The 56148-nt window shown below is 49.2% G+C and carries 60 protein-coding genes (2 of these 60 running past the window's edge); 28 read left to right on the forward strand and 32 right to left on the reverse strand.

What is annotated here, in order from left to right; all coding sequences use genetic code 11:
- From ATORI0001_RS00230 to adhE, 10 genes are all read left to right on the forward strand, one after another.
- Positions 1–932, forward strand: the end of a protein-coding gene (locus ATORI0001_RS00230) for a valine--tRNA ligase (protein WP_003148230.1). The gene continues 1756 nt to the left of window position 1, outside the view; 932 of the gene's 2688 nt are visible here — the last part of the coding sequence; its start codon lies beyond the left edge, outside the window; the stop codon is at positions 930–932.
- 12 nt (positions 933–944) lie between these two features.
- Positions 945–2618: a formate--tetrahydrofolate ligase gene (locus ATORI0001_RS00235; protein WP_003148165.1), complete on the forward strand. Its 1674-nt coding sequence runs from the start codon at positions 945–947 to the stop codon at positions 2616–2618.
- On the forward strand, positions 2618–3274 hold the full coding sequence (locus ATORI0001_RS00240; protein WP_003148279.1) for a cyclodeaminase/cyclohydrolase family protein: 657 nt from the start codon (positions 2618–2620) through the stop codon (positions 3272–3274). Before ATORI0001_RS00235 ends, ATORI0001_RS00240 begins: the two co-directional genes overlap by 1 nt.
- A complete protein-coding gene (locus ATORI0001_RS00245; RefSeq protein WP_003148526.1) occupies positions 3274–4131 on the forward strand; it encodes a bifunctional 5,10-methylenetetrahydrofolate dehydrogenase/5,10-methenyltetrahydrofolate cyclohydrolase in 858 nt (285 codons plus the stop codon). The genes ATORI0001_RS00240 and ATORI0001_RS00245 overlap by 1 nt, the downstream gene beginning before the upstream one ends.
- A 50-nt stretch (positions 4132–4181) precedes the next feature.
- The gene (folE, locus tag ATORI0001_RS00250; RefSeq protein ID WP_081450662.1) at positions 4182–4793 is read left to right on the forward strand and encodes a GTP cyclohydrolase I FolE; all 612 of its coding nucleotides are present in this window, start codon (positions 4182–4184) and stop codon (positions 4791–4793) included.
- Positions 4794–4801: 8 nt separating this feature from the next.
- Positions 4802–6217: a bifunctional folylpolyglutamate synthase/dihydrofolate synthase gene (locus ATORI0001_RS00255; protein ID WP_003148833.1), complete on the forward strand. Its 1416-nt coding sequence runs from the start codon at positions 4802–4804 to the stop codon at positions 6215–6217.
- A 137-nt stretch (positions 6218–6354) separates the two neighbouring features.
- Entirely contained in the window at positions 6355–6786 is a 432-nt protein-coding gene (locus ATORI0001_RS00260) for a zinc ribbon domain-containing protein (RefSeq protein ID WP_003148160.1), read from the forward strand.
- Positions 6787–6953: 167 nt separating this feature from the next.
- A complete protein-coding gene (gene thrS, locus ATORI0001_RS00265) occupies positions 6954–8720 on the forward strand; it encodes a threonine--tRNA ligase (protein ID WP_003148225.1) in 1767 nt (588 codons plus the stop codon).
- A complete protein-coding gene (locus tag ATORI0001_RS00270) occupies positions 8713–9498 on the forward strand; it encodes a PLP-dependent transferase (RefSeq protein WP_003148368.1) in 786 nt (261 codons plus the stop codon). Before thrS ends, ATORI0001_RS00270 begins: the two co-directional genes overlap by 8 nt.
- A 111-nt stretch (positions 9499–9609) precedes the next feature.
- Positions 9610–12228 carry a bifunctional acetaldehyde-CoA/alcohol dehydrogenase gene (gene adhE / locus ATORI0001_RS00275; RefSeq protein ID WP_003148247.1) on the forward strand — a complete coding sequence of 873 codons (2619 nt, stop codon included), beginning with the start codon at positions 9610–9612 and terminating at the stop codon, positions 12226–12228.
- Between the two features lie 254 nt (positions 12229–12482).
- Here the strand turns inward: adhE and ATORI0001_RS00280 are convergent, their stop codons facing one another.
- The 8 genes from ATORI0001_RS00280 to ATORI0001_RS00315 form a co-directional block, all read right to left on the reverse strand.
- Complete coding sequence (locus ATORI0001_RS00280) at positions 12483–13541, reverse strand: hypothetical protein (RefSeq protein WP_003148423.1); 1059 nt, start codon at positions 13539–13541, stop codon at positions 12483–12485.
- Between the two features lie 227 nt (positions 13542–13768).
- Complete coding sequence (locus ATORI0001_RS00285) at positions 13769–14260, reverse strand: dihydrofolate reductase (protein ID WP_003148742.1); 492 nt, start codon at positions 14258–14260, stop codon at positions 13769–13771.
- Between the two features lie 84 nt (positions 14261–14344).
- Complete coding sequence (thyA, locus tag ATORI0001_RS00290) at positions 14345–15193, reverse strand: thymidylate synthase (protein WP_003148419.1); 849 nt, start codon at positions 15191–15193, stop codon at positions 14345–14347.
- 89 nt (positions 15194–15282) lie between these two features.
- Positions 15283–15735, reverse strand: a complete 453-nt coding sequence (locus ATORI0001_RS00295; protein WP_003148596.1) for a (deoxy)nucleoside triphosphate pyrophosphohydrolase — start codon at positions 15733–15735, stop codon at positions 15283–15285.
- Between the two features lies 1 nt (position 15736).
- The gene (locus ATORI0001_RS00300) at positions 15737–16450 is read right to left on the reverse strand and encodes an acyl-[acyl-carrier-protein] thioesterase (RefSeq protein WP_003148445.1); all 714 of its coding nucleotides are present in this window, start codon (positions 16448–16450) and stop codon (positions 15737–15739) included.
- Between the two features lie 91 nt (positions 16451–16541).
- The gene (locus ATORI0001_RS00305; RefSeq protein ID WP_003148757.1) at positions 16542–17159 is read right to left on the reverse strand and encodes a putative ABC transporter permease; all 618 of its coding nucleotides are present in this window, start codon (positions 17157–17159) and stop codon (positions 16542–16544) included.
- Positions 17159–17668 carry an HD domain-containing protein gene (locus ATORI0001_RS00310; protein ID WP_003148647.1) on the reverse strand — a complete coding sequence of 170 codons (510 nt, stop codon included), beginning with the start codon at positions 17666–17668 and terminating at the stop codon, positions 17159–17161. The genes ATORI0001_RS00305 and ATORI0001_RS00310 overlap by 1 nt, the downstream gene beginning before the upstream one ends.
- Before the next feature lie 94 nt (positions 17669–17762).
- Complete coding sequence (locus ATORI0001_RS00315; protein WP_003148804.1) at positions 17763–18683, reverse strand: diacylglycerol/lipid kinase family protein; 921 nt, start codon at positions 18681–18683, stop codon at positions 17763–17765.
- Between the two features lie 86 nt (positions 18684–18769).
- Between ATORI0001_RS00315 and rnd the strand changes: the two genes are divergently transcribed.
- From rnd to ATORI0001_RS00345, 6 genes are all read left to right on the forward strand, one after another.
- Positions 18770–19900 (forward strand): ribonuclease D, encoded by a 1131-nt coding sequence (gene rnd, locus ATORI0001_RS00320; protein WP_003148712.1) that lies wholly within the window; start codon positions 18770–18772, stop codon positions 19898–19900.
- 84 nt (positions 19901–19984) lie between these two features.
- Positions 19985–20677: a zinc metallopeptidase gene (locus ATORI0001_RS00325; protein ID WP_003148272.1), complete on the forward strand. Its 693-nt coding sequence runs from the start codon at positions 19985–19987 to the stop codon at positions 20675–20677.
- A gap of 5 nt (positions 20678–20682) precedes the next feature.
- Entirely contained in the window at positions 20683–22062 is a 1380-nt protein-coding gene (xseA, locus tag ATORI0001_RS00330) for an exodeoxyribonuclease VII large subunit (protein WP_003148374.1), read from the forward strand.
- A 30-nt stretch (positions 22063–22092) separates the two neighbouring features.
- Entirely contained in the window at positions 22093–22356 is a 264-nt protein-coding gene (xseB, locus tag ATORI0001_RS00335) for an exodeoxyribonuclease VII small subunit (RefSeq protein WP_003148408.1), read from the forward strand.
- 73 nt (positions 22357–22429) lie between these two features.
- A complete protein-coding gene (locus ATORI0001_RS00340) occupies positions 22430–22780 on the forward strand; it encodes a histidine triad nucleotide-binding protein (RefSeq protein WP_003148494.1) in 351 nt (116 codons plus the stop codon).
- A gap of 143 nt (positions 22781–22923) precedes the next feature.
- Positions 22924–24093 (forward strand): acetate/propionate family kinase, encoded by a 1170-nt coding sequence (locus ATORI0001_RS00345; protein WP_003148785.1) that lies wholly within the window; start codon positions 22924–22926, stop codon positions 24091–24093.
- Between the two features lie 28 nt (positions 24094–24121).
- Here the strand turns inward: ATORI0001_RS00345 and ATORI0001_RS00350 are convergent, their stop codons facing one another.
- Entirely contained in the window at positions 24122–25303 is a 1182-nt protein-coding gene (locus ATORI0001_RS00350; protein ID WP_003148203.1) for an aminotransferase class V-fold PLP-dependent enzyme, read from the reverse strand.
- Between the two features lie 292 nt (positions 25304–25595).
- Between ATORI0001_RS00350 and yedE the strand changes: the two genes are divergently transcribed.
- The 3 genes from yedE (at position 25596) to ATORI0001_RS00365 (ending at position 27280) form a co-directional block, all read left to right on the forward strand.
- A complete protein-coding gene (gene yedE, locus ATORI0001_RS00355; protein WP_003148565.1) occupies positions 25596–26684 on the forward strand; it encodes a YedE family putative selenium transporter in 1089 nt (362 codons plus the stop codon).
- A 33-nt stretch (positions 26685–26717) separates the two neighbouring features.
- Complete coding sequence (locus tag ATORI0001_RS00360) at positions 26718–26924, forward strand: sulfurtransferase TusA family protein (protein ID WP_003148659.1); 207 nt, start codon at positions 26718–26720, stop codon at positions 26922–26924.
- 74 nt (positions 26925–26998) lie between these two features.
- Positions 26999–27280 (forward strand): putative Se/S carrier protein, encoded by a 282-nt coding sequence (locus ATORI0001_RS00365; protein WP_244851824.1) that lies wholly within the window; start codon positions 26999–27001, stop codon positions 27278–27280.
- A gap of 280 nt (positions 27281–27560) precedes the next feature.
- On the opposite strand, the gene ATORI0001_RS00370 is transcribed toward ATORI0001_RS00365, so the two are convergent.
- Together ATORI0001_RS00370 and pta are read right to left on the reverse strand one after the other, a co-directional pair.
- On the reverse strand, positions 27561–28457 hold the full coding sequence (locus ATORI0001_RS00370) for an aldose 1-epimerase family protein (RefSeq protein WP_003148468.1): 897 nt from the start codon (positions 28455–28457) through the stop codon (positions 27561–27563).
- Positions 28457–29452 carry a phosphate acetyltransferase gene (gene pta, locus ATORI0001_RS00375; protein ID WP_040324435.1) on the reverse strand — a complete coding sequence of 332 codons (996 nt, stop codon included), beginning with the start codon at positions 29450–29452 and terminating at the stop codon, positions 28457–28459. The genes ATORI0001_RS00370 and pta overlap by 1 nt, the downstream gene beginning before the upstream one ends.
- 135 nt (positions 29453–29587) lie before the next feature.
- Here pta and glf point away from each other — a divergent pair, with 135 nt between their 5' ends.
- A complete protein-coding gene (gene glf, locus ATORI0001_RS00380) occupies positions 29588–30790 on the forward strand; it encodes a UDP-galactopyranose mutase (protein WP_040324436.1) in 1203 nt (400 codons plus the stop codon).
- A gap of 29 nt (positions 30791–30819) precedes the next feature.
- Positions 30820–31869, forward strand: coding sequence for a glycosyltransferase family 2 protein (locus tag ATORI0001_RS00385; protein WP_003148430.1), 1050 nt, complete (start codon positions 30820–30822; stop codon positions 31867–31869).
- On the opposite strand, the gene ATORI0001_RS00390 is transcribed toward ATORI0001_RS00385, so the two are convergent.
- From ATORI0001_RS00390 to ATORI0001_RS00405, 4 genes are all read right to left on the reverse strand, one after another.
- Positions 31862–32524: a Maf family protein gene (locus ATORI0001_RS00390; protein WP_003148802.1), complete on the reverse strand. Its 663-nt coding sequence runs from the start codon at positions 32522–32524 to the stop codon at positions 31862–31864. The genes ATORI0001_RS00385 and ATORI0001_RS00390 overlap by 8 nt on opposite strands.
- Before the next feature lie 135 nt (positions 32525–32659).
- The gene (locus tag ATORI0001_RS00395) at positions 32660–32845 is read right to left on the reverse strand and encodes a ferredoxin (protein WP_003148440.1); all 186 of its coding nucleotides are present in this window, start codon (positions 32843–32845) and stop codon (positions 32660–32662) included.
- Positions 32846–33377: 532 nt separating this feature from the next.
- Positions 33378–34052, reverse strand: coding sequence for a DNA alkylation repair protein (locus ATORI0001_RS00400; RefSeq protein WP_003148366.1), 675 nt, complete (start codon positions 34050–34052; stop codon positions 33378–33380).
- Positions 34053–34176: 124 nt separating this feature from the next.
- On the reverse strand, positions 34177–34704 hold the full coding sequence (locus ATORI0001_RS00405) for a GNAT family N-acetyltransferase (protein ID WP_003148701.1): 528 nt from the start codon (positions 34702–34704) through the stop codon (positions 34177–34179).
- 119 nt (positions 34705–34823) lie between these two features.
- Between ATORI0001_RS00405 and ATORI0001_RS00410 the strand changes: the two genes are divergently transcribed.
- The 3 genes from ATORI0001_RS00410 (at position 34824) to ATORI0001_RS00420 (ending at position 35985) form a co-directional block, all read left to right on the forward strand.
- Positions 34824–35351: a GNAT family N-acetyltransferase gene (locus ATORI0001_RS00410; protein ID WP_003148548.1), complete on the forward strand. Its 528-nt coding sequence runs from the start codon at positions 34824–34826 to the stop codon at positions 35349–35351.
- 77 nt (positions 35352–35428) lie between these two features.
- Positions 35429–35710: a type II toxin-antitoxin system RelB/DinJ family antitoxin gene (locus tag ATORI0001_RS00415; protein ID WP_003148195.1), complete on the forward strand. Its 282-nt coding sequence runs from the start codon at positions 35429–35431 to the stop codon at positions 35708–35710.
- Positions 35707–35985: a type II toxin-antitoxin system YafQ family toxin gene (locus ATORI0001_RS00420; protein WP_003148836.1), complete on the forward strand. Its 279-nt coding sequence runs from the start codon at positions 35707–35709 to the stop codon at positions 35983–35985. Before ATORI0001_RS00415 ends, ATORI0001_RS00420 begins: the two co-directional genes overlap by 4 nt.
- A 26-nt stretch (positions 35986–36011) precedes the next feature.
- On the opposite strand, the gene ATORI0001_RS00425 is transcribed toward ATORI0001_RS00420, so the two are convergent.
- The 5 genes from ATORI0001_RS00425 to ATORI0001_RS00445 all read right to left on the reverse strand — a co-directional run bounded on the left by ATORI0001_RS00425 (position 36012) and on the right by ATORI0001_RS00445 (position 39615).
- Complete coding sequence (locus ATORI0001_RS00425) at positions 36012–36854, reverse strand: class I SAM-dependent methyltransferase (protein ID WP_003148148.1); 843 nt, start codon at positions 36852–36854, stop codon at positions 36012–36014.
- A gap of 138 nt (positions 36855–36992) precedes the next feature.
- Positions 36993–37616 (reverse strand): class I SAM-dependent methyltransferase, encoded by a 624-nt coding sequence (locus ATORI0001_RS00430; RefSeq protein ID WP_003148276.1) that lies wholly within the window; start codon positions 37614–37616, stop codon positions 36993–36995.
- A 102-nt stretch (positions 37617–37718) separates the two neighbouring features.
- A complete protein-coding gene (locus ATORI0001_RS00435) occupies positions 37719–38102 on the reverse strand; it encodes a VOC family protein (protein ID WP_003148348.1) in 384 nt (127 codons plus the stop codon).
- Between the two features lie 131 nt (positions 38103–38233).
- The gene (locus ATORI0001_RS00440) at positions 38234–38806 is read right to left on the reverse strand and encodes a GrpB family protein (RefSeq protein ID WP_040324401.1); all 573 of its coding nucleotides are present in this window, start codon (positions 38804–38806) and stop codon (positions 38234–38236) included.
- Positions 38807–38853: 47 nt separating this feature from the next.
- On the reverse strand, positions 38854–39615 hold the full coding sequence (locus ATORI0001_RS00445) for a class I SAM-dependent methyltransferase (RefSeq protein ID WP_003148162.1): 762 nt from the start codon (positions 39613–39615) through the stop codon (positions 38854–38856).
- A 202-nt stretch (positions 39616–39817) separates the two neighbouring features.
- On the opposite strand from ATORI0001_RS00445, the gene ATORI0001_RS00450 reads away from it, so the two are divergent.
- Positions 39818–40123: a type II toxin-antitoxin system RelB/DinJ family antitoxin gene (locus ATORI0001_RS00450; RefSeq protein ID WP_003148199.1), complete on the forward strand. Its 306-nt coding sequence runs from the start codon at positions 39818–39820 to the stop codon at positions 40121–40123.
- The gene (locus ATORI0001_RS00455; RefSeq protein WP_003148432.1) at positions 40120–40458 is read left to right on the forward strand and encodes a type II toxin-antitoxin system RelE/ParE family toxin; all 339 of its coding nucleotides are present in this window, start codon (positions 40120–40122) and stop codon (positions 40456–40458) included. Before ATORI0001_RS00450 ends, ATORI0001_RS00455 begins: the two co-directional genes overlap by 4 nt.
- Before the next feature lie 70 nt (positions 40459–40528).
- Here the strand turns inward: ATORI0001_RS00455 and ATORI0001_RS00460 are convergent, their stop codons facing one another.
- The 9 genes from ATORI0001_RS00460 to ATORI0001_RS00500 form a co-directional block, all read right to left on the reverse strand.
- A complete protein-coding gene (locus tag ATORI0001_RS00460) occupies positions 40529–40750 on the reverse strand; it encodes a hypothetical protein (RefSeq protein WP_187446064.1) in 222 nt (73 codons plus the stop codon).
- Entirely contained in the window at positions 40740–41507 is a 768-nt protein-coding gene (locus ATORI0001_RS00465; protein ID WP_003148351.1) for a restriction endonuclease, read from the reverse strand. The genes ATORI0001_RS00460 and ATORI0001_RS00465 overlap by 11 nt, the downstream gene beginning before the upstream one ends.
- A complete protein-coding gene (locus ATORI0001_RS00470) occupies positions 41504–43327 on the reverse strand; it encodes a DUF262 domain-containing protein (RefSeq protein WP_003148595.1) in 1824 nt (607 codons plus the stop codon). Before ATORI0001_RS00470 ends, ATORI0001_RS00465 begins: the two co-directional genes overlap by 4 nt.
- Positions 43328–43404: 77 nt before the next feature.
- Positions 43405–43830 carry a hypothetical protein gene (locus ATORI0001_RS00475; RefSeq protein ID WP_155811516.1) on the reverse strand — a complete coding sequence of 142 codons (426 nt, stop codon included), beginning with the start codon at positions 43828–43830 and terminating at the stop codon, positions 43405–43407.
- Complete coding sequence (locus tag ATORI0001_RS00480) at positions 43806–44111, reverse strand: HD domain-containing protein (RefSeq protein ID WP_202813991.1); 306 nt, start codon at positions 44109–44111, stop codon at positions 43806–43808. The genes ATORI0001_RS00475 and ATORI0001_RS00480 overlap by 25 nt, the downstream gene beginning before the upstream one ends.
- A gap of 63 nt (positions 44112–44174) precedes the next feature.
- Entirely contained in the window at positions 44175–44930 is a 756-nt protein-coding gene (locus ATORI0001_RS00485; protein ID WP_003148282.1) for an alpha/beta fold hydrolase, read from the reverse strand.
- A 153-nt stretch (positions 44931–45083) separates the two neighbouring features.
- Positions 45084–46490: a 23S rRNA (uracil(1939)-C(5))-methyltransferase RlmD gene (gene rlmD, locus ATORI0001_RS00490; protein ID WP_003148672.1), complete on the reverse strand. Its 1407-nt coding sequence runs from the start codon at positions 46488–46490 to the stop codon at positions 45084–45086.
- Position 46491: 1 nt separating this feature from the next.
- Positions 46492–47541, reverse strand: coding sequence for a tryptophan--tRNA ligase (trpS, locus tag ATORI0001_RS00495; protein ID WP_003148189.1), 1050 nt, complete (start codon positions 47539–47541; stop codon positions 46492–46494).
- 76 nt (positions 47542–47617) lie between these two features.
- Positions 47618–48352 (reverse strand): M48 family metallopeptidase, encoded by a 735-nt coding sequence (locus ATORI0001_RS00500; RefSeq protein WP_003148628.1) that lies wholly within the window; start codon positions 48350–48352, stop codon positions 47618–47620.
- A 254-nt stretch (positions 48353–48606) separates the two neighbouring features.
- Here ATORI0001_RS00500 and ATORI0001_RS00505 point away from each other — a divergent pair, with 254 nt between their 5' ends.
- A complete protein-coding gene (locus ATORI0001_RS00505; RefSeq protein WP_003148694.1) occupies positions 48607–51990 on the forward strand; it encodes an InlB B-repeat-containing protein in 3384 nt (1127 codons plus the stop codon).
- A gap of 141 nt (positions 51991–52131) precedes the next feature.
- Here the strand turns inward: ATORI0001_RS00505 and pflA are convergent, their stop codons facing one another.
- From pflA to pflB, 3 genes are read right to left on the reverse strand one after another with little or no spacing between them, the layout of a single operon-like run.
- Positions 52132–52953 carry a pyruvate formate-lyase-activating protein gene (pflA, locus tag ATORI0001_RS00510; protein WP_003148449.1) on the reverse strand — a complete coding sequence of 274 codons (822 nt, stop codon included), beginning with the start codon at positions 52951–52953 and terminating at the stop codon, positions 52132–52134.
- Positions 52954–52985: 32 nt separating this feature from the next.
- Entirely contained in the window at positions 52986–53237 is a 252-nt protein-coding gene (gene grcA3, locus ATORI0001_RS00515) for an autonomous glycyl radical cofactor GrcA3 (RefSeq protein WP_003148537.1), read from the reverse strand.
- Between the two features lie 53 nt (positions 53238–53290).
- Entirely contained in the window at positions 53291–55471 is a 2181-nt protein-coding gene (pflB, locus tag ATORI0001_RS00520; protein ID WP_003148288.1) for a formate C-acetyltransferase, read from the reverse strand.
- 409 nt (positions 55472–55880) lie between these two features.
- Between pflB and ATORI0001_RS00525 the strand changes: the two genes are divergently transcribed.
- Positions 55881–56148, forward strand: the start of a protein-coding gene (locus ATORI0001_RS00525; RefSeq protein WP_237755888.1) for a 5-formyltetrahydrofolate cyclo-ligase. Its footprint extends 359 nt past the window's final position; only the first 268 of its 627 coding nucleotides appear in the window; its start codon is at positions 55881–55883; its stop codon lies off the right edge, out of view.

A 56148-nucleotide genomic window follows, 5' to 3' on the forward strand; every position in this document is an offset into this window, starting at 1 on the left:
CTTTTGTGACCAAGATCTGGAATGCAAGCCGGTTTGTACAGATGAACCTTGACGGTTATACGCCAGGTGAGCCAAAGGCCAAAACGCCCGAAGATGCGTGGATGTTCTCGCGTCTTGCTCGCGTGACGGCGGAGACTACAGAACAACTTGAGTCATACGGCTTTGGCGATTATGCCCGTAACATCCAGACGTTTTTCTGGAACGATGTCTGTGACTGGTACATTGAGCTTTGCAAGTCTCGTCTTTTGAACGGAGATACTGAAGAGCGCCTCCAAGTTCAGCGAAATCTTGTATTTGTGTTGGATGTGTCTATGCGCCTTTTGCATCCTGTGATGCCGTTTGTGACAGAGAGCGTTTGGGATGCCCTTCCTGCATCGGGCGTGTTCAGCCATGATGCAACGTTTTTGATGACTGCCGCATGGCCGGAGCCTCAAGAGCTTGCTCGCTTCATGAATGACGAGGCCGAGCATAACTTCTCACTTGCAAAGACGGTTGTTTCTGCGGCTCGCTCAACACGGGCACGCTATCGCCTGTCGCCAAAGGCGGAGCTTTCCGTGGCGGTTCGTGCAACGGCGGAAGATGCCGATGCGCTTACAAAGCAGACGGGCTTTATCCGGAGCGTCGGTCGCATTTCTGAGTTACACATCGGTGAGGACATCCAAAAGCCTGCGGGTTCCATTTCTGTTGCCGAGGGCGGTCTTGAGCTGTATGTAATTCTGGGAGATCTTGTTGATTTGCAGGCTGAAGCAAAACGTCTTGAGAAAGATCTTGCTTCCGCCGAAAAAGAGCTTCTCGGCGTCAAGCGCACCCTTTCCAACGAGGGCTTTGTTGCCAAGGCCGCGCTAGCGGTCATCGAGAAGAAGCGCTCGCGTGCCGCTGAGCTTGAAACTCTTGTTGCACAACTCAAGCAGCAGATTACCGACTTTTCATAGATGAGGTGTATTATGCCGCAGTACAAGTCCGATATCGAGATCGCTCAAGAGACACCTATGCTTCCCATTGTTGACGTGGCGAGAAGAGCCGGTATTCGTGAGGATCTTCTTGAGCCGTATGGTCGTTACAAGGCAAAGGTCAATTCTCGTCTCCTTGCCGATACGCCCGAGCGCGGCAAGCTTGTTTTGGTAACGGCCATCAACCCGACCCCGGCAGGGGAGGGCAAGACTACCACCTCGGTTGGTTTGGCGGATGCACTCAATCAAGCGGGACACAAGGCAATGCTGGCACTCCGTGAACCTTCGCTCGGACCTGTTTTTGGCATTAAAGGCGGAGCTGCAGGCGGCGGGTATGCGCAGGTTGTTCCCATGGAGGACATCAATCTGCACTTTACGGGTGATTTTCACGCGATAAGTGCTGCGAATAACCTTTGCGCCGCGATGCTTGATAACCATATCAAGCAAGGCAATGAGCTTAGGATTGATCCGCGCCGCGTGGTATGGAAACGCTGTGTTGACATGAACGACCGTCAGCTTCGCCATGTGGTAGACGGTTTGGGTGGCGTTGCGGATGGTATGCCCCGCGAGGACGGCTTCGATATCACGGTCGCCTCTGAGGTTATGGCGGTGTTTTGCCTCGCATCAGGTATTTCTGACTTGAAAGAACGTCTGAGCAAGATGATTGTTGCCTATACCTTTGACAGACGCCCGGTAACGGTTCATGACATTCATGCTGAAGGCGCCATGACTGCGCTTTTGAAAGATGCGCTTTTGCCCAACCTGGTGCAGACGCTTGAGCATACACCGGCGCTGGTACACGGCGGTCCTTTTGCCAATATTGCCCATGGATGCAATTCCGTGGAGGCAACAAAAACAGCATTACGTTTGGCTGATTATGTAATCACCGAGGCAGGCTTTGGAGCCGATCTTGGTGCCGAGAAGTTTCTTGACATCAAGTGCAGAAAGTCCGGTCTTTTTCCGAACGCCGTGGTTTTGGTGGCTACGGTGCGTGCCCTCAAATATAACGGTGGGGTTCCTAAGGCAGAACTTGGGTCTGAAAATCTTGCGGCTCTTGAGGCGGGCCTTCCAAACTTGCTGCGCCATGTTGACAATCTTAAAGGCGTATATGGCTTGCCCGTGGTGGTAGCCATTAATGCATTTCCTACTGATACTGCGTCTGAACTGGATCTTATTGAAAAAGCGTGCAAAGCGCATGGAGTGGATGTGGCGCTTTCTGAGGTTTGGGCAAAGGGTGGCAAAGGGGGACAGTCGCTGGCGGAGGCGGTACTTCGCCTGTGCGAGAGATCCTCTGAGCCCAAATATGCCTATGATTTGAGTGAGAGCCTTGAGCAGAAGATGGCATCCATTGCCACCAAGATATACCATGCCGAAGGCGTTGACCTTACCCCCGCCGCCGCAAAGCAAATACGGCAACTTGAGAGTTTGGGCTTTGGGGAGCTCCCTGTTTGTATGGCAAAGACGCAGTATTCGTTTTCGGACGATCCCTCTCGGTTGGGCGCGCCGGAACATTTCCGCATTACGGTGCGAGAAGTGCGTGTTTCTGCCGGCGCCGGCTTTGTGGTATGTCTGACCGGAAACATTATGACCATGCCGGGTCTGCCCAAGAAACCGGCAGCGGAAAATATTGATGTATGCGAAGACGGACGAATTGTGGGTCTGTTCTGATGTCGGTTCCAAAAACGCCTGAGGACGTGAATTTTACACGGTATACCTGTGAAGAGTATGCACGGCACCTTGCTGCCCGGGAGCCCATTCCCGGAGGCGGCGGAGCGGCTGCATACACCGGTGCCTTAGGGATAGCCCTGGCGGCCATGGCGGGTGCTTTCGCGTTGGGTAAGCCTCGCTATGCCGCCTATGAAAAAGATCTTACGTCTCATATTGCTCGCGCCGAGCGTCTCCGCAAAGAACTCCTTGAACTGGTTAATGAGGATTCGCGACAGTTTCTTTTGGTATCCGATGCGTTTGCCATTCCCAAGGACAATCCTTCTCGCTCGGCGTGCATTGAAGAGGCGCTTATCGCTGCGGCAAAACCGCCTCTGAGAGTAATGGAAGTCATTTGCGAGACCATTGCGCTCCTTGAAGAGATGCAGGTCAAAGGTTCACGGCTTTTGCTCTCTGACGTGGGTTGCGGTGCGGCGCTTTCCCGCGGTGCCCTTGAGGCGGCCTCTCATACCGTCTTTGTCAATACACGCTCAATGCAAGATCGCGTATATGCCGCATCTGTTAACGAGCGGGCAAAAGCGCTTATGGATGAGTGGATTCCGCGAGCGGAAGCTCTTTCTCGCCGCGTGAGTGCGCATCTGCAAGGGGAGGAAGCATAATGGCTGAGGAATTGCGAGGCGCTCCGGTTGCTGCGGCGCTTACGGAGGCGCTCTCCGTCCGGGCTGCCGCACTGGCCGATAGAGGCGTGACGCCTACGCTTGCCATCCTTCGTCTTGGCGAGCGTTCCGACGATCTTGCTTATGAACGAGCAGCCCTCAAACGTGCCGAGAAGATCGGCATTGCCGTGAGACAGACAGTGCTTTCACGCAATGCATCGCAGCATGACGTTGACGAGACAATCCGTGACATTTCCTCGGACCCGCACATTCACGCCTGCCTGCCCCTGCGGCCGTTTCCAAAAACGATTAACGAGGCAGGTGCTTTCGCGCTCCTTTCTCCGAGCAAAGACGTTGATTGCGTTACCGACTCAATGTTGCTTGCCACGCTTTCAGGGCGCTCTTGTGCCCTTGCACCGTGTACGGCCGAGGCGGTCATTGCCATACTTGACCACTATGGTATTGAAATTGCAGGAGCACGTGCTGCGGTCGTGGGGCGCTCCAACGTGATTGGTCGTCCTGTTGCGGCTCTTTTAACCATGCGCGATGCCACGGTAACACTGTGTCACAGCCGTACCGTTGACCTGCCTTCGGTTACCTGTGAGGCAGAAATACTTGTGGTGGCTGCAGGTCGGGCGCGTATGATTGACTCCGGGTATGTTGCACCCGGACAGACGGTTATTGACGTGGGTATTAACTGGGACGAAGCATCACAAAAGCTCGTTGGTGACGTTGATGCAGAAGCGATTAAAGACACCGTTGCCGCATACACACCCGTTCCCGGCGGGGTAGGCAGCGTAACCACCGCTATTCTTGCTAAGCACGTTATTGAAGCAGCAGAAAGGACGCTGGTTTCGTGACAGAAGAAACACACGCAACAGAGGCGCAAAAAGAAACACACGCAACAGAGATACATACGAAAGCAGTGCATACGAATACTGCTCATTCGGAGTTCGCCCCGCTTGACCAGGCACGCGTGCGCGCTGCGGTGAGGGAGTTTCTTTTGGCCATCGGAGAAGATCCCACGCGAGAGGGGCTTCTTGAGACGCCTGACAGAGTGGCTCGGGCTTGTGCGGAGCTCTTCAGTGGTATGCAGGAAGACCCGGCTGCCCATCTGCGTAAACAGTTCTTTGAAGAGGGAAACCACGAGATGGTCATTGTTCGCGACATCCCGTTTTCTTCTACCTGCGAGCATCATATTCTGCCGTTTGTGGGAAAGGCTCACGTATGCTATATCCCCAAAGGAGGCCGTATTACCGGGCTCTCTAAAATAGCCCGCTGCGTGATGGGGTATTCGCGTCGCCTACAAGTGCAAGAGCGGCTTTGTGGCCAGGTGGCCGACGCGATGATGGCCGAACTTGATCCTTTGGGCGTACTGGTTGTCATGGAAGCAGAACATACCTGTATGACCATGCGAGGCGTTAGGAGCGCCGGTGCGCTGACGCTTACCTCAGCGGTGAGGGGCATCTTTAAGGATAACGAGAAGACCCGCGCAGAAGCCATGCGTCTTTTGGGTTTGTAGGGAGATCAATGTCATATCACATACCGTTTGAGGTGAGCGATTACACCTATGAGCAGGCCATGTCGGCGCTTCAAGCTACTAAAAAATTTGGTATTCAGCCTCTTTTGGAATCTGTTTCGGAGATGCTTCTTGAGCTGAAGAACCCTGATGAATGTTTCAAGAGCGTACAGATTGCGGGCACTAACGGCAAGACTTCAACATCGCGCTATACCGCAGCGTTTTTGCGCGGGGAGGGTCTGAAAACGGCTCTTTATACTTCACCTGAGCTGATGAAGTATACCGAACGCATGGAAATAGACGGCGTACCTGTGACGGAAGAGGTATTTGGGCACGGCATTGCCGCCGCCGTGGCTGCAGGCAAGCGCGTAAATGCCGCACGTATTGCAGCAGGCAGACGCGCCTATGACATTACCGAGTTTGACCTTTTGACGGTAGCCGCACTTACGGTTTTTGCAGAGGCAGGCGTTGATGTTGCGGTACTGGAGTGTGGTATGGGAGGCCGTTGGGATGCCACGTCAGCGGCAAAAAACATCACCTCTGTAGCCATCACCGGCATAGGCCTTGATCATACCCGTATTTTAGGCAATACGCTCGAAGAAATTGCAGGTGAGAAAGCCGCCATCATACAAAGAGGTCGCAGCTGTGTGCTTGGCGTGGGAACGGCAACACCCGTATCCGTGGAGGAGGTCTTTCTTTCCCGTGCGGCTGAACAAGGGGTAGTTCCAACGCTGCTCCGCGCAACTGACGTTTGCGACGTAGCAGGGGAGATGCAGGAAGGTATGGTACGGCACCATGCCGATCTTCCGTGTGCAACGTTTGCCATAACCAAGCATCCCGCACGCCTTGGCTTTCCTCTTGAACTGACGGTAAAAACACCACGAGCAACTCACGGAGACCTTGCGGCGCTCAAACCAAGGTATCAGGCCGCAAATATTGCGCTGGCCCTGTGCCTTGCGGAAGATTTTCTCGACCGAGCGCTTGATGCGGATAAGGCATTTGATGCGGCAATCAGCTGTCCGACGCCCGGTCGTTTTCAGCTCTTGCGTCCGGATCCTCTGGTGCTTATTGATGCGGCGCATAACCCGCAGTCGGTGGCAACATTTCTGACAGCCATTCGCGACGTTGAACCCAACCTACTTCATCGGCCCAAACTCTTGACCGCTGTTTTGGCCGATAAAGATGTTTTTGGTATTGCGGAACTTCTCGCCAAGGAATTCCCTGCCGTGATTGTGACGCAAACGGATTCCGCGCGTGCGTTGCCGGCAGATGAACTGGCAAAGATATATCGAGATCTAGGGGCACGGGTAGAGGACGTTTTTCCCACGGTGGAAAAGGCCGTGTGTGCTCTTGCTCGTGAATCATATGTGGCTTGCGGTACCATTACGCTGGCAGGAGAAGTGATGTCGTCTTTGAGAGATTTGTAAAATCGTCTAATTTATAAGCAGATTCTTTATTCTTGTGTCTATCCGTCCCATTTTGGTTTACGATAGATGCGCTTGTGGTTCTTATTTTCTAACCGTTGCCCGCCACAGCTTCAAATCGATTCTAAGGAGTTCCCGAGATGCAGGAAATTCTCGACCAGATCATCACCCCTGAGGTACGTATGGTCCTCTATCTTATGGTCATCTGTGTAGTTATGCTCTACATCCTTTCCATTATCTACGTCATTCGTGACGCCCAGCGCCGCGGCGCAGAGCCTTGGTGGATGTGGGCGGTCATCTCGGTTGTTCCTATTGTGGGGCTTTTGGCGTATGTTATTTTGCGTCCAAGCAGCTACCTCATTGACCGTGAGGAGCAGGATTTAGACATTGCCCTTCGCGAGCACCAGCTTTCACACTATGGCATCTGCCCCAAGTGCTCGGCACCCATTGACCGGGACTTTATCGTGTGTCCCATTTGCAATACGCAGGTACGCAATGTGTGTCCAACGTGCCACCGTCCACTGAACGCAGACTGGAAGGTCTGTCCGTATTGCCGCACTCGTATCCAGTAGTGTATCTATGGTTTTGTGCGTAGGACTGACAGAGACTATTAAGGCGGCTACTCGCAGCTTCTTGAAAGCGGGGTAGTCGCCGTTACATGTGTCTTTAAGGTCTTGTGCGTTTCTCGCTTAAAACTGATTGTGTGCATCAAGCGCAGAAAATAAGGAAGGTTTTATATATGAAGGTTCTCTACAATGACGGCCATGTAGGAGAAATCGATGATGCCGCTGAAGAGCTGCATGTTATTCGCCACACCGCAGCCCACATTTTAGCTCAGGCTATCAAGCGTTTGTATCCTGAAGCAAAGTTTGCCTATGGTCCTGCCACCGAAAACGGCTTTTATTATGACGTAGACCTTGGTGATACCAAGATCAACACGGAGGACTTTTCTGCTCTTGAAGCCGAGATGAAAAAGATTACCAAAGAGAATCTCAAAATCGAGACGTTTGAGCTTTCACGTGACGAGGCCATTAAGCTCATGGAAGAGCGTGGCGAGACGTATAAGGTAGAGCATATTGGTGATTTGGATCCCGCTGAGCGTATTACCTTCTATAAGCAGGGCGAATACATTGACATGTGCGTGGGGCCACACCTTCTCTACACTAAGGGTGTCAAGGCGTTCAAACTGACAGGCGTCTCAGGTGCATATTGGAAAGCCGACAAAAACAACAAAATGCTTACGCGTGTCAACGGTACGGCATTTGCGACAAAAGACGAGCTTGAACAGCACCTTAAGATGCTTGAGGAAGCCGAGAAGCGCGACCATCGCAAGATTGGCCGTGAAATGGAACTCTTTATGATGTCTGATTTCGGTCCGGGTTCTCCATTCTGGCTTCCCAATGGTATGGCAGTGCGCAATGCGTTGACTGACTACTGGCACGAGATGATGGTTAAGTTCAACTATGAAGAGGTGCTCACGCCACAGATTCTCTCGCGTTCTTTGTGGGAAACTTCAGGCCACTGGGATCACTACAAAGAGAATATGTATACCACGTCGGTCGATGAGGAAGACTTTGCCATTAAGCCTATGAACTGCCCTGGCGCGTGTCTTATTTATAAGAACCGTCCGCGTTCTTATCGCGATCTGCCCTTAAAGCTTGCCGAGGCCGGCCTCGATCACCGATATGAGATGAAGGGCGCTCTTCACGGTCTTTTCCGCGTGCGCGAGTTCACTCAAGACGATGCTCATATCTTTATTCGACCCGATCAGATTACCGAGCAGGTTGCCGATGCGTCACACTTGATTACCGCGTACTATGCGCAGTTTGGCTTCCCGTATCGCGTTGAGCTTTCCACGCGTCCGGAGAATTCCATGGGTTCCGATGAGGATTGGGAGCGTGCGGAACAGGGCTTAAAGGATGCGCTTGAGTCCATGGGCATCGACTATGTGCTCAACGAGGGTGATGGCGCGTTCTATGGACCCAAGATTGACTTCCATCTTACGGATTGCTTGGGTCGCTCGTGGCAGTGCGGTACCATCCAGCTTGACTTCCAGCTTCCGCATAACTTTGAGCTTGAGTACGTTGACAGCGACGGCACCAAAAAGCAGCCCATTATGATTCACCGTGCGGGCTTTGGTTCGTTTGACCGTTTTATCGGTATTCTTACCGAGCACTATGAGGGCAAATTCCCTGTTTGGCTGGCTCCCTGCCAGGTTAAAGTGTTGCCTGTGTCCGAGAAGTCCCGTGAGTATGCGCATGAGGTGGCCGGCGCTCTTCAGGCAGCCGGTATTCGCGTCAAGGTCGATAACCGCGACGAGAAGATTGGCTATAAGATCCGTGAGGCTCGTTCCCTCGATCGTGTACCGTACATGCTGATTATTGGCGAGAAAGAAGTCGAGGCTCACAATATCTCTGTGCGCGATCGTTCAAACGAGACCGTTCAGAGCACGTTGGACGCCTTTATCGCAAAGGTATCAAAGGAGAATGACGAGCGTCTTGGCTAAAACAACGCGAGAAATTCTCTCTGAGTATGCAGCTTATATGGGAACAAACCGCTGTCGGCTTGTTCCCATTTCTGCATGGGAGACGCTTCTGTCTGACGATGCATTGCAGGCACACGTTGGTGCGGTCGCGGCTCATGTTGGTGTGGCAAACGTTGGCACAGCGACTATCGATGCTCGCACGCTCAAGCCTCAGCTTATTGAGCCGCTTTGCGGGCGCCCCATCAGTGTCGTTGATGTGAAGGGCCGTGCGCGTGAGTTGGCAGCTTTACGTGAGTATGATTTCTCCGCTGCTTCTGCGATATCGTTTCTCGTTGCCGATGTACGAAGGTTTGGCTGTGAGCTCAGTCCTGCATGCAGGCTCGGTGCGTGGCTCGCCATTGACGAAGACCCTGGATTTCCAGGCTTTGTAATCGTGGGTATTGCCAAGGACGCTGACGAACGTGTCGTGACGTTAGTTGAAGCCGTAGCGGCGGACGCCGATAAAATACAAGCAGCTTTTGGCTCAGATGAAGCGCGAGAGGCCAGGCGTACTTCTCGCCACCACGCCAACGACGCCGCAGCGGTGATGGCGGCATATCTACGCGCGCATCCCAAGGTGGCTGAAGTACGGTATCCGGGCCTTAAAGATACAGAACAGTTCAAAATTGCTTCGACACAGCTTGTTGGAGGGTTTGGCCCGATTGTGGATTTTCGGACCCAAGAGCTGCCCGATGTTTGGCAAAGACTTAAAGCCACCGATGACGATCCCAAGCAGCAAATATTGAATCTTGGGATATAAATAAAGAAAGTTTGAGATGTAAATAGAGAATTGTCGGTCAGCGGCGCATATTTGTCGGCGAACGCTGCTATAATTTGTACGATGTCTGTACCTAGTCCAGGAGGGGACCAGATGACAAAGAAAGCAACAAAGATTGAGGATGTTGAAACTTTGCACGTTCGTCTCGCAGAGATGCGCGAGGCTCAAGCTGAGTTTGCAACATTTTCCCAAGAGCAGGTCGATAAGATCTTTTATGAGGCTGCTCTTGCTGCCGAGAAGGCACGTGTTCCTCTTGCTCACATGGCCGTTGAGGAGACCGGCATGGGCGTTATGGAGGATAAGGTCATTAAAAACCACTATGCTGCGGAGTATATCTTCAACAAGTACAAGCATATGAAGACATGCGGTGTCGTTGAGGAAGACAAAGCCGGTGGATACAAGGTAGTCGCAGAGCCTATGGGTATTGTCGCGGCTGTCATTCCGACAACCAACCCCACTTCTACGGCAATCTTCAAGTCACTTCTCGCGCTCAAGACGCGCAACGCCATTCTCATCTCGCCGCACCCGCGCGCAAAGGGCTGCACCATTGAGGCTGCCCGCATTGTTCGCGATGCTGCCGAGAAGGCCGGCTGCCCCAAGGGTATTATCGATTGGGTGCCAAGTCCAACCATTGAGCTTACCGCGGCCGTTATGGGCAACGCCGACATTATCTTGGCTACCGGTGGTCCCGGCATGGTCAACGCCGCCTATTCTTCGGGCAAGCCTGCGCTTGGCGTTGGCCCCGGCAACACACCTGCCATTATCGACGACACCGCCGATATCAAGCTTGCCGTCAATTCCATTATTCACTCAAAGACGTTTGACAACGGTATGATTTGCGCTTCCGAGCAGTCCGTGACCGTTCTTGATGGCGTCTACGATGAGGTTAAGAAAGAGTTTGCCGCGCGCGGCTGCTACTTCCTTAAGGGCAAGGAGCTCGACGCCGTCCGCAAGACCGTCATCATCAACGGTGCGGTCAACGCCGGTATCGTGGGTAAGTCAGCTCACTTCATTGCCGAGACCGCCGGCGTTAAGGTTCCCGAGGGCACCAAGATTCTTATCGGCGAGGTTACATCCGTTGAGCCTTCCGAAGAGATGGCGCACGAGAAACTATCACCCGTTCTTGGTATGTATCGCGCTAAGAACTTTGACGACGCTCTTGCCAAGGCCGAGCGTTTGGTTGCCGATGGCGGCTATGGTCACACCTCGTCTCTGTACGTTAATGTCAATGAGACCGAGAAGATCCAAAAGCACTATGAGGCAATGAAAACCTGCCGTATTCTCATCAATACACCATCTTCTCAGGGTGGCATCGGAGACCTTTACAACTTCAAGATGACGCCATCTTTGACGCTGGGCTGCGGCACATGGGGCGGCAACTCCGTTTCCGGCAATGTTGGACCCCAGCACCTGCTGAACTACAAGTCTGTTGCAGAGAGGCGTGAAAACATGCTTTGGCTTCGTACTCCCGAGAAGGTTTACTTCAAGAAGGGCTGCATGCCCGTTGCTCTACGCGAGCTCAAGGATGTCTACGACAAGAAGCGTGCCTTCATCGTTACCGACCAGTTCCTATACAAGTCCGGCTTCACTAAGAAGATTGAAGAGTCCCTCGACGAGATGGGCATCGTTCATTCTTCGTTCTGGGATGTCGCTCCTGATCCAACGCTTCAGTGCGCTCTTGAAGGTCTTGCTCGCCTGCGCGCCTTTGAGCCCGATTGCATTATCGCCATCGGCGGTGGATCAGCCATGGATGCAGGTAAGATTATGTGGTCCATGTATGAGAACCCGGACGAGAACTTTGAGGACATGTCTGCGGACTTCATGGATATCCGCAAGCGTGTCTACAACTTCCCCAAGATGGGCAAGAAGGCGTTCTTTATTGCCATTCCGACCTCTTCGGGTACCGGCTCCGAGGTTACTCCGTTTGCCATTATTACCGATGCAGATACCGGCGTAAAATGGCCTGTCACTGACTACGAGCTCATGCCCAATATGGCCATCGTTGATACCGACAACATGATGACGCAGCCTAAGGGTCTGACTTCCGCTTCCGGTATTGACGTTTTGACGCACTGCCTTGAGGCCTATGTCTCCATGATGGCTTCCGACTACACCGATGGCCTGGCACTTCGTGGTATGAAGCTCGTCTTCGATTACCTGCCGCGCGCCTATGAGAATCCCAACGACGTTGAGGCTCGCGATCACATGGCAAACGCTTCCTGCCTTGGTGGCCTTGCCTTTGCAAATGCGTTCCTTGGCGTGAACCACTCCATGGCTCACAAGCTGGGTGCCTTCCATCACATTCCTCACGGCTGGGCAAACGCCGTTATCCTCACACGCGTTATGCGCTATAACGCCTCCGAGCGTCCTGCCAAGATGGGTACCTTCCCGCAGTATGATCACCCACATACACTGGCACGATATGCTGAAGCAGGTCGTTACTGTGGCGTTGAGGGCAAGGACGATTGGGATGTCTTCGAGAAGTTTGTGGCAAAGATCGAAGAGCTCAAAGACTTTATTGGCGTTAAGAAGACGATTAAGGACTATGGCGTTGACGAGAAGTACTTCCTCGATACCCTCGATGCTATGTCTGAGCAGGCCTTTAACGATCAGTGCACCGGCGCCAATCCTCGCTATCCGCTGATTTCCGAGATTAAAGACCTTTATCTCGATTCTTATTACGGTCGCGAGGCAACAAGCTACGACATCTAAGTTTTTCTCGCTTCTGGTAGTGGTTTTGCCTTTGGTTTCTACACAAAAACGGTTGCTTGCAAATCTGCAGGCAGCCGTTTTGCCTTAGTGGTGCTTTTCTCGTGACGTAGGGAATTGGTACCAAATTGGATGTTTAGTGGTGATTTTATTCACCACTAAACGCTCAAATCCGAGAAAAACCACCACTAAACGTCATTTTTCCGGACAAAAACACCACTAAACTTCGAAATCGACCAAGATCTGTAATCAGGAGTTTATCGGTGATTTTCTCGCTTAACATTGGAGCCCCATCTAGCAGGGTCGATGCTGTCGAGAAGTTTTACAAGGTCCTGTTGTCTTTTGCGGCACCGTATCTGTTCTTCATGTGACAACTTGCGCTCGGGTAAACCGATGTCTTTCCGAATGCACTCAACAAGGTTCTGCATACAGTTGAAGTCATAGTAGATTTCTTTATCAACTTGATAATTTTTTATTCCAGCCGATACGAGCTCATTATGCCGAATTCCGTCAGCAATTTGCTGATCAACGGTAGTGTGGTACTGGCCGTTATATTCAAGAGTGACGGCTTTCCATGGTTGTTTGTCCCGAGACGCTTTAGGTGTTTCAAAAACTAAGTCTGGCTTTCGTATAGTAAATGCTTTCGTTTGACTGGTTAATTTCTTGACCTTGTATTCTTGATTGAGCCTAATCTCGCCAAGTCCGTAGCCGCCTTTGGAGCAGGGGAGTGTAGCGCGAATGAATAGTTTGACTTCCATAGGTGAAGCCGCCTTTTCGCAGCTGAGAGCCAGAGCGCTCCATACTTTTGCACACCCTGGGACATCTGAATATTTTCTGAGAAAGCTTTCCAATTTCTTGCGAGTTATAAGAGGTGATTCTCTGGATTTAAGTTCCCCTTCTTGGTCAAGATAATAGGTTCCCATAAGTTCGCTCAGGAGAAGGGCGAGCTCTAAAATGGAACATGATCGGCTCATTTGAATCGGTATATACTCAGGTCTCGTTAGATAGAGATTGGGCAGTATCTCAAAAAATGCAGTTTTGGGAATTTTTTCATTGAGAATATGTATTTGCAATCCTTTTGTTTGGTAGACACCGTTATTGGATGTAATCGAAACATGAATTGGCAGCTGCGGCTTGTTACCCAGTATTTCATGGAGCGTTCTCCAGAGCTCTCGTTTTTCACTAAGGTGAGGAGGTTGGTTAGGAATAAGAGGTGGGTGCCGAAAAGTGCCTTTTGAGGTATTCTCAATAATCTGATAGACATAATTAGTGCGTAATAGTTCGATGCCACTCTGGTGGGAGATGAAGATGGGCATAGCCGGTCTCCTTACGTACATCTTAAATACATAAGGAAGAATTATTCCTGATGAGTTTGACGGTAATTTGACTCTTGTCTGACGCCCGTCTGACACATATCTGACCGTAAGTTCACTCTGAGCAAAAAACTATAGTTCACACGCCAAAGAAGTTGCATTTTTGATGTAAGTTGGTTAAATAACAGACAACCGATGAGTATAAAAACTCCATCTATAGTAGCGAATTTTCAGCGCTCCTGTTTGTACACAACAAACTCAAAAGCTACGCCTTCAGGGGTTACACCGCCCTTCTCGACATCAGCGACGTGCCATTTAGGATCTGCATCCAGGTTGGGGAAGTATGAGTCGGCAGGAAGTATTATGTCATGTTTTGTCACATATGCACAGTTACAGTCAGAGAGCATTTCTTTATAGACGGATGCGCCTCCGATAAGCCAAACCTTCTCGCCTGGTTCTGAAGCGACAAGAGCGCGCGCAGCGGCAGGGGATGATACTACCTCAACGCCTTCGTGCGTCCAGCTCGAATCCCGAGTGATGACGATATTCCGCCGTCCTTTTAAAGGGCCGTTAGGAAAACTCTCAAAAGTGCGGCGTCCCATAATTATGGTACAGCCGAGAGTATGCTCAACAAAGTACTTCATGTCGGCCTTGTTGTGGATAAGCAGATCACCGTCGCATCCAATACCCCAGTCGCGGGCAACCGAAACAATCGCGTTCACAGAGACTCCTTGCCTTTATACGTACCTTGTTTTACACGTGTCGTGTCTTTATACGTGTCTTTGTGCGTATCTTTATACGCGCCTTTACACGGCAATGGGAATGTTTTTGACCTGCGGCCCATGCTCGTAATTCTCAACAATGAGGTCATCGGTGGTAAACGCATAGAAGTCGGTTACGTCAGGGTTGAGCGATACGTGGGGCGCCGCAAAAATGGGGCGAGAAATAAGCTCACGTACAATGTCTACATGGCGATCATAGATGTGTGCATCGGAGATCATGTGGACAAGTTCACCTGCTTGCATGCCACTGACCTGCGCCACCATCATGAGTAAAATAGCATACTGACAGACATTCCAGTTATTCGCTGCAAGAATGTCTTGGCTGCGCTGTACTAAAAGCAGGTTAAGCGTGGGCTTTGCATCGCCGGGATTTTGCGTAACGTTATAGATGGCATTGAATGCGCATGGATAGAGATTCATTTCCGATAAGTCTGCAAACGTATAGAGATTGGTCATAATACGACGGCTGAACGGGTTGTTCTGAAGGTCGTACAAGACGCGATCCATTTGGTCAAAGTCGCCTTCTGCATAGTGAGACTTCTGCCCAACCTGATATCCGTATGCTTTTCCGATAGAACCACTCTCGTCTGCCCATGCATCCCAAATATGAGAATTGAGGTCATGGACGTTGTTGGACTTTTTCTGGTAGATCCACAAAACCTCATCCATGGCACTTTTAAGCGCAGTCCGTCGAAGCGTGAGAGCAGGAAATTCTTCACGCAAGTCGTAGCGGTTACAAACGCCAAACTTCTTGATCGTATATGCAGGGGTACCGTCTTCCCAGTGTGGACGGACCTTCTCGCCAACCGTAGTGGTGCCATGTTCAATGATATCTGAGCACATTGCGGTGAATATGCCATCAGCTTTGCTCATACGTGTCCCTTTCACTTCTCGCGAGTGGGGCGAGAAGACCTTTTGATGCCACTCTTCTTTTGATTGCGCTCTATTCTATCGTAGAGTGGCTATAAATGTTGACTCTCAAAGATGTCGTCCCACAAAGTCCCCAGTGTCATCACAAGATTTGTGTCTGCGGGAAGCCACTTGACATCTAAGAGCTCGCTTTGATGAAGCCACCGAAGCTCAGAGTGTATGAGTTTTTGCGGCTCTTGGTTGGGCGCGAGCGTGCATACGAAAACTTCCATAGAAAGGTGGAAGTCAGGATAGTCGTATTCAATTGTGTCGTAGGGGAGAATAAGCTGCAGTTCAACGCCAAGTTCTTCTTGAATCTCACGCCGTAGGGCATGCTCGGGATTCTCACCGGCTTCAATTTTTCCTCCGGCAAACTCCCACAGACCGCCCATGTCTCGATCCTCGTCTCGCTTGCATGCGAGAACCGCGTTATTGCGATAGATGATTGCCGCAACAACGCGCTTGACGGGCTTAGCGGCGGCGGACTCAGAACCAACTTGTGTCATATTACTTCTCCAGTCGGACGATTGCGTAGGCTTTATGTTCCGGTGAATCAAGAGAGACGGTGATGCCGGCCTCGTCCTGATAGACTTGGGGGAAAATGACATCGTCAAGATGGGCCTGACGACGATATTGGACGATAATTCGATGCAACGCAAACGGATATCCAAGAGCGGATAAAGCGTCGATTGCCATCATGACATACTGTGCATTGTTGACGTGTTTGTTGGTGTCAAGGTGCTGTTGCGAGACGGTGATGGAAGGTGCTTCCGTAGGCGTTCCGGTAGCCGGTATGTGTCGAGGCATAGGTGGCATATCAAGACGGGGCGTGTCACTTATGTACGCAGCTTCGCTTTCGGGAACACGAATGGCCTTACCGGCCTTGGTGTCAACCATGTACCATGTGGAATCCGCTCGTACAACAGCCGCGCCCTTCTCGTCAAGAATAACAAAACAACGGGATGCGGAAAGACCTCCTAGCTCATATGCCCACGTACCAACGGTAATCTTCTCGTTGAAGTGAGGCATACGTGCAACTTCAATCTGCCAGGAAGCAAGTACCCATGCAAGATGCTCTTGAGCAAGCGTCTCAAAACCACGGCCGATATGCTCGGAATGAAACGAGGAGCAGTCTTGGAGGTAGTTCATGGCCCCTACGAGAGATAACTTTCCGGTCTTATCGCATTCGCTATAGCGAACACGGCTTTCAAGCGTATACATGAAGCTCCAATTACTTTGATTGCGTGCGTTCTGTACGCGTCTCACATACGCCTTATATATCGTATATGAAGACGAATATGCGAAGACGCTACTACATATGGGAGCGAATTTCCTGAACGAGAAGGGCTATATGTTCAGAGGCTGCAGGGGTGAGATAAATCAGGCTTGCAGTGAAATCCGCAAGGTACAGTATACCCGTGATGCCCGCAAGGGAAATCATGACATCGGACGGGATAAAGGAAAAGAGATACAGGAGTCCCGGAGCAATCAGAAAAACCGTTGCCACTGAGAAAGCTCCAAATACCATCGAGGCTTGGGGGCAAATGCGGCCTTTGATGTTATAGCGAAACATCGAATAATCCCACCATGTACGATGAAAACGACGTTCCAAGATAAGACCTGTTGAGTATTCAAGAATGGTTGCCATAAGGCCGCCTAAAAGAAATACGAGAATGGGGTTATCAATGTTTCCGATTGTAATCCACACGGATACGGCACCAACGCCATAGATAGGACAGCTTGGTCCAAAAAGAAAGCCTCGGCGCGTAAAGCCATGTTCAACAACCGAGCAGTACACGGTCTCGTAGAGCCACCCGCCGACGGAAATAATCGCAAACATTAAGATGATCTGTGGAATCATTTGTTTGAGAGCGCCCCAGCTGAGGTCAAGTACTATCAGACTGGAGAACGTGGTAATAATAGGTTCCATCAGCGAGCACTCCTTACGTAAGGGTTGCCCAAACAGGTTTCAGCCGATGAGCAGAGCTTGTCGCATAGAGAAACAATCCACGCTTCTTTACTGCGTGGTGGGAAAGGTACCAGAGGAAACATGTGGTGCAAAATAATATCGCGCTCAATGGGGGAGAGATCGGGGAAATCTACGAGGGCGTTATTCAAAGCGTGGCGGGGATGGGTAAAACCATGCCACTTGTCAGGCGCCGTACTGTGGTCATGCCAATCGTACAGATAGTAGTCGTGGAGAAGCGCTCCCCGCACAAGATCATGTTCGTTAACGTGAGCATCACTTGAAAGCGCTACAAAAAGACTGGCATACGCAACGGCAACGACGTGGTCGAGCGTGGTGGTAGTACCATGCTGAGTAAACGTTGCGAGTTCTGGAAAACGACCAGACTCTAAGGTTGGGCGTGAAAGCTCATCAAACTTCTCGCGTATTTCAGCAACTTCTATCAAAGCACCTCCACCAAGCGTTTCCGACATGTTCCTAACATATAAAAGATTACCGAGAAAAAGCGTAGTGCGTCAACGTTTTGTGTGATATATGACAATATTGTAAGGTTTTTTTGAACACTATTTATTTCTGCGCGTAGGGGCTGAGCGTATCAACTATGACAGTGCAGGCTTTCGGGAGAACACGGGCATCGAAGGTGCGCGTTTCTCCTGCAAAAACCTCTCCGTCTACCTCAACCGGAATGGGCGACGACATTTCAACGTGTACTTCTCGACCATGAAATCCCTCAATATTTGGCCGTCCAAGCGTTTTTCCGCTGCGATCAAAAAGACCGGTAAACAGGGGCTTCACGAGTTCCGCCGTCATTTTTGTTTCAAGGACAATGACGCTCAAAAGTCCGTCGTCCATGCGGACTCCCGGTAAAAGCTCAAAATCGGCTTGAAACTTTGCGCTATTGGCTACCAGACACGCAATGCCTTGCCTCTCATGGGTAACTCCGTCAACGGTAATGGTAAAAGTCTGTACGGTCGGAGCGAGGTTTGAAAGGGCGGCGGTAAAGTATGCGGCTTCTCCAAAGAACTTCTTATGGGGAATTGCCGTTCGCATAAGCTGCGCGTCAAGACCACTTCCCGCTACAAGAGCTATGCCATGCGTGTGCATATGACCGGCTTCAGAGGTCCATGATATCTCACCGAGATCAAGTTGAGTGGTGTGACCGCGTCTGACCGCGAGGGCAAGTGCCGCCGGTTCATGTGCGTTACCAATACTGGCGCAAATGAGGTTGGCGGTTCCGGAAGGAAACACGCAGAGGGGCACACCGGTGTTGCACAGGGCATACATAAGGTGTCCGATGGTTCCGTCTCCGCCGGATATAATGACGCAATCATATAAGGCGGCATCCTGAACGGCTTGTTTAGGATCCCATGCATCATCCATTATGCGCATGAGGCACTCATCGCCATCATGCAGAAGTGCACGCTCAAACTCATATATGGCATCGGAACCAAAGCCTGATCGTGGATTGTGAAGGATAAGAAAACGCATAAGACTCCTCGATACAGTGTGGCGTATTAGGTATCATAAGACTGCTACTCTTTGATGGTAGCGCAGTTTTCGTCGAATGGGATGCTTTGTATATATCTACGCAAGAGGAACTTATTTCATTTTGTCTCAGGGCGGCTCACGTGCCCGTGCTTGCCGTTGATACGGAGTTTCTTCGCGAGAAGACCTATTATCCCAAACTGTGTCTTGTACAAGTTTCAACGGGTGAAGAAATCGCGGCCATAGATCCTTTGAGCATTGATGACCTCTCGCCGCTTGTGAGACTTTTTGAGGATCAAAAGATTGTCAAAGTCATTCACGCCTGTTCTCAAGATCTTGAAGTTCTTCTCTACGGTATGCATTGTGCGTGTGCTCCGGTGTTTGACACCCAGCTGGCAGCCGCATTTTTAGGCATGCGTCAGCAGGCGAGCTACGCATCGGTTGTTGAGCATTACATGGGGGTTCATCTGCCCAAGACCGAATCGCTTACAGACTGGTCAAGGCGACCGCTTGATCCTGAACAGCTGGTATATGCGGAAGATGATGTCCGCTACCTTCCCGATATCTATCGGTGTATGTATGAGCGTTTGATGAAGACCAATCGTTTAGGCTGGCTCATGCCGGAAATGAATGCCTATACGGCTCCGGAAAATTTCAAACGCGATCCCAAAGAAGCATACTTGCACCTCAAACGATCAAACTCACTCACAAGACGTCAAATGGCGCTTGCCCGCGAAATTTGTGCCTGGCGAGAAGAACGTGCGGCTCAGCACAACATTCCACGAAAGTGGATTATCTCGGACGAAACGCTTGTTGAGATATGCAAAAGATCGCCCGCAACGTCTGAGCGTCTCAAAAGAATCAGAGGTACGGAATCGCTTTCACAAGAATCGGTTGCAAGCATTCTTGCCGCCATTAAAGTGGGCAGGAGCATTCCGCCGGAAGAGTGTCCTGTTATTGAACACCACAGCCGTCCCGCAGCAGGATCGGAAGGCGTTCTTGAGCTCATGTATGCCCTAGTAAAGATCGTATCGGAAAAAGAGGGAATTGCGCCGCAGCTCATTGCAAACAAAAACGATCTTGCCGATCTTCTCGCCCAGAAGAAAGACTCCAAGCTTTCTTGCGGCTGGAGGCATGAGCTTGTTGGCAAGCAGCTGCAAGGCCTTCTTGCAGGTGAGGTGGGACTCACGGTTAAATGCGGACATGTGGAGCTCCTCTAGAGGCATCATTTTGGTTTCTTGGCTCATGTGATTGTTGTCCGCCGCACGGGGTACACTTTTCTCAATCGAAACGATTGGAGTGAGATGTATTACTTTGGTGGGAGATCGGATATCTTTTACTGGATATTGGTGCTGGTATCTTTGGCGCTCGGTGGCCTGGCTCAGCTCTATATCCGCTCGTCGTATAAAAAGTGGTCGCGAGTTTCTTCCGGTATCCAAGGTACGGGAGCCGATGTTGCCCGGCGCATGCTTGACGATGAAGGTGCGCAAGAGGTAGGCATTGCGCATATTGAAGGTGACCTTACCGACAACTATGATCCGCGAAGCAATATGCTGCACCTGTCCGATGCCAATTTTAATGAGAGTTCCGTCGCATCCATTGCGGTTGCTTGCCATGAGGCTGGCCACGCCGTTCAAACGGCACGAGGATTTTGGCCTGCTCGGCTGCGTTCGGCATTGGTTCCCGTAGTAAACCTTGCGTCTGCTGCATGGATTTATGTTTTTATTGCCGGCGTTTGGCTCAACATTGCGGGAGCGGCGCAAATTGCCATTTTGTTGTATGCCGCAACGGTGCTTTTCCAAATTGTTACGCTGCCGGTTGAAATCGATGCTTCTCGACGGGGCCTTGCCTATTTGAGCAAACATGTCCCGTCAACGTTTAATAAAGCTGGCGCTCGTCAGGTATTGGTTGCCGCCGCTCTTACCTATGTTGCCGCTGCCCTTGTGTCGGCGCTTCAGCTGTTATATCTGATTTCAAATAGTCGTAATAGGGATTAGCCAAGATGTGGGATTTTTCAGATACGCCCTCGGAAGACATGAACTTCAAAGAGAAGGAAGAAAAACACGTTCTTTCCGTTTCTGAGGCCATTATCGTCATTAAGGAGAATATCACCCGTATCCCTCTTTTGACCGTTGTAGGAGAAGTAAGCGGTTTTAGAGGCCCGAATGCGCGGTCAGGACATTGCTATTTTGATATCAAAGACGCAAGTGCGAGTATGGCGGCAATCGTGTGGAAGGGCATCTATCTTGCAAGCGGGGTTACTCTTCACGATGGCATGAGGGTCCAAATCACAGGCCGCTACGATGTCTACAAAGGATCGGGGAAACTTTCTTTTGTGGCAACGTCTTTGACGGTTGCCGGTGAGGGAGACTTACGTCAGAAGGTTGCGGAACTTGCAAAGAAGCTTGAGCGAGAAGGGCTGATGCGTGAGGATCGCAAACGTCCCATTCCTCGGTTCTGTACGCGTATCGGAGTCGTAACATCTCTTTCAGGCAGTGTTATTGAAGATGTCAAACGAACACTTGCGCGGCGTAATTCTCTTGTTGAGATTGAAGTTACCGGAGCGGCGGTACAAGGCGAACATGCACCTCAAACCATTGTGCAGGCCTTGGGTATAGCCGAATCTACTCATCCCGATGCCATTCTTTTAGTGCGCGGCGGGGGTTCGTTTGAAGATCTGATGTGCTTCAATGACGAGGCCGTTGCTCGTGCCATTGCCGCATCTTCCGTGCCCGTCATTACCGGCATTGGCCATGAACCTGATGTCACCATAGCGGATATGGTATCGGATCGGCGTACCTCAACACCAACGGCAGCAGCCGAGTCGGTTGCTCCGTCCATCAGTGAACTTCAGATGGCTTTTAACGATCGGGTATCTCGGCTTGCGGGAGCTACGGAAGCCCTTCTTTTGGGATATGCCCAAGAGATAGACGGATTTTCTCGCCGCGCAGATCTTGCGATACAAAACAGCCTTCGCCAACGTCAGATTCGTTTTTTGGCTTTGGCTGAGCGGAAATGTTTGTCGGATCCTCTGTATTTGTTTGTGTCGCGAAAGTCGGATCTGTTGCAAACGGAGCAGCGTCTTCATGACGCGCTTCCTCTGGCGCTCAACAGAAAAGAGCAAGCGCTTACGCAAAGTGCCGATCGCTTGAAGACGGCCGCCACAAGACTGCTTGCGCCATACGAAGCACAGGTCAGTGCAGCGGCAGGAAAGCTTGAAGCACTTTCACCTCTCAAGGTGTTGGGTCGAGGCTATGCTCTTGCAACTAATGAGCGCGGACATGTTCTTAAAAATGCTCATGACGCTCAAAAGGGCGAAGCCATACGCGTAAAGCTTGCCGAGGGTTCACTCGTTGCACATGTTACGGAAATTGAAGCGTAGGTTGCGCATATTGCGCTGAAAGGAGCTTTAATGGCTGAGAAAGATATCAAAGATTTAACGTTCAAGGACGCCTCAGTTGAGCTTGAACAGATTGTGCGCCAGCTGGAGGGGAGCGATCTTGAACTTGAAGAGTCGCTTGCTCTGTATACTCGGGGAGTAGAGCTGGTGAAGGATTTGCGCGGGCGTCTTGATACGGCCGAGCAAAAAGTCAGGGTTCTTCTGGATGCCTCCGAGGCCGGATCCGCAATCTCCGATACCACGGCAGCACCTTCTACGGCCTATGTGAATGAGTAATATCCATATAGTAAGCCCATACGCACATGAGTCATCCACGTATATCTACGTATACGAAAGCAGAGGAAATGTAATGTCCGATTGTATTTTTTGCAAGCTCGCAAACGGAGAAATTCCCACAGAGTTTTTGTATGAAGACGAAAATGTTGTCGCCTTTAGAGATGCCCATCCTCTTGCACCGGTACATGTACTGGTGGTACCCAAGGCGCATCATGAAAATATTCTTGATTCCGTTCCGGCACAGACGCTTGCTTCCGTAGCCAAGGCGATAGAATCGGTGGTTGATGCAACCGGCATCCGTGAGTCTGGATTTCGTGTTGTAACAAATACGGGTTCAGATGGCGGTCAATCCGTTATGCACCTGCACTTCCACATTCTCGGAGGAAAACAGCTTAATCCTACGTGCGGGGAGAAGGAGCTTTAAGTTCTTCTCGCGAGCTGGTTTGAGCCTTGGATATTTGTCGGTAAAATGGTAAAGATGCGTGCGCCCTCTGTGCAGGGGGAGTATGATGTCTTGCGGTTGTTAAAGTAAAAGGGACATGGCTGTCCCTTGAGAAAAGGAGAGTCATGAACGTACTGGTCATTAACGCCGGCAGCTCGTCGCTCAAGTATCAGCTTTTGAACGTTGATACACGTGAGGTGTATGCAAAGGGAAACTGTGAGCGTATCGGCATCGACGGTTCATTTGTAGGTCATGAAGAAATGGGTGGCGAGAAGCAAAAGCTTGATGTGGCGCTTCCCGATCACAAAACGGCTATCAAGTACGTTTTTGACATTTTAAAAACCGTGAATCAGCCCATTGACGGCATTGGTCACCGCGTTGTTCAGGGAGGCTGGTACTTCCCTCAGTCTGCCGTCATTACCGATGAAACTCTTGGTTGGGTCCGCGAAGTTGCGCCGTTGGCTCCGCTTCACAACTATGCCGAAGCCGACGTCATTGAGATTTGTCGCGAAATGTTCCCCGAAGTGGGCAATGTTGTCGTCTGTGATACCTCGTTCCACTACAACATGCCGAAAAAAGCCTATACATATGCGCTTCCACGTGATGTGGTTGAGAAGCTGCATATCCGTAAGTACGGAGCTCATGGCACGTCTCACCGCTATATTTGGCGTGCGGTAAATGAGTTTACGGGCGGACAAACGCATAAGCTGGTGAGTTGCCATCTTGGTTCCGGCGCTTCACTTTCCGCCATTGAGGATGGAAAGGATAAGGACACCACCATGGGTCTGACCCCGCTCGACGGCCTTATCATGGGCACCCGTTGTGGCACGCTTGATCCGGCAACGGTCTTTTATCTTTCCCGCGTTGGTGATTATTCCATTGACGAGATTGATACGATGATGAACAAGCAGTCCGGTCTTTTGGCGCTCTCCGGTCATTCCGACTCTCGTGACATTGAAGACGGCGCTCATGCGGGTGATGAGAACTGCCGGCTGGCACTTGATATGTTCTACTACCGCACTTCTCAGCTCATTATGGAGATGGCTCAATCCATGCACGGGTTTGATACCATGGCATTTTCTGCCGGTATCGGTGAGAACTCTTCCGAGATGCGCCTGGGCATTGCAAAAGAACTTGCGTGGATGGGTGTCAAGATTGATGAGGAGAAGAACAAGGTTCGCTCTGATGAGGTTCGTGACATCTCCGCACCCGATTCAAAGATCCGCGTTCTTGTCGCCCCAACGAACGAGGAATATATGATTGCCCTCGACGTTCAGGAGCTCTTAGGAAAGTAATCGCTGCGTATACAATTTGAAGCTTACTTTACATACTCGGTATGCCTGCGTGCGTACCGAGTATTTCTTTAAGCGCCGAGATTGCAGCGTCAACGTCTGCCATTGTATTTGCCCAACCGAACGAAAAACGCATCGTGCCGATGGGGAAAGTCTTCAGTGTTTTATGCGCGGAGGGAGCGCAGTGAAGACCGACGCGTGTCTGAATGCCAAACTTTGCATCAAGATCGCGTGCTACAAAGGACAGGTCATGGCCGGGCGTCTGTATGGAGACAACGCCTACGCGTCCGTGTGTGTCAGGCAGACCTATGACATTGACAGAACCGGCTCTTTTGAGAAGCTCAAGCTCTTTCAAAAATGAGGTGGTGAGCTCAATTTCATGGGCATATATGGAGTCTATTCCGCGATCGCAAAGCCACGCGAGACTTGCATGCAACCCCATAATACCGGGAAGATTAGGCGTTCCTGCTTCAAAGCGGTCGGGAAGGGTTGCGGGAATCTCTTCGGAGTCGCTCATCGATCCGGTGCCACCTGAAACAATAGGGTCTAATTGCGCCGCAGCTTCATCGGTGAGCAGCAGCGCTCCTATGCCCTGCGGTCCCAAAAGTCCCTTATGCCCCGTGATGCAAAGCATATCGATATGCATGGCGTGCATATCGAGGGGGATAACACCGGCTGTTTGAGCGGCGTCCACAATAAAAAGTACGTGTCGAGAAGCGCAGATTTTCCCGACTTCCGTAATGGGAAGCACGGTTCCTGAAACATTGCTGGCATGGGTCATGACAACGGCTCTTGTATTGGGCGTTATTGCTGCTTCTACCTTATGAGGATCAAGTGTGCCGTCAGGCGAGCAGGACACGCGCTCAAAGGTGACGCCTTTCTTTTCTAGTTGCACAAGCGGCCGCATTACGGCATTATGCTCCATAGATGAGGTGACAACGTGATCGTTTGGGTTAAGCAAACCTTTGAGTGCCAGATTCAGCGATTCGGTGACGTTTCTGGTAAAGATAACATTTGAGGGTTTTGGACCATGAAAGAGTTTTACCAGTGCTTCTCGCGTTTCAAAGACTGTGTCCTCAACGCTATACGCTGAAGAGTAGTTGCCACGACCAATATTTGTGCCGGCATATTTCATGTAGTGCGCGACGGCGTCCGTAACACATGAGGGCTTGGGAAAAGTTGTGCTGGCGTTATCTAAATACAGACGATTCATCCGTTTACCCCAAAATTCAACTCGCTCATCGAATAGATATAACAGATTGTTTGAGTATCAAACTTTTTCTTTGAGTTTTCTTCTACTATAGCAATAAAAATAGAATAGGTATATGAGCTTCAAAATGGTATTTGGAATTTAAAAACTTCGTTTTCCCACGAGAAGCTTGAGATTTGAAGTCTAAAACTTGAGGTTTGAGACTTGAGATTTGGAGCTTAAGACTTTGAAATTTTATTAAGACGATAGGCACGTTGCCGGACGTTGAAATCCGGCGGGAGAGGAAAGGTTTGATATGGATGTAAAAAAAGAAAAGATGCTGATTGTTGGTGGTGGCCTTGTTATGGGCGTCATTGCATCAGTGCTCGTGTTCCTAGGGAATCCGGGCAACATGGGCTTTTGTCTGGCCTGTTTTATCCGTGACACAACGGGTGCGCTTGGCCTGCATAGGGCAGAGGCCGTACAGTATATTCGTCCCGAGCTCATTGGTCTTATTTTGGGCAGTTTTTTGTTTGCCGTTGGCAAAAAGGAATTCTCCGCGCGCGGAGGTTCTGCTCCCTTAACCCGCTTTGCGCTTGGATTTTGTGTCATGGTGGGCGCTTTGATGTTTTTGGGTTGTCCCTTCCGTATGATTCTTCGCATTGCCGGTGGCGATCTTAACGCCGTTGTTGGTATCCTTGGTTTCATTGCGGGAATCGGAGCAGGAACTTTCTTCCTAAAGCGGGGCTACTCACTGAAAAGGACGTATCGCCTTCCCGCAGCAGAAGGCGCTATCTGGCCTCTTGTCCAGCTGGCTCTTCTCGCCTTGCTCATTGCGGCACCGGCGTTCATTCTCTTTACTGCGGCAGGAAAGGGACCGGGTGCACAGCACGCGGCAATAGCCGTCAGCCTTGTCGCCGGTTTGATTGTGGGTGCTCTTGCACAGCAGACGCGTTTTTGCATGGTTGGAGGTGTTCGCGACTTTATTCTGTTCCGCGAGAATCGCCTGCTTTTGGGCTTTGTTTCTGTATTGGTGGCCGCATGTATCGCAAATCTTGTTTTGGGTGCGGTCGCAGGTAAGGAGTTCTTCAAGCTTGGTTTTGAAGGTCAGCCGGTAGCTCATACCGACGGACTGTGGAACTTCCTTGGTCTGTTTTTGGTTGGCTTTGCCTCAGTTCTTCTCGGCGGTTGCCCACTGCGCCAGATGATTCTTTCCGGTGAAGGTAACGGTGACTCTGCGATTGCCATCCTCGGGCTTACCGTTGGCGCAGCGTTTTGCCACAATTTTGGTCTTGCAGCAAGCGGTAAAGGCCCAACCGGTGCCGGTGAAATTGCCGTTATTGTTTGTTTGGCGGCAGCGGTTGCCATTGCATGCGCAAATACCTTTGGCAAATCCAAAGCGTAATTGGTTTGAAATTTTATTTGGAACGGAGCACTCATGGATACTCTTGATGCACGCGGGCTATCATGTCCGGAGCCGGTTGTTATGATAAGCCAAGCTATGGCGAGTAAAGCTGACGGTTATCGTATGATTGTGGATGCGGTGGCCGCTCGAGAGAACGTTACCCGCTATGCACAAAGCCAGGGCTATACGGTAAACGTTACTGAAAACGGCGGCGAGTGGACGCTGGATATTACCAAGTAGGCACTGCGTCGCTGCAAAAGTAGATACTGCATTGCTGCGCTAATGGATATTACCCAGTAGATCGCACTGCGCGTATGTTCTATGTGTTTAAGGGGACAGGTATGACCTATCTTGCAACTTTCTTTTCGCACTTTGGAGCCATAAGTTTTCGAAGGCTTTGTCGCGAGAAGGGCATTGAGGTAGAGCTCATGCCTGTCCCTCGTTTTCTCTCAAGCAGTTGCGGTACGTGCGCGCGGTTTTCCAATCTCGAAGGTCTTCGTATGGGCACATGGCCTGAAGAGGTGGAACGCGTAGTTGCATTAACGGGAGAGAATGAAAACTCTTATAGTGAGCTTTATGTAGCTCAAGGTTTGTAGAATTTGGCTCAAATCACAATCACGTCCCAAATCACTGGTTTACGGGTGCTTTTAAGTGACAAAAGTGATGTCTAGTTGTGTTTTCTCGCCACACGGTGTGCTTCATAGGTTCGTATTTTATGCAGCAGATAGAGAGCTGCCGGAAATGCACCAAGTTGGTCTTAAATTAACCAAACTTACTGCAAGTATGGCTATATTAACCAAACTTGGTGCGTTTTTGGCAGCACTTTCCAGCAGCACTACCAGCTCTGTAGCCAGAACGCTTGAAGCTAGAACAAAGCTAGAACGGCCGAATGGTAAAAGCGCGAGAAAACGTTTCGCCTGGCGACAAGAGCGTCATGTTGCGCTTGTGCTCAAAGACGTCATCCTCATCAAGGGCGGTGGCGACGCCTGTCCAAGGTTCAATGGCCACGAAGGGACATCCGGAACCCGCGCACCAAACGCCTAGGTAATCAAAGCCGTCAAAAGTAAGTTCAACTCCGTGTGTACCGCGGGAAATCTCACGAGGCAGCAGCGCTACGCGACGGTCGGGCACGTCTTGAAGCGTGAGTGTTAACTCGCGGTCAAAGAGCTCCCATGAGAGCGGAAGAGAATCCGAATCAGTAATCAGGCGTTGCGGATGTTCGAAATCACATAGACCGTCTGGCGTAATGGAGGGCCCCAAAGACGTCCATGCTCGCGTGAATGCAAGCTCGTAATCGGGAAGCTCTGAGCCGTTGTTTTTGGGAACGGGAACTTTGAAGGCAGGATGTCCGCCAAGAACAAACGGTAAATCAACGGAGCCGGTGTTTCGTACCTGATAGCGCTGTGTGAGGATGCCATCCTCAACGGCATAGGTCATGTTGAGCACAAAGTGATACGGATAGGCTGGCCACGTTTCTTCAGAATCACTCAGTTCAAATGTCACACGCTCTGAAGACTTCTCTACAATACGATGCTCATAGAGGCGGGCAATGCCGTGTCGAGCCAGCTTAACGGGGCCTGATGCTGACTGAGCACACTCATCGCGCAAAACACCGACGATGGGGAAGAGAATGGGAGCGCGCCTGGGCCACCACGTGGGATCTCCTTGCCAGAGATATTCGGCATCGTCCAGGCGGACGCTCATAAGCTGCGCTCCCAAAGAATCAACGGAAGCGGAGAGTGTGCCATCAGAGATGGTGACAAGTGTGCTCACTATTTGCTCTTCTCGCTTGCAACGGCCATTTGAGCCTGAACGGCGGTAATGGCAACCACACCTACGATATCGTCAGCCGAGCAGCCACGAGAAAGATCATTGACCGGACGTGCGATGCCCTGAAGAAGAGGACCGTAAGCCTCGGCACCGCTGAAGCGCTGTACGAGCTTGTAGCCGATATTGCCCGCTTCAAGCGTCGGGAAGACGAGGATGTTGGCGTGTCCGGCAACCTTGGAATAGGGGGCTTTGAGCTTTGCCACTTCAGGAACGATTGCGGCGTCAAGCTGGAGATCGCCGTCAAGTGCCAGATCAGGAGCTTTCTCGTTGGCAAGTTTTGTTGCCTCCTGGACCTTCTCGGCAGTCTCTCCTCCGGCAGAGCCCATGGTGGAGTAAGAAAGCATGGCCACGCGCGGCTCTTGATCCATGAAAGCGCGCCATGACTGTGCGGATGCCAGAGCAATTTCGGAAAGCTCATCGGCGTTGGGGTTAATGTTGAGGCCGCAGTCGGCAAAGAGGAGCGTACCGTCTTCGCCAAACTCAGGCTTGTCCGTGCTCATAATGAAGAACGCGGAAACAAGCTTGGTTCCCGGAGCGGTCTTGATGATCTGGAGCGCAGGTCGGAGCGTGTCTGCGGTGGAGTGGCAGGCGCCTGAAACAAGGCCGTCGGCATCGCCCATCTTGACCATCATGGTGGCAAAGTAGGTGTTGTTGTTCATGGTTTCGCGAGCCTGCTCAATGGTGACGCCTTTGCGTGCGCGCAACTCGGCAAATTTCTGCGCATAAGCCTCATGGCGCTCATCGGTGGCAGAGCATATAACGGTCGCGCCGGCAACGTCAATCTCATCCGGATTTCCGAGGATTACAAGATTTGCAAGGTTTTCTGCGATGATGACCTTTGCGGCCGCAATGGTGCGGGGATCTTCACCTTCGGGAAGCACGATGGTTTTTTTATCAGCTTGAGCGGCTGCTTTCATCTGTTCAAGAAACTTTCCCATGAAAAGAACTCCTATCAAAAAGATAATTTGTGCCATACGAACCTCATTATAGGAGTGCGTGATAAAATTAGGGACGAGAAATACTGTCACCGGAAGGCGCTTCTCGCCAAACGAAGGCGCTTCATGGAGGTTTACATGGCTATTATGCACGGTCTTCCTGCTGGTTTTAACCCCGATGCCTACGATGTTATGGTGGTCGGTGCCGGATATGCCGGTTCCGTTGTGGCTCGCCGTATGGCTGAAGCGTGCAATTTTAAAGTCGCAATTATCGAGCGCCGTGGACACATTGCCGGAAACGCGTACGATCGGATCGATGATGCGGGCGTCTTGATTCATGAGTACGGTCCGCACATCTACCACACCGTCAGCGACCGGGTGCACGAGTTCCTCTCGCGCTTTACCGAATGGACAAACTACCAGCACAAGGTTCGCGCGAATATCTACGGCCAGCTGATGCCCGTGCCGTTTAACCACGCTTCGCTTAAGCTTGCCTTTGGTGAAGAGCGTGGCGAGAAGCTCTATCAGAAGCTCGTGTCTGTCTTTGGCGAGAACGTCAAAGTTCCCATCATGGAGTTGCGCGAGCAGAACGATCCCGAACTGGAAGAGATTGCCGACTACGTGTATGAGAACGTTTTTCTGCACTACACCATGAAGCAGTGGGGGAAAACGCCGGATCAGATTGATAAGTCCATTACGGGTCGCGTTCCGGTTTTCGTCGGTGACGATGATCGTTATTTCCCCACGGCAAAGTACCAAGGCATGCCGGCCGAAGGTTATACCAAGCTTTTTGAAAATATGCTCGACCACGATTTGATTGACGTCTTTCTTGACGTTGACGTGCGCGACATTATGAAGATTGACGCTTCTCATGTGTCTGTATGCGATAAGCCCTTTACCGGTGAGGTTATCTATACCGGACCGCTTGATGAACTCTTTGGACTGGATTTGGGTGCGCTGCCGTATCGTACGCTTGACATGCAGTTTGAGACGCTGGATCAAGATCAGTTCCAACCCGTTGGTACGGTGAACTATACCGTGAGCGAGGACTTTACGCGCATCACCGAGTTCAAGAATATGACGGACCAGGTTGTTCCCGGAAAAACCACCATCATGCGCGAATACTCTCATGCGTATGAACCCGGAAGTGGCCAGACTCCCTACTACGCCATTCTTGAGCCGGAAAGTCAGGAGCTGTATCGTACATATCGCGAGCGCGTTGCGGACGTGTTGAACTTCCATCCCGTGGGACGTTTGGCAGAGTATCGCTACTACGACATGGACGGTGTTGTTGCCTCCGCACTTGAGCTGTCCGACGAACTCATTGCCAATCAGGCCTAGAAACAGGGCATATAAGGAGCGTTCTTTCCATGAAAAAGACCATTACGTTTGGTATTCCGTGCTACAACTCCGCAGAGTATATGGATCACTGCATTGAGTCGATCCTTGAAGGTTCAGACTATGCCGATGACGTGCAGATTGTTATCGTTGACGACGGCTCGATGAAGGATAATACGCCCGCCAAGGCTGACGAGTGGGCGGCGCGTTATCCAAACATTATTAAGGCGGTCCATCAGGAAAACGGTGGTCACGGTATTGCGGTTATGAAGGCAGTGGCTTATGCCGACGGCGTGTATTTCAAAAACATCGATTCCGACGACTGGGTTGATGGCGAGGCGCTTAAGATTTTTTTGAACAAGCTTCGTGAGTTTATCGCCAACGCATCAAACTCTGGCGAGAAACCCGTTGATTTGGTGCTTTCCAATTACGTTTACGAGCATGTTGAAGACAATACGCAAAACTTTGTAAATTATCGTGCCGCAATTCCAACCGATCGCGTTATTGGTTGGGAAGACTTGGGACATTTTAAGCTCTCGCAGTATCTTCTTATGCATGCGCTGACGTATCGCGTTGAGGTGTTGCGCGCAGCAGGAATTGAGATGCCGCCGCACACGTTTTATGTAGATAACGTGTACGCCTACGTTCCCTTCCCTAAGGTTGAGACCATCTACTATGTGGACGTTGACCTGTATCGCTACTTTATTGGCCGTGACGATCAATCTGTAAACGAGAGGGTCCTCACCAGCCGCGTGGATCATTATTGGCGTGTAGCTCGGGTTATGATGCGCGCTTATCACCTGTATGATGACGTAGATTCTCCGCGCTTGCGTAAGTATATGATGAGTTACTTCGCAATTATCATGGCTATTTGCTCGGTGTTCTCAAAGATGTCCGATCGCGATGATGTCATGGACGAGCTTGAAAAACTGTGGGACGAGCTACGAGTTTACGACAGACGAATGTATCTTCATGCTCGCCATGGACTTGTGGGAAAGGCATGTAATCTACCCGGACGCCTTGGTCGCTTTATAACGCTGAGCGGCTATCACATTGCGCAGAAGGTCGTGAAGTTTAACTAGCGTGGCCTTCAAGTGCGCATTCAAGATAGTTATGGTTACCGGTGAACTTGACGAGTTCTCGGGCGAGAAGTGATACGGGAAGACCGACAACGTTTTCATAGTCTCCTTTGATTTCTTGCACCAGAAAGCGACCTTGGCCTTGAATGCCGTAGGCTCCTGCTTTGTCTGATGTTTCTCCGGAGGCTACATATGCCGCAATCTCATCCTCTGAGAGCTGATAAAAGGTTACCTCGGTAGTCTGTACAAACGAAACGGCAATTACCGATGGCGCTCCTTTTGGTGAAGACGATGCAAACGCCTTGAAGCGTCGCAGTGCCACGCCGGTGGAAACAAAGTGCGTCTTGCCGGAAAGCTCTCGAAGCATACGTTTGGCATCTTCAGGGTCTTTCGGCTTTCCAAAGACTGTTCCGTCTTTGGTCCACACGATGGTATCGGCTGCAATGACAATCTCGTTGTTCTTCTCGGCAGCTTGAGCGTCGCTCATCAAGTGACGGCAAACTGCTATGGCCTTTTCCTGCGCAAGCCGCTTGACCAGCGCGAGGGGAGTCTCATTGGGTTTGCGAGACTCATCAATGTCGGCAGGTATGACTTGAGGTGTGATACCCAGTGATGCAATAAGTTCAAGGCGGCGAGGGGATTGAGATGCAAGGATCATGGTGTTCCTTTGATGTTTTGCGCGTATACATAATAAATGAGAGTCGCCGAAGCGACTCTCACATGGTAGCTGATTATCAGCCGGATTGCAGTGCGATATGCGTTGCATTGCAATTGAACATGTATGCGACTAGGACTAGTCGAGCTCAATGGCGGTAACGGGGCAACCGTCACAAGCCTCCTGTGCAGCGTCCTCTGCAGCTTCAGGAACTTCTTCCTCGATAGCGTGTGCCAGGCCGTCATCACCGATAGCAAAGACCTCCGGGCAGGTGCCTTCGCAAAGACCGCAACCGATGCAATCCTCAGAAACTGTTGCTTTCATAGTACTATCCTCTCACTAATTCCCAAGCCCCTTACTTGGGAAATTATTGGCTCAAGTGTAACGTAAATTGTTGCTAAGCAGATTACACTTGCATATAAAGTTTTTACACGTTTTTACCGTCTGATGCAACGCTTTTTATATGCGTGTTTACCTGCGCATAAGTTTACTTTTGCTAACTCTTTTATGTTTCTCGACGCTCTGTTTTAGTGTTTCGTTTCTTTTTGCTTCTCTTTAGTGGTGTTTTTATGCATTAATTTTTATGGCGCTATACATGCGCAGAGTAGCTGTCTGTAAATTCGCTGGTAGTCGTTTTGCTTTCGTGGTGGTTTTCTCGTGACGTAGGGAATTGGTACTAAATCGGGTGTTTAGTGGTGATTTGATTCACCACTAAACGCTCAAATCCGAGAAAAACCACCACTAAACATCGTTTTTACGGAAAAAACCACCACTAAACATCGTAAAAGGAGAAAACGCGCGAGCAGAGCATTTAGTGGTGGTTTTTTGCTCTCAAAGCCCTTCTCGCTTCCAAAGTTTATTGTTGCTTCAAACTCTTGAGGTAGAGCTTTTGCTCGGCGGTAATCCGGTAGCTCTCGCGAGCCTTTTGGATTGTTTTGTTGTGCACCCACGTATCCAGCTTTTTGGCCTCAAGATAGGGTAGAGCAGAATCCCATTGCTTTGCCAAAGCGGTCGCAAAGAACCAGGCAATCATCATGTTAACGTAGTATTCGTCTGAGTGAATTTGCGCAGGAATTTCAAGGTATTTGGAGTCAAAATCATCATCCAGAAAATGAGTCATAAGCATCTCTATACCAAAGCGACAGGTATATACATGGCTCGAAGATGCCCACCTGAGGATTTCTGGCAGAAGTCGCGTGCGATTCTTTTTGAAAACTTGTGGCGACAAGATGTCACACACGGCCCAGTTATCGACATAGGGAAGAAACGCATCAATCGCTGAGATACAGTCGTCAAAGTCTTTAATCTCGGAAACAAGTAGGCTATGCAGCATGTTTTCGTCATAGTAGACATGTGGGAGGGCGAGAAGAAACTCTTGGGCTTCTTTGCTTTTCCCAAGCCTTTTAGCAAACTTTCTGAGTTGAGGAACGCGTACACCAATGATGGATTCTCTTGGGATATTGGGCGTAAGCTTGCTTTGAAATGCCGCATACTCCGTATCTTGAAGTGCAAAAAGTTCCTCTTGAATCATTGATGCTCTCCCTTGTTTTGCGCAGGTGTACGGCGCGAGCATGACGCGTGGACGCGTCTTTATTCTACTTGACTTTGCAGATTTCTGGCCTTTGCTAAGATTTACGGATTGTCGAGAAGAACCTCTAAAGAGTAATCCAATATCTTTGAGTGAGAATACCATCCTCGTCTAGGACTTCATTTTCCAGGATTCCACCGTTATTGATAATGGACTTTGCTGAGCCAATATTATCCTTGCGGCAGCACATTAAGACGCGATCAATCCCCAGTTTCTTACATTCCTGTAGTGCAAGAGCAATCATTGCTGTTGCATATCCTTTTCGTCTTTCACTTGGGCGGATACCGTCTCCGATGTGGCCGCCACTTAACAGAAGTCCTTCATTGAGGTAATGACGGATATCGACTGCTCCAACAAAGATGTTTCTATCAAAGTCAAAACAAAAGAGGGTTGTGCTGGGAACTCTTCCGTCTACGGTTGTTTCTTTGGTATCCAGGTGTTCTACATACTGCTTAAAATCATGATAGTCATACAAAAAGATTCTTCGGGGAGAAGAGTTTGTGTGATTTGTTTCAATGTCTTGTGTCCACTCTTCGAGCATGTCAAAAAGCTGTGCTTTGTTCTTCTCGCTTGGTTTTATGAGGGCGATGTTCATGTAGCTCCTTTAGACCTTTGAACGTTTCGTGTCCAATGTGAGATTAGCTAAGCATTCTACTGCAACAGCCTGCTATATTGAGAGAGAAGAAACGAACAAGATACAGATATGGAGCAGCGATGGAAGACTACCTTGTGGCAAAGGCCTCTGATTTTTCTGATGTGTGTGCGTTCTACAAAACGGTGTGCGAGCGACAGGCAGATGACGAGTATGGCGCCGACTGGCACTACGGCATTTATCCGGCTGAAAACGATTTGAAGAAGAGCTTGGAGAAGTCTGAGATCCATATTTGCAAAATTGATGGCAGGGTAGTGTCGGCTGTGGTGCTGGAGGAGTCCGCTGATCCGATGTATCGTGACGTGAACTGGAAGATTGCATGCCCCGATAATGAGGTGCTGACAATACATCTGTTTGCTGTTCATCCGAATTTTCGCGGACGGCAAATTTCGGGAAAAATGATGCACTACATGTTTGAGTACGGTAAAAAGAAAGGATTCAAGTCCGTTCAACTTGATGTCTTGAAGGGCAATGTTCCGGCCGAGAAGCTCTATGTCAAGAACGGCTTTTGCTTTGTGGAAGAACGATCGGTCTGGTATGAGGATATTGGAGATCAGGTTGCTCGTCTTTACGAGAAGAGCCTTGAGTAATATATACCATGTAATGATAATGTATTGATATCAAACGAATTTTGTATACTATAATTGTATCGATGGAGGTGTGTGAAATGGCTACGATAAATTTAAACGTCAGAACTGATAAGGACATTAAAGATCGAGCAGAATTGATTTTTAATGACTTAGGGCTAAATATGACGACTGCTATTAATATGTTTTTGAGAACTGCAATTCGAGAGAACGGTATTCCTTTTACGCTGAGATTGGATACACCTAATAGAACAACTGCGGCCGCTATTGAGGAAGGTAGGCGTATTGCTTCTGACAGTACAGTAAAAGGATATTCCGATATGGATTCATTAAAGGCAGCGCTTGATATTGATATGCCATGAAATACGAAGTTAAATTTACCAATCAGTTTAAGAGAGACTTAAAACTTGCAAAAAGGCAAAAGAGAAATCTGGACAAACTGTTTGGGGTAGTGAATATTCTTGCTGATGGCGGTGTTTTAGACGCAAAATACCATGATCATGATCTTTTAGGGAATTATAAAGGTACAAGAGAGTGCCATATTGAATCAGACTGGCTTCTTGTATATGAACTCCGAGATGAGGTACTTGTTCTTATGCTATATCGTCTTGGTTCTCATGCGGATTTGTTTAGTTGATGGTACGAAACACAATCCCCATGTATCTACGACTGTATCTCTATCTTAACAACCTGCATGTGCATTATGTTGTCACCCATGTGTGCCAGAAGGCGATGAGTGCCTTTGATGCCTCGCGATTTCATATCGTAGTAGCCAAGCATGTATCCTTTGGATGAAACGACAATCTTATCTGACCAGGTAGAGAGATCTTTCACGGCATCGTTGGTGTAAAACAGGTTGCCAAAGTCGTTCATTCCATGCTTTTTTAGGATGGCTTTCATCATAAGTTTGTACCCTAAAGTGCCAACCGTATCAAAGACGAGTCTGCATCCAGGAAAGAGCTCGGTCATTTTTAAGACAATGGCTTTAACGTCCTCTTTTTTCAGATAGTGAAAGACACCTGCTGCGTAAAAAACAGCGCCATTGCGCGTATCGACTTGATCCATCCAAGAGAGATTCGTCAAGTCGGAGACAATGTTTGTTTCCCTTGGATCGGTACCTACCAGCTCTTCTCGCATGGCGATAACATCCGGAAAGTCCACGTTGAATATTCTGTTCTGTTGGTTTCCGCATCTCCTGGGATCAAGGTCGAGCCCGCACCCAAGACAGACGATCGAGGCGTTTGGATGATTATTCAGGTAATCGTTTATTTCATACATCATATCGAGCTGTCGCATAGCGCCTTCTAGTGCACCGAATTCATAGAGGGCTGTGTCATATTTCTTGTCGAGCTCTGAGAAATCGTAGTCCAGTCTGTCACAAATTTCTGCTGCTGCAGGATCTGTATAGAGTTCAGGGAACTTGTCGCCACATTTCTTTCGGGCATAAAGCGGAATGATGAGTGTTTCTTGTGCCGTTCCGGGTCGTATCTGTAGCTTGTTGTCCATTGCAGGTTCCTTTTGAGAGAACTGGTTTGTCTTTTTTTATCATCTAAGTTTGCCACAACATACTTACGGACGTGCTTGGAGAAAACGATTGCAGAGAACAGGTTCGCATGATGAGCTATTTCGGATTAACTCATTAAATTAGCAGCTCGTAAGACAAAGTTCTTCACATTTTTCAGTACACTCAACATAGCATAAAGACAGTCTGACCACGATAGTTTTAGTGAATTTTATCTTCCACCCTTGTGATTCAAGATACTGAGGATAAGTATCTTCTGTCCAATGGTGCTCAAAACTAACACCGACGATTTTAAGAAAAGCTTTCCAGAGCGTATTAACTTCAGCATGATTGACAAAGTTTGGAGCAATTAGCATGCCTCCGTTTTTTAAGACACGTCTTATTTCTTGTAAGGCTTTGTCTGAGTGCTCCATGATGTGCAGTGCATTTGCAATGACAACGACATCAAAGGACTGGTTTGCATAGGGGAGACAAGTAGCATCTGCAATTTCAAAGGTGAGGTTTTCTGGATATATGTTCTTTTGAGCCTCTTTAATCATATCGGCAGAATAATCTGTTGCAATGATGCTTTTTGCTGCGAAGGCAATATGTTTTGCTATAAGCCCGGGTCCAGTTGCAATTTCGAGAACAGTTTTGTCTTTTACAACGTGTGAGATACGGTCGTACATCCATTGATATGCTTTTTTATCAGGAAGCATGGATTGGCGATAGAAAGGGGCATGCCAATCCCAAATTGTTTTCTTCATATCAGATATTATCCATTCAAATTTGATAGACGAGTATGAAAGAGCATTGGATTTTTCTCGATAGAATTTTACTCTTATATGAGAAGTTGAGACATGTTTTAGTTAAATCGTAATTTCAATTTGATTGTCTTCAAGGGCAATAATGCAACTTTCATAATAGCCGTCTCCGGTTGTCCTTGGTCCGCTGATGACTTCATAGCCGTCTGCTTTCAACTCTGCGGTAAGAGCATCAACCTTTTCTTGACTTCCTACACTAAACGCAATATGTGCATATCCTGTGCGGCTGATCTCTTTTGGTAGATCCGACATTTTAGGTTTGTTCATGATTTCGAGTCGTGCGCCGTTATCGAAGGAGAGGAAGTACGAGCGAAAATCTGTTTGAGGATTATGATAGCCGTCATTAGACGTTGCTCCAAAGTACTTCACGAAAAACCGTTGAGCAGTCTCTAAGTCATTTACATACAACGCGATATGTTCAATTCTCATGGCTGTCTCCAAAAATCTATAGTGCCTGATACTTTTTTGTAGCCCACCTTCTAAATACGTCGAGAAGAACGAATCAATATTGTCTCTAATTAGAATTGTAGTATTGATTTGTTATCATTTTGTTCTTCTAGTCAATAACGTCCAGCGTAATCACTCTTTGCTACAGTAGTCCATTTTCTAATGAACTTTGTTTTAGCCTCTGTATAAGCATCTCTATTGTGTTCAAATTGTTTCCATAAACCCAATTTCAAAGTTTCGTATTCTTTTGCAATCTGTGGATGGTCTTTCAGGTAATCTCGAAAATACAGTTCATCGTTATCTCCGACATATCGAAGATGAATGTGAAAGACCTTATCGGCAAACCCGTTTTTAGTATAACCAGAGTTCAAAGATATTCTGCGATCTTCCGTTGACATTCGCAGAAGTCCACTGCGTTCGATAAGTTGCGCAATACATTCGATATTAGAATCCATTGAAATTTCAACAAGAACGTCGACTATATCTTTTGCCCATATTCCAGGAACTGCGGTACTACCAATATGACTAATCCTCTTTATAGAGTGTTTAGGTAAAATATATTGTAGCTTGGCTTCCATTTCACTATAAAATGCATCCCATTTGTCATTGTGCTCGACAAGAAATATTGGGAAAAGTTCCCATAATTCGTTCAGAGACATTTCTGACAGATCTTTTTCTACTTTCATAGTTTTCTTTTCCTTCTTTGATAGTCTCCTAAATTTGTCTTGATATATTACTTTTTCCTCGCCACAAAGTAGTATCGATGAATTTTTCCCTTGATTACGCCATCTTGCTCAATAATTTTCTGAGCTTTAAAGAGGTTCTCTTGGTATTTTTTGACTTCAAAGTATGGGAATTCCCAGTCAATGATTCTTGCAAACCAAACAAGAGCACCTACATCATAAAATTCTATGGGCCTATAGGCTTCAGCTTCCTCAATAATGTCAAATCCATTATTTATGAATTCTTGTCTGGCAATACTTAAATAAGCTTTAGGAAAGGGAAGCTCGATATCTCCTAGTAGAAGCTCTACCAGGTCTCTGTCATTCTCAGCGCCAACCTGTTGCGTAAGAAACATACCTCCACTTTTAAGAATTCTTTTTAGTTCTTGTATGTTGTATTTACCGTGTCTGTTGGTGACAAGATCGAAGTAATCATCTTCAAACGGAAGCTCATCTCCTCCGTCAGCTGCCTTAAAATCTATCCCTAAAGGAAGAAGTCTTTCTTCACATAGTTTGATGTTTGGAGCATAACCTTCGATTGCCGCAGTATGTTCAGGATTGGCGAGAAAAGACAAAAGAAATTCTCCGCCGCCCGTTTCCATATCTAATAGATAATCAGTATCGTGTAGATAGGATTTGATGATATTTCCAAAGTCCCATGGAAGATCATCCTCTTCTTTATATCTGTCCCTAATGTGAGAGAAATCCCACCCCTTGATATGAGCGATCTCTTGTTCATGTAGCCATTGGGTGAGAAGTGCTTGTTTTTCCATAGGTTTCCCAACTTTTGTGGACTGGTTCTGAATATCAATGTAATCAAAAGGGCTTGGTGTCTGCTGAAGTATAACACCCAGCTAAAATAATTCGTCAGAAGAGTCAAAAAATAATCAATGCATTGCGTAATAACTACTTGCAATTGCTTGCAATATCTTGCGTTGTTTTAGTAAAATGGGAGCAGAAAGGAGCGTAATTCTTATGGCAAATACCAATGCTGTTTATGCACGAATTGACCACAATCTCAAAGAAAATGCGGAAAGTATTTTGAGCCAACTTGGAATTTCTCCATCCTCGGCAATACAAATGCTTTATAGCCAAATTGTCCTTCAAAAAGGGATGCCTTTTGATCTTCGCATACCCGTTCATACACCTGTCGCAATGGGTGGTTTAACACGAGAAGAACTTGATTCAGAACTGCAAAAAGGTGTTGACTCTCTTGCAAGAGGAAAGTCTTATAGCGTAGATGAAGTAGACCAGCTATTCTCCAAGGAATACGGTATATGAGTAAGCACTATAAAGTGACTTATACTTCACAAGCGCTACAGGATCTTACTGAACTATATGAATATATTTGCTTTATTTTACGAGCTCCTAAAGCAGCAGAAAATCAGTCTTCTCGTATCAGAAGGATTATTCGTTCACTTGATACAATGCCCATGCGACATTCACTTGTTCCATGGGAGCCCTGGTATTCTATGGGGATTCGTAAAGTATCTATTGATAACTACATGGCTTTTTACTGCGTTGATAAAGAGAAGGGTGTCGTAACTGTTATTCGTATTTTCTATTCAGGCAGAAACATTAAAGACATAATTAAAAATACGAGCAACAGTTTATAGAAGCAAAATATCGCCGTGGGTTAAGACTACTGTTGAAATAAACAGGTATACATACCATTTTGCAAAAGGGCTAATCAGGCTTCTTAACCCTCGACATCAGACAGACATTCTCCACATGGCTCGACACGTCCATTTTGATGTCAGGGCATATTGCTGTTCGCGGAAACATATCCACCGCTTTCAGGAAAGCCGTATAAAATGGGCCTTTTTCGGGCATCGCGTTTTTCATCGTCTCAACCCTTGCCCGGTTTGCGAGTGGATGGATTTTCATCGTCTCAACCCTAATAGCCACGATACTTTCTTGCGCTCTTCTGGATCAAATCGTGGATTTCATCAACATCAATTACGCTCATCATGGTATTTTGTTTTTCAACAAATCTGCGGGCTCCACGCGTAACATGACCGGTAGTTACAAGAATCGCCTTGTTAATACGATCTGTCGATTGCACACCATACAGGGACCTTACTGTGCTCACTCCAACAGAATTCTGTCTTCCATATCTTTTACATTCGATATAGAAAACAACAGGCTTTCCCATCTCGTATTTTGTCGCAATGATATCTCGTCCATCGTCTCTGGTCTGCTGTGTTAAGATTGTTTCAAACCCTTGATCCTGTAGTACTCGCTCTATAACCTCTTCAAATTCCCGTGGTGAAATGTCATAAATCATTTCTGGAGACTGCGCAATTTCCATAATCATCTGCTTGACTCTTGTATACTCCGGATAGGCATCATCAGGATCAAAATCATCGCGGCTATAGATAACTCCCATATGCGGCTCCACTTCAAAGGAGCCACCTTCAATTTCGCAATCTTCGTAATCGAACGCTCCTACCGGATATTCATATCCAGATATTCTGAAGGATATTCTGTTCCCGCAGCAGTCGCATTCAAATCCGCCTTCGTGCCTATATTCTATTTCTTCACCCATGCCATTATCGCCGTGATCATAAACATAGGTTTCAAAATCAAAATCCTCTTTATGAATTCCTGTTATTTCCCGGCATCTGTTGCAACGGATGAAAACATCTTCTAATAGCTCCATCATACAAACATCTCCGTATTCCATACCAGATTAACCAGCTGCACGAGAAGCTGAATCCGCTCAGTGATTTCCGTCTTTCCGAACTGTGCGTAAGGCTTGAATCCCAGACCGTTATCAGCTATGAATTTCTTGAACTTCGGATTGTTCTGATAGGCCTGATCTCCCAGCGACTCGGTATAAATGTTTCCTTCATTGGAGCAATACTTCGAGAGCTTGTAGTCATATTTGGAGTCGTTCAGGCTGGCATTGATACTCTTATGCAAAAGCAGCAATGCGCCGAAACTATTCCTCCACCGTCTGAACTCTTCCCGATCAGCGTATTCGCTTGTGAACCACTCGTAATGATCCGGGATGATATGCTCAATTTCAAATGGATTCTTTGTCTGCGTATTCATGTAATTACAGTAATTTGAAGCCACTCCGGTCTGCTCCTCTATATAACCGGTGATGCGGGCAAGCATGTTCTTGATGTACTTCTTAGTAAAGCTGTTCAGACGCAGCTCAGGAAGTGCCGCTGCCGGATCATAGGCAAGATTCTTATATTGAGCCTTCAGTCGAGCCTTCAGGTCATCGATACTACATCTGCGGATGTTCTTCGTTACGTTGAATACATAGTTTTTGATAGTACTGTAATCAACGGTTTTGTAATTCGTAACTCTGGCAGTGATCAGCAGGTCAATGAACCGGGCTACCAGATTCATTTTTTCGATGATGACCGGCCATGTATCCTCATAGCAAATCGGTGCCAGCAACAGCTGCGGCTGGAGCGTAAAATTGACCTGCGCATTGTAATAAATGTATTTTGTCTCTTCCGCGAAGGTGCTCTCTGCCTCGTGGATTTTCTTGTAGACATCAGCGAACTTCGAGAACTTCATGATGAAAAGTTCGAAATCGTCCGTTGTGGAAAGACCCAGCTTATCTCGCTCATCACGTACCCATTTATGGAAAGAGCCACCAATAATATCAAAGTCCTGATTCACAGCACCGGCTTTCGTTTCACGAATAGTCTCCGCGTACTGTGCTCTCAGCCACGCCTTGATAAAAGTCTCATCGCCCTTGTCATCATCCTTCTTGAGCGAGAGGACCTTATCCTTCCAGACGTCATTCAGCTTTTCACGCTTTGAATCGTCCTTAATTTCAGACAGCAGATAACCCTTCAGCATTTCCGTCGATGTCAGGCTAAGGCCACGGTCATTCATCGTTACGAAAACCTTATGCGCATCCTGCTCTGTTGTGGCAACAATCTCAATGAAGAACACCTTCTCAGCCAGCCAGTCGCAGAAATGCAAAAGCATATCGTCCGTAATATCATCAGCAGGGAAGACGTCGACGATATCGTTGTATCTGCCATAAAGATTTCTCACGGATTCGCCAACATCAGTCGTGTCATATGGCTGGTCATTGAAAATAGCATTCATGCAATCTGACCGGTCCTCAACATTGATATTGAAAGACTTTGTGCCATAGGCTTCGGAGAAAATCATCTGCTCGATCATGCTATAATTCTGGCCAAGCGTGCGCAGCCGGTTATTGAGATACATCAGCAACAGAGTAAGCGACGAAAACCTCTGCTGCCCGTCAATGATGGCATTCTCTCTTCCAGCCAGAACAATGGAGCCCATGAAATATGCGCCATAATCCTGTACCTTCTGACGGCTGTCGCCCGGAATATAGTAATCCAAAAACTCCGATGTAAGGTCATCAATCAGCTCTTCGATATGCTTCCTCTGCCACATGTATTCCCTCTGGTAATAGTGGATGGAATACTTTGTGTTCTGTAGCAGCTGCTTCAAACTCTTAGGAGAGCCTTCAATCTTTTTCATGTGTTACCTCCGCAATACTTATATGATCGAGCCTGCCTCTTCGTCGTCAATGAAAAGTCCCGGTCTGTTCTTATCTATTATCCTATTATCTCTGCTTCTGTCCTTGCATTATTATTAGAGCACTTGAGCAAAGAGCGATGCAGCTTCCAGCCTTCTTCTGTCTTAACCAGATACTTCGGATTGTCCTTTATGTAGTTTGCCGGTTCACGAGAGAAGCCATTTCTCTGTAAAAACACTGTCAGCTCATTGGTGGTGCCGTACTCCACGAATTCATACCAGTTGTTATCATCCAGAGAATGTTCACCGTGAATTGACTTGTACATATTCGAAAACCGCAAGAAATAGTTTGAGATGCTGAATAGAATGATGTTTTCAATCACCTCCAGCGTATCTGCGAAAACTATATTCTTGTGCTCCGGCGTCCCCTCAAAATATGACGGTGTATAATCATTCAACCAGAATCTGTCCGGGTGATTCGTCATATGCTGGATTGCCTGACGCATAATATAGTTGAGCTCTTCTTGCCTTCCACATCGTATGCATAGGTATCTCCGGCATCGATCTCAACGACGTCATGGATCAGGCACATCAGCATCACCTTCGCAATATCTATCGGCTCATTGGAATATTCCCGCAGAAGATAGGCTATGATCGCCATATGCCATGCGTGTTCTACGTCATTTTCATTTCTGCCATGTCCGGAGAGATGCGTCTGACGGAATACATTCTTTTCCTTATCGATTTCAAGTGAAAAATCCAATTGCCTTTTTATGCGTTCATCCATATGTATCTTCCCTCATTTTTTCGCTCCCCGCCGTCTGTGATGGTAGTGTGGGTGCCTTGTTTATTACATGATCATTTCTAGAAGTTCTTTTACATATTTTTCTGGATGGTTGATGGAATACTCACCGTGATACAATCCCGCTTTAATATCAAGAATACTTTCCGGTAACATCCCGTGCAAAAGCTGCGCGGATCTCAGCATGGACTTCTGTTCGTTTCCTCCAACGATAATTCGTATATGTATGTGGTTTTCTCGAAGTTCAGGCTTTATTTTATACGCAGTGTTTGCTTTCAGAAAAGCGATCATGTTATTTTTTGAGATTTTCGACGTATCACGATAATAGTCTTCAAAAAGATCTTCACGAATGCGAAGATAACGAAATTGTGTTTTTGTAAACCATTTCTTTTGAATCAGGCCATAACTCGAAGCAAATGTTGGTCCGATCAGAGCGTTTGTCATCTTGGATGGAATAACAGAAGCACTCTCAATGACAGCATATCGGCAAATATTATTCCGCTGTGTCAGCATTTCCACTAAAACCTGAGCACCAAGGGACAGCCCTCCTATGAGCAAAATTGAGCCACCATATTCGCTGTCAATAAAGGAGATGAGACGACTTGCGTTTTTTTCAATGCTGACAAAATCTGCATCGCTGTCTGCATGTCCGTCAAGAATCGGCAGTACAACATGGTAGTGATCTTTGAGTATTTCCGCTTCGGCTCTGTAATTCCACCACGACAATCCACCGCCGTGAAGCAGCATGATAATGTCGCGATTTTGTTTTCCGTATTCTATAATCTTCATGCCCGCTCCAATCATATATCATTTTTCCGACATCCAAACCGGCCACTCAACCCTCCGGCAAAACGCCTTTGATATGTTCCCACGGAGCGATTTTTGCGGTCTGAGCGAGACCTCGGTACTGATGGTCAAATCCTCACAACGCCCATAAATCAAGCACTTTTTCACATATCACCGCTCAACCCGCGACATCAAGACTACATTCTCCACATGAAACGTTTGGGGGAAAAGATCAACGGGTGTGACGCTTACGGGCTTAAACGTTCCCGCATCAACAAAGCGACGCAGGTCACGCGCAAGGGTTGCCGGATCACACGAGACATAGGCAATTGCACGAGCACTCTGCTCAGAGAGCTGCTTTACAACATCAGGAGCAAGTCCCGCACGTGGCGGGTCAACTACGATAACATCCGCATCGGTATCGGGAAACGAACGTCCCGCATCTCCGCCGATGGCATCAACGTTACTCCAGCCGGCGTCCTCCAGATTGCGTCGCAGGTCACGCACAGCCGGGCCGTATGATTCAACTGCAGAGACAAATCCGACGCGACGGGCAAGCGGCAGCGTAAACGTACCGGCACCGCAATAGAGATCCATGGCCTCATCGCTATCCCGTACGTCAAGCGCGGAGAGTACCAGCTCTACGAGCTTCTCGGCACCTTTGGTGTTGACTTGAAAAAACGATGGGGCAGAGACGCGCATGCGCTCGTCGCCGATAAGCTCTGACCAAGAGCCTGCGCCGGACAGCCGCTCAACGCCTGCAATGCGCCGGGCCTTGCTCGATCCCTTTGTCATCACGCGTACGATGCTTGTGGCGCCCGTAGCATCTTCCAGCACGCGTGCAACCTGCGCTCGGGGAAAGCCGCCGGGAGCCGTCCATAGTGCTACTTCAACGTCTTTTGTGCGACGAGACGTGCGAATGCCAATGCGCTCAATGTCAAGCTCGTGGGAGCCGGAAAGGTAGGAAAGGGCACCGCTCACTGCGCCGACGATCTTTTCATGAGCCTTGTCCAAAAGCGGACAATCTTTGATGCGAACGATATCTTGGCCGTTTGGTGCATACATGCCCACAAGCGTTTTGCGCCCGACTCGCTTAAAAGCAAGTTCAATCTTATTGCGATATCCCCAGGGTTCTCCCGGAGCTACGATATCGCGCACCAGATCGGAAGTCTCTTTCGGCGAGAAGTGCCCGATGCGCTCGAGTGCCGAGACAACTCCGGCCTTCTTCTCGCGAAGCTGAGATTCGTAGGTCATATTGCCCCAGGGAGCAGCTCCTGTAAGCGCGACAAAAGGAAGGGGACTTGTGATGCGCTCGGGCGACGGCTCAAGAACCCCCGTGAGCGTGGCTCGAGAAAAGCGCTCACCGTCGTCTGTCAGTCTTGCACGGACAGTGTCTCTAGGAACGGCTCCGCCGGAGACAAAAACCGTCTTGCCATCGGCGGTGTGCGCTATGGCATCCGCACCGTAGCTCATGCGCTCAATGACAAGCTCAAGTTCAACCGCATGCACCGCGTCGTTGTGAGAGCAAGCGGAAGCATCTGAGGCAGCGCCATTGTGAAAACGAGCAAAAGTATCCACGCTAGTAAACCATACCCATAGCGCTTCGCACCTCGTCCAAGGTAGCGTTTGCAATTTCATTTGCACGACGATTGCCCTCATGGAGCACTTCACGCACATAGTCGGGACGCTCTGCAATCTCTGCGCGCTTCTCGCGAATTGGTGCAAAGTAGCTGTTTACGGCTTCGGTGACATACGCTTTGAGAGCACCGCCACCACCCATGCCAATTTCGTCGGCAATCCCTTTAGGGTCGCGACCGGTACAGATGGCAGCCGTAGTCAGAAGTGCTGAGACACCGGGTCGCATCTCGGGGTCAAAGGTAATCATGCGCTCGGAGTCGGTCTTGGATTTCTTGATGAGCCTGGCGGTTTCTTCCGCCGTCATGGAAAGGGAAATTGCGTTTCCGTAGGACTTGCTCATCTTGCGGCCGTCAAGTCCCGGAATCAATGGAGTAGAGGTTAGGAGGCCTGAAACCTCAGGAAAAACTTTTCCGTAGCGCTCGTTGAAGCGGCGGGCAATCTTGCCGGTAAGTTCAATGTGCGGCAGTTGATCGCGGCCGACGGGCACAATGTTGCCCTTGCAGAAGAGGATGTCGCACGCCTGATGGACGGGGTAGGTAAGCAAAAGTCCGGTAAGCGCATGACCGGAGGCTTCCTGCTCGGCTTTAACGGTGGGGTTACGAAGCAACTCCGCCTCGGTGACCAGCGACAAAAACGGCAGCATAAGTTGGTTGAGCGCCGGTATGGCTGAGTGCGTGAAGATCATGGTCTTCTCGGGGTCAATGCCGCAGGCAAGGTAGTCAACAACCATGTTATAGACGTTGTCGGCAATATGCTCGGTGGTGTCGCGGTCAGTAATGACCTGGTAGTCGGCGATGATTACGTTGGTATGTACGCCAAGGTTCTGCAGGCGCACGCGCTCAACGATGGTGCCAAAGTAATGGCCCAAGTGCAGTCTGCCCGTAGGACGATCTCCGGTAAGCATGGTGTAGTTTCCGGGATGCTCCGGCAGATCTGCTTGAATCTCATTTGAGCGACGGAGCGCCGCCTCGTAGCTGCCCTCATTTGGCATAAAAACTCCCAAACTTTCAAGTTCGTGCGCAGCGCCTCACTTAGACGCCCGCGTTCTCTAGTCAACAGTGCTTATTCTATCGCAAAGACGGCCGAGCGCCTTTGAGGCTGGCGCGGACTTCTTTCCAGTTGGGATAGAAGGTGGCGAGAAGTGCATAGAATTCGCGGTTGTGTCCGCGAACGTAGAGGTGGGTGAGTTCGTGAGCGATAACGTACTTCAGGGCTTCTTTGTCATGTTCGGCGAGCTCAAGGTTAAGCGTGATGGTGCCTGTTTTGATGTTGCAGGATCCCCAGCGGCTTTTCATGCGACGTACTTTATACCGCGAGGCGTGTTTTTGAGCTTTTGTTTCCATGGCGACGGTGAGTTCAGGCAGGACCGTGCGCATCTCTTGGGCGAGAAACTCATCAAATGTTTTACGAATGGCTTGCTGTGAAGCTTCGGAGGCAAGGTCGTCCAGGTAGCGGTTGGGAAGCGTGATAACAACGTCGTGTGCAAAGATGTGTGCCGCCCGCTTGGGTCCGTGAATGATGCGCAGGTTGTATGGGTGTCCCCAAACGCTCACCGTATGTCCGGAGGCTATGGGAGTAGGAGTTCGGAAGTTCTTCTCGCCAAGTGAGGAGGTGCGAGAAAGAGCGGTGCGAATCCAATCAGATTTGGATTCGACAAAGGCGATTGCAGCCGCTTCGGAAGTGTGCCACGGATAGCTCACGTCAACGTGACCTTCTCGACTAACGCGCAGATTGATGTTCTTGACGCGCTTACGAGTGAGCTGTACGGAGATGTTTGCTATCTGTACGGTTTTTGCGGTCACATGAGTCCTTACCGTGATTTGGTTTATGGAGCGTAACATAGTATGACACGCACGTGACGCAGGGAATGGGGAGGCAGTATGGATAGATCGGTCCTGCGTATCTGAAAGCAAAACCTACAGATTGTGAACATAGTGCGTTGATACTATAAAAACTTTGAATATTGTCTATAACAGTGCGATTTGTTATCTGATAGATTATATATAGATTGTGAAGATTTATTTATAAAGTTATTCGGGGTTATTCAGGAGGCACCATGAAAAGAAAAGGTGCAATTTCAAGGATTATTCTTGTGGCGCTCGTAGCATTTTCAATGTCTATGCCGACTCCTGCGCTTGCGGAGATGAGCACAGAGTTTGGGAGTACTCCGGCACAGGGGTCTGCAGAAGCAGTCGGTACCACGGCTCCTGCACAAGCGGAGAAGAACAACAGTTTATCTACTGAGTCATCCGCTGAGCCGAATGAGCCGAAGGATGATAACGTCAAGCATGAAGAAACTCGCACGGAGGCAAACTCCACATCAGAGGCACCTGCAAGCGATTCTTCCGAAAGTTCTACCAACTCTCAAACAGAACCTGAAAAAACTCAAGCCCAAACTCAGGCCAAGGAAGACTCTCAGAAAAACCTTACCCAAGAGACTTGGACAACAACTGCTTCTGACGGCACTCAGATAACGGTCTCGGGAAAGCTCCCTTCCGACGGTAGCGTGTCAGCTGTTCCGACAAATACCTCCATTAAAGGTCAGACAACACTTCTCGCCTTTGATATTACTATTCGCGATGCCCATGGAACAAAATGGGAGCCGGCCGGCTCGCCAATCGCCGTAAACATTTCCTCCTCCCGCATTTCCGGCAACTCCGTCTCGGTCTGGCATATTTCTGACAGTTCATCCGTAGAGCAGGTGAGCAGCCCTACATCTGCTACAGGCTCCGTGTCTTTTACGGCAAAAGGCTTTTCAGTCTATGCCGTAACTACACCTGATACACACTTCACAAAAACCTATCGTTTTCATGTAATAGATGCATCCGGTACCGATTCCATTGTGTCAACTCAGAAACTCTCTGATGATGAGCGCTTGATAGAGCCTGCTACTCCATCCGGAGACGGAACGTTCCGCGGATGGAAAACTTCTTCGGGATCTACCTTTACTGACTTTGGAAAGACTGCCGCTGAGCTTAACGGCGCTGCCCTTGATGCTGCGGCTGAAGCATCCCCGGTTGATCTGTATGCATCTTTCACTGCATCCAATCGCCATGTCGTTTACTTCATGTCTGCTACCGATTCAAACCGCGTGCTCAGTGCAGTGACGTATGCGGATGGCGACATCATTCAAGGTAGCAGTATTCTTCCGCTCGTAAATACCGGAAATCCTGAAACGCAGGCCGTGGGCTGGTCTCGCACAAAAGGAGCAACCCAGCCGGATGCAAGTCTCGGTACCATCGACGGTCAGGATGTCTATCTTTGGCCTGTTGTCAAAGCCGGACATAGCATCACCTTTGATAGCGCTGGTGGATCTTCCGTGGCTACCGAGTATATTGATACGGATGATGTAACCGTTGCGCCGAGCAATCCAACAAGAACCGGATATACCTTTGCAGGTTGGAAGACTTCCAATGGTACAACCTTCACTTTTGGGTCAAAGCTTACCCAATCCATTCACCTTACCGCTTCATGGACACCAAATGCCAATACGGTCTATCATGTGAACTATTGGATACAGAAGTCTACTGATCCTTACAATGCAGCTGCAGCCGATAAAACCTATACTTTATATACCGTCCAAGGTTATACGGCCGCTACTGACGCTACCGTCTCTCCTGCAACTACAGACGTTGCATCAAAAATTGCTGCTATCAATGGCCAGTATTATGGACATTTATTCCTTGATACCGAGCGGAGTGACGGCTCTGCTACGGTTGCTGCAGATGGCAGCACAACTCTAAACGTGTACCTTGATCGTTCGCTGGTACGTGTTAATTTTTACAATAGCAAGGCTGACTATACTAATGATGCCGATAAGACAGGGGTTGAAAACTACTCAGGCAATGCTGCCCATACGTTCTTAGGGCTCTACGGCGCAACATTTACGCCTATTGAACCTGAAGCAGGGTATCGCTGGTTTGACGGTAATCTTTGGTATGCCCAGAGTCCTTCTAGCTTTAAATCACCAGGCAGCAGAAATCGCACGGCAAGCCGTTTCGATTTTTATCCTTATAAGGTGAATCTGACCAAAAACTTTGCTATATACACCGATAAAGCTGATGGAAACGGCTACAGTGCAAATAATGCTTCTTGGATACCTGCCGATGGAACATTTAGTTTCAGTACAAACCAGGCAATGTATTCTTACGTCAAGTACGGCTATTACACGCCTACCGGAACTCCTAAAGACCCGAAAGATCTAAACCTCGATACTGACGTTACTCAGTGGTTTGATATTTCTAAGGGAGAAGGTCCTGCGATATATGATGCTGCCAGTGGAGACGTTGCCTTCAAGCCTCTTCCTGCAAAATATCTCGTCATGGTCAGAAAGCGCATTATTTATAATCTGACTCTCAAAAACGCGGCAACTTCCGTTACCTCTGAAACCACAATCTCAACGGAACAGCGTAAATATGGAGCTTCGTTGGCCGACATCTCAAACTCAACGCCAAGCCGCCCTGCCGGATTGCCACAGTACTACCGATTTGCTGGCTGGTATCGAGACGCTCAGCTGACCATGCCTCTCACCTCTGATAATTCCATGTCTTCAAGTGATACCTCTCTGTATGCTAAATGGGAGCCGGTACCCGTTAATGTCACGTATGTGTACAACAATGGAACACCCAACAAGACCGTGTCAGTACCTGCGCAAACAACCCTCGATGAACCGACGGGGATAACGCGCGATGGCTATGTTCTTGTCGCATGGCTTCGAAACGATGGAAAGCCGTATCGTTTTGGAAGTCCCGTGACGGAAGACATTACCCTTACAGCCAAATGGGTTCCGATAAACCAGACGCATACCATCACCTACGATCTTGCCGGTGGTACAGGCTCTGTTTCAGATCCGATGCACTATGCCGAAGGTTCTGATATTCGTGTGCTCGATGCTTCCGGTGTGACTCCTCCTGCAGGCTCCCGTGGGTTCATTTGCTGGGTTGCAAGTGACGGAACGCGCTACTATCCGGGAGATTTGATTCCGATGGAAACTTCGGATATTTCCCTGCGCGCCGTGTGGGCAAACTCCAATGCCGTACGTCTTGCGTATGATCTCAACTACAAAGGCGCTCCCGATCGTACGTACTCAGATTTCGTTGAGTCAAACGATACGCTTATCATTGATGCGGCAGATCCGGTGCGAGCAGGATATCGCTTCTTAGGCTGGTCCATCTCAAAAGAGGGTGGAGAGCTGCTTCATCGGGGCGATAAGGTGGAAGTTGACACCATAAACGCAGAGGGAAATGTCCTTTATGCTCAGTGGGAACGTATTGATGAGCCAACGCCTGCTGAAAATAAGACGGCTTCAACAAAGGCTCCCGGTGCACTTCCCGATACGGGGGATAATTCGCCTGCCATGATTTTCTCGCTTGCTGCTACCGGTCTGTTTGTGCTTGTAGCATCCACTCTGCATCGTCGTCGCACAGAGCCTCAGGCATAGAGCCACGATTATGATTCGGTGAGTTACGGACAAGCAGTAGTAAAAGATAGCAACAGTAACTTAAAAGGGCGCAGCAAAAACGCTGTGCCCTTTTATTAGCTTGTTTTATACGTGAGGTTTTGTGCGGTGGCAATGCGCCAGCTACAAACCTAGTCGTTTGCGTTCAAGAGCGCGGGCGATGAGAATCTGTTTGCGGATCTCGGGAATACGCTTAGGATCCATGGCAGGTACGCCGGAGAGACGGTAGGGTATGCCAAGTTCTTCGTATTTCTTGGTGCCCATGGTGTGATAGGGGAGCACGTCAAGGCCAATGACGTTGTTCCAGTGGGCTATAATGCGGCCCACGCCGGCAAGCTCTGCGGGAGAGTCAGTATATCCCGGTACGACAACATGGCGAATGAGTACGGGAATCTTACGCCGGGACAACTCGTTGCCAAAGGTAAGCGGTCGTTCCGGTCCCACTTCACAGAGCGCGTGGTGCCCTTTGGGATCCGAGTGTTTGATGTCGAGAAGTACTAGGTCAGTATTGGCCAGCAGCCGTTCAAACAGTTCCGGATGGTGCGGGTCATACGTGATGCCGGAGGAATCCAGACAGGTGTGAATGTGTCCTTTAGGGTCGGTGTGAGCGGCTTCAAACAGCGCGCCGACAAACGCGGGTTGAGCCAGCGGCTCGCCGCCCGTTGCGGTAATGCCGCCTTTACGGTAAAAAGGTCGGTTGCGGTCGTAGAGCGCGAGCACGTCCGCCACGCTCTTCTCATGTCCAATGCCAAACTTCCACGTATCGGGGTTATGACAGTAGGCGCAGCGCATGGGGCAGCCCTGCATGAAGACCACCAAGCGCGTGCCGGGACCGTCAACCGTGCCGAACGTCTCAATGGAATGAACCCGCCCACGCACGGTGAGCGGGTTCTGATCTGCAGATCGTTCGCATGAATTGTCTGGGGTATGTTGCGATTCAGACATGAGAGAAACGGATCCTTGTGCTTGAAAAAATCCTACAGTGCCTCGTGGAAGGTGCGGGAAATAACGTCGTCCTGCTGCTCTTTGGTAAGCGAGTTGAACTTGACGGCATATCCGGAAACACGAATGGTAAGCTGCGGATACTTCTCAGGATGTGCCTGGGCATCAAGCAGGGTATCTTTAGTGAATACGTTGACGTTGAGGTGGTGTCCGCCCTTCTCGGCATAGCCATCAATCATGCTGACAAGGTTATCTACCTGCTCGGGTGCTACTTCGTTTGCTTTCATGGTTTCTCCTTTGAGTATATGTGGCGAGAAGCACGGCGCTTCTCGCCAAGTTGTTATGAACGGTCTTCGGCGCCTTCCGATGCGGACGGATCCGCCTCACAAGCGCAGTCAACGTGGTTTTCGATGCCGACATTGCTGAGGTCAAGATCGGAAAAATCAATGCCGTCGAGGTTGAGTTCATCTTCGTGGAAGAGGATGTCGTTGCCCTTACCAAGCGCATTGGGGATGATTGAGAACGTGTTGGAGATGCCGTCCTGAGCGTCTCCGAAGGGGAGCTTTGCCACGGAGGCCAAGGATGCTACGGCGCCGTGCGTATCGCGACGGTGCATAGGGTTGGCGCCCGGTGCAAAGGGAGCTCCGGCACGACGTCCGTCAGGAGTATTGCCGGTTGCTTTGCCGTAGACCACGTTTGAGGTGATGGTCAGAATGGAGGTGGTAGGTACGGAATCGCGGTAGGTGCCGGTCTCGCGGACAAACTTCATGAAGACCTCAACGATATCGTGAGCGATGGTATCCACACGGTCGTCATCATTGCCGTACTTGGGGAAGTCTCCCTCAATCTCGTAGTCAACGACCAATCCGTCATCGTTTCTGATGGCTTTGACCTTGGCATACTTGATGGCGGAAAGCGAGTCTGCAACAACGGAAAGACCCGCAATGCCCGTAGCAAACCAGCGGTGTACGTGCTCGTCGTGGAGCGCCATCTGAATGCGCTCATAGCTGTACTTATCGTGCATATAGTGGATGGCGTTGAGGGTGTTGACATACACGCCTGCAAGCCAGTTCATCATGTCCAAGTACTTACTCATGACATCGTCGAAGTCAAGGTAGTCTCCTTCGACGGGCTGAAAACGAGGGCCAATCTGGTCGCCGGTTTTCTCGTCACGGCCGCCGTTGATGGCGTAGAGCAAACACTTTGCTAGGTTGGCGCGGGCGCCGAAGAACTGCATCTCTTTGCCGATGCGCATTGAGCTGACGCAGCAGGCAATGGCGTAGTCATCGCCGTGATAGACGCGCATGAGATCATCGTTTTCGTACTGGATGGAGCTGGTGGTGATGGAAATCTTGGCGCAGTAGCGCTTGAAGTTTTCCGGCAGGCGCACCGACCAAAGTACCGTAAGGTTTGGCTCGGGGCTGGTACCCATGTTCTCAAGCGTGTGAAGCCAACGGAAAGCCGACTTGGTAACCTGCGAGCGACCGTCAACACCCATACCGCCGATGGATTCGGTTACCCACTGAGGATCTCCCGAGAAGAGCTCGTTGTATTCAGGGGTACGTGCAAACTTCACCATGCGGAGTTTCATAACCAAATGATCAACAAATTCCTGGATCTCGGACTCGGTGAAGGTACCTTCGGCAAGATCGCGCTCAGCATAAATGTCGAGGAAGGTGGTGTTGCGGCCGATGGACATGGCAGCGCCGTTTTGCTCTTTAACTGAGGCAAGGTAGCCCATGTAGAGCCACTGTACCGCCTCCTGGAAGTTGCGAGCAGGACGTCCAAGCTCCAAGCCGTAAATGTCACTGAGCTTTCGCAACTCACCGAGGGCGCGAATCTGCTCCGAGAGCTCTTCGCGGTGACGAATGGTCTTCTCGTCCATGGTTTTATGCGTACCGGCTTTTTCGGCCTTCTTTTCCTCGATAAGCGCATCGACACCGTAAAGGGCAACACGGCGATAATCGCCGATGATGCGGCCACGGCCGTATGCATCCGGAAGACCGGTGATGATGTGGGAATGACGGCAAGCACGCATCTCATCCGTGTAGACGTCAAAGACACCGGCGTTGTGGGTCTTGCGACGGTTGGTATAGAAGTCAACGATTTCGGGGTCAACTTCATAGCCGTAAGCTTTGCAGGCAGCCACGGCCATACGGATGCCGCCGTCAACCATAAGGGCACGCTTCAGCGGCTTGTCCGTCTGAAGACCGACGATCTTCTCGAGAGACTGATCGATATAGCCTGCCTTGTGCGAGGTGATGGTGGAGACCACCTTGGTGTCCATATCAATGACCCCGCCGTTTGTCGTCTCTTGCGCAAAGAGATTCATGACATCGGCCCAAAGCTTAGTGGTTGCTTCGGTGGGGCCGGCCAAAAACGACTCGTCACCCTCATAGGGGGTATAGTTTTTCTGGATGAAATCGCGGACATCAATAGCGTGGTTCCAGTTACCGTGGGTAAAGTTACGCCATGCAATTGATTGGTCTTCTGTGAGGACCACTTCTGCGCCTACTTGCATAACACACTCCTCTTTTGCAGCTCCGATGACGGGCGCTGCCTTGGGCCGGAAATTACGGTGGCAAAACTCCTCTTTTTGCCACTTCCAGCAATTACTACAACGTTCGTTTTCAGACCACTGGGTTTGTGTATAGCAAGTACCTGACACACACGATAAGCGCACAAAAGGCATTTCCTAAGACACTTGGTCAGTGATTAACTCTACTCTACATATAGTGTGTGATGCAAGTGATTCTCACAACATTTGGCGGTTTTTGGATAATAAGGAGCGATGCTCGTGGCACACTGACATACGCACATCAGTATAAGATGTGAATTAGAAGTCAGAATGGTGTATACAACAAGTATGAAGTCATAAAAGTGATACCCTTTATTTGCTGAGATTCACTGAGGTAAAATTTGTCAGGTAGATGACGTACGTAAAGGCTGGTGGCATGGGTAGTACCTGCGGAACAGATGCTGGAAAAACCGCACTTCGTAAAGAACAACGCAAGGTAAGGGATTTTGTGCCTGAGCGTGTTCGTGCTACCTTGGACGCTCGCATTTTGGCCAATCTTCAAGCGTCTTCTGAATATCAGGATGCTGATTTAGTCTTGACGTATGTCTCTATGGACTCAGAGGTGGATACACGTACCATTATTGCCGAGGCGCTAGAATCAGGTAAGCGCGTTGCTATTC

Origin of the sequence: Lancefieldella rimae ATCC 49626 (assembly GCF_000174015.1) — a bacterium.
GTDB classification, from domain to species: domain Bacteria; phylum Actinomycetota; class Coriobacteriia; order Coriobacteriales; family Atopobiaceae; genus Lancefieldella; species Lancefieldella rimae.

Bases quoted from the DNA above. Each gene is read 5' to 3' on its own strand.
- ATORI0001_RS00235 (WP_003148165.1), top strand. From the start codon at position 945: ATGCCGCAGTACAAGTCCGATATCGAGATCGCTCAAGAGACACCTATG.
- ATORI0001_RS00240 (WP_003148279.1), top strand. From the start codon at position 2,618: ATGTCGGTTCCAAAAACGCCTGAGGACGTGAATTTTACACGGTATACC.
- ATORI0001_RS00245 (WP_003148526.1), top strand. From the start codon at position 3,274: ATGGCTGAGGAATTGCGAGGCGCTCCGGTTGCTGCGGCGCTTACGGAG.
- ATORI0001_RS00255 (WP_003148833.1), top strand. From the start codon at position 4,802: ATGTCATATCACATACCGTTTGAGGTGAGCGATTACACCTATGAGCAG.
- ATORI0001_RS00260 (WP_003148160.1), top strand. From the start codon at position 6,355: ATGCAGGAAATTCTCGACCAGATCATCACCCCTGAGGTACGTATGGTC.
- thrS (WP_003148225.1), top strand. From the start codon at position 6,954: ATGAAGGTTCTCTACAATGACGGCCATGTAGGAGAAATCGATGATGCC.
- adhE (WP_003148247.1), top strand. From the start codon at position 9,610: ATGACAAAGAAAGCAACAAAGATTGAGGATGTTGAAACTTTGCACGTT.
- ATORI0001_RS00280 (WP_003148423.1), bottom strand. From the start codon at position 13,541: ATGCCCATCTTCATCTCCCACCAGAGTGGCATCGAACTATTACGCACT.
- thyA (WP_003148419.1), bottom strand. From the start codon at position 15,193: ATGAGCAAAGCTGATGGCATATTCACCGCAATGTGCTCAGATATCATT.
- ATORI0001_RS00295 (WP_003148596.1), bottom strand. From the start codon at position 15,735: ATGACACAAGTTGGTTCTGAGTCCGCCGCCGCTAAGCCCGTCAAGCGC.
- ATORI0001_RS00300 (WP_003148445.1), bottom strand. From the start codon at position 16,450: ATGTATACGCTTGAAAGCCGTGTTCGCTATAGCGAATGCGATAAGACC.
- ATORI0001_RS00305 (WP_003148757.1), bottom strand. From the start codon at position 17,159: ATGGAACCTATTATTACCACGTTCTCCAGTCTGATAGTACTTGACCTC.
- ATORI0001_RS00310 (WP_003148647.1), bottom strand. From the start codon at position 17,668: ATGTCGGAAACGCTTGGTGGAGGTGCTTTGATAGAAGTTGCTGAAATA.
- ATORI0001_RS00315 (WP_003148804.1), bottom strand. From the start codon at position 18,683: ATGCGTTTTCTTATCCTTCACAATCCACGATCAGGCTTTGGTTCCGAT.
- ATORI0001_RS00325 (WP_003148272.1), top strand. From the start codon at position 19,985: ATGTATTACTTTGGTGGGAGATCGGATATCTTTTACTGGATATTGGTG.
- xseA (WP_003148374.1), top strand. From the start codon at position 20,683: ATGTGGGATTTTTCAGATACGCCCTCGGAAGACATGAACTTCAAAGAG.
- xseB (WP_003148408.1), top strand. From the start codon at position 22,093: ATGGCTGAGAAAGATATCAAAGATTTAACGTTCAAGGACGCCTCAGTT.
- ATORI0001_RS00340 (WP_003148494.1), top strand. From the start codon at position 22,430: ATGTCCGATTGTATTTTTTGCAAGCTCGCAAACGGAGAAATTCCCACA.
- ATORI0001_RS00345 (WP_003148785.1), top strand. From the start codon at position 22,924: ATGAACGTACTGGTCATTAACGCCGGCAGCTCGTCGCTCAAGTATCAG.
- ATORI0001_RS00350 (WP_003148203.1), bottom strand. From the start codon at position 25,303: ATGAATCGTCTGTATTTAGATAACGCCAGCACAACTTTTCCCAAGCCC.
- yedE (WP_003148565.1), top strand. From the start codon at position 25,596: ATGGATGTAAAAAAAGAAAAGATGCTGATTGTTGGTGGTGGCCTTGTT.
- ATORI0001_RS00360 (WP_003148659.1), top strand. From the start codon at position 26,718: ATGGATACTCTTGATGCACGCGGGCTATCATGTCCGGAGCCGGTTGTT.
- ATORI0001_RS00365 (WP_244851824.1), top strand. From the start codon at position 26,999: ATGTTCTATGTGTTTAAGGGGACAGGTATGACCTATCTTGCAACTTTC.
- pta (WP_040324435.1), bottom strand. From the start codon at position 29,452: ATGGGAAAGTTTCTTGAACAGATGAAAGCAGCCGCTCAAGCTGATAAA.
- glf (WP_040324436.1), top strand. From the start codon at position 29,588: ATGGCTATTATGCACGGTCTTCCTGCTGGTTTTAACCCCGATGCCTAC.
- ATORI0001_RS00385 (WP_003148430.1), top strand. From the start codon at position 30,820: ATGAAAAAGACCATTACGTTTGGTATTCCGTGCTACAACTCCGCAGAG.
- ATORI0001_RS00390 (WP_003148802.1), bottom strand. From the start codon at position 32,524: ATGATCCTTGCATCTCAATCCCCTCGCCGCCTTGAACTTATTGCATCA.
- ATORI0001_RS00395 (WP_003148440.1), bottom strand. From the start codon at position 32,845: ATGAAAGCAACAGTTTCTGAGGATTGCATCGGTTGCGGTCTTTGCGAA.
- ATORI0001_RS00400 (WP_003148366.1), bottom strand. From the start codon at position 34,052: ATGATTCAAGAGGAACTTTTTGCACTTCAAGATACGGAGTATGCGGCA.
- ATORI0001_RS00405 (WP_003148701.1), bottom strand. From the start codon at position 34,704: ATGAACATCGCCCTCATAAAACCAAGCGAGAAGAACAAAGCACAGCTT.
- ATORI0001_RS00410 (WP_003148548.1), top strand. From the start codon at position 34,824: ATGGAAGACTACCTTGTGGCAAAGGCCTCTGATTTTTCTGATGTGTGT.
- ATORI0001_RS00415 (WP_003148195.1), top strand. From the start codon at position 35,429: ATGGCTACGATAAATTTAAACGTCAGAACTGATAAGGACATTAAAGAT.
- ATORI0001_RS00420 (WP_003148836.1), top strand. From the start codon at position 35,707: ATGAAATACGAAGTTAAATTTACCAATCAGTTTAAGAGAGACTTAAAA.
- ATORI0001_RS00425 (WP_003148148.1), bottom strand. From the start codon at position 36,854: ATGGACAACAAGCTACAGATACGACCCGGAACGGCACAAGAAACACTC.
- ATORI0001_RS00430 (WP_003148276.1), bottom strand. From the start codon at position 37,616: ATGAAGAAAACAATTTGGGATTGGCATGCCCCTTTCTATCGCCAATCC.
- ATORI0001_RS00435 (WP_003148348.1), bottom strand. From the start codon at position 38,102: ATGAGAATTGAACATATCGCGTTGTATGTAAATGACTTAGAGACTGCT.
- ATORI0001_RS00440 (WP_040324401.1), bottom strand. From the start codon at position 38,806: ATGAAAGTAGAAAAAGATCTGTCAGAAATGTCTCTGAACGAATTATGG.
- ATORI0001_RS00445 (WP_003148162.1), bottom strand. From the start codon at position 39,615: ATGGAAAAACAAGCACTTCTCACCCAATGGCTACATGAACAAGAGATC.
- ATORI0001_RS00450 (WP_003148199.1), top strand. From the start codon at position 39,818: ATGGCAAATACCAATGCTGTTTATGCACGAATTGACCACAATCTCAAA.
- ATORI0001_RS00455 (WP_003148432.1), top strand. From the start codon at position 40,120: ATGAGTAAGCACTATAAAGTGACTTATACTTCACAAGCGCTACAGGAT.
- ATORI0001_RS00465 (WP_003148351.1), bottom strand. From the start codon at position 41,507: ATGATGGAGCTATTAGAAGATGTTTTCATCCGTTGCAACAGATGCCGG.
- ATORI0001_RS00470 (WP_003148595.1), bottom strand. From the start codon at position 43,327: ATGAAAAAGATTGAAGGCTCTCCTAAGAGTTTGAAGCAGCTGCTACAG.
- ATORI0001_RS00475 (WP_155811516.1), bottom strand. From the start codon at position 43,830: ATGCGTCAGGCAATCCAGCATATGACGAATCACCCGGACAGATTCTGG.
- ATORI0001_RS00480 (WP_202813991.1), bottom strand. From the start codon at position 44,111: ATGGATGAACGCATAAAAAGGCAATTGGATTTTTCACTTGAAATCGAT.
- ATORI0001_RS00485 (WP_003148282.1), bottom strand. From the start codon at position 44,930: ATGATTGGAGCGGGCATGAAGATTATAGAATACGGAAAACAAAATCGC.
- trpS (WP_003148189.1), bottom strand. From the start codon at position 47,541: ATGCCAAATGAGGGCAGCTACGAGGCGGCGCTCCGTCGCTCAAATGAG.
- ATORI0001_RS00505 (WP_003148694.1), top strand. From the start codon at position 48,607: ATGAAAAGAAAAGGTGCAATTTCAAGGATTATTCTTGTGGCGCTCGTA.
- pflA (WP_003148449.1), bottom strand. From the start codon at position 52,953: ATGTCTGAATCGCAACATACCCCAGACAATTCATGCGAACGATCTGCA.
- grcA3 (WP_003148537.1), bottom strand. From the start codon at position 53,237: ATGAAAGCAAACGAAGTAGCACCCGAGCAGGTAGATAACCTTGTCAGC.
- pflB (WP_003148288.1), bottom strand. From the start codon at position 55,471: ATGCAAGTAGGCGCAGAAGTGGTCCTCACAGAAGACCAATCAATTGCA.